Origin of the sequence: Brevibacillus sp. HD3.3A, from assembly GCF_013284375.2 — a bacterium.
Lineage (GTDB): Bacteria > Bacillota > Bacilli > Brevibacillales > Brevibacillaceae > Brevibacillus > Brevibacillus parabrevis.
Genome location: NZ_CP085874.1, coordinates 2,032,916 through 2,090,586, shown reverse-complemented (window position 1 = coordinate 2,090,586; position 57,671 = coordinate 2,032,916). Strand labels below are relative to the sequence as shown.

General features: G+C 51.7%; 56 protein-coding genes, 1 other RNA gene and 1 pseudogene (2 of these 58 running past the window's edge). 15 read left to right on the top strand and 43 right to left on the bottom strand.

The features are described from left to right. The 3 genes from HP435_RS10225 to HP435_RS10215 form a co-directional block, all read right to left on the bottom strand. Positions 1-1,474: the 5' portion of an ABC-F family ATP-binding cassette domain-containing protein gene (locus HP435_RS10225; protein WP_173598598.1), read on the bottom strand. It extends 449 nt beyond the left edge of the window; the window shows 1,474 of its 1,923 coding nt (coding positions 1-1,474); its start codon is at positions 1,472-1,474; its stop codon lies beyond the left edge, outside the window. Between the two features lie 167 nt (positions 1,475-1,641). Further along, a complete protein-coding gene (locus HP435_RS10220) occupies positions 1,642-2,364 on the bottom strand; it encodes an NAD-dependent deacylase (protein ID WP_173598599.1) in 723 nt (240 codons plus the stop codon). Between the two features lie 87 nt (positions 2,365-2,451). Further along, positions 2,452-3,276 (bottom strand): cupin domain-containing protein, encoded by an 825-nt coding sequence (locus HP435_RS10215; protein ID WP_122964153.1) that lies wholly within the window; start codon positions 3,274-3,276, stop codon positions 2,452-2,454. A 196-nt stretch (positions 3,277-3,472) separates the two neighbouring features. Here HP435_RS10215 and HP435_RS10210 point away from each other — a divergent pair, with 196 nt between their 5' ends. The 6 genes from HP435_RS10210 (at position 3,473) to HP435_RS10185 (ending at position 7,792) form a co-directional block, all read left to right on the top strand. Continuing rightward, complete coding sequence (locus tag HP435_RS10210) at positions 3,473-4,258, top strand: metallophosphoesterase family protein (RefSeq protein ID WP_122964154.1); 786 nt, start codon at positions 3,473-3,475, stop codon at positions 4,256-4,258. Positions 4,259-4,405: 147 nt separating this feature from the next. Further along, positions 4,406-4,834: a disulfide oxidoreductase gene (locus HP435_RS10205; protein ID WP_063231328.1), complete on the top strand. Its 429-nt coding sequence runs from the start codon at positions 4,406-4,408 to the stop codon at positions 4,832-4,834. A 3-nt stretch (positions 4,835-4,837) separates the two neighbouring features. Next, positions 4,838-5,308 carry a thioredoxin family protein gene (locus HP435_RS10200; protein ID WP_122964156.1) on the top strand — a complete coding sequence of 157 codons (471 nt, stop codon included), beginning with the start codon at positions 4,838-4,840 and terminating at the stop codon, positions 5,306-5,308. 165 nt (positions 5,309-5,473) lie between these two features. Continuing rightward, positions 5,474-6,343 carry a cytochrome c oxidase assembly factor CtaG gene (gene ctaG / locus HP435_RS10195; protein ID WP_063231423.1) on the top strand — a complete coding sequence of 290 codons (870 nt, stop codon included), beginning with the start codon at positions 5,474-5,476 and terminating at the stop codon, positions 6,341-6,343. 49 nt (positions 6,344-6,392) lie between these two features. Continuing rightward, positions 6,393-7,004, top strand: a complete 612-nt coding sequence (locus HP435_RS10190) for an SCO family protein (protein WP_173598600.1) — start codon at positions 6,393-6,395, stop codon at positions 7,002-7,004. 5 nt (positions 7,005-7,009) lie between these two features. Beyond that, complete coding sequence (locus HP435_RS10185; protein ID WP_173598601.1) at positions 7,010-7,792, top strand: FixH family protein; 783 nt, start codon at positions 7,010-7,012, stop codon at positions 7,790-7,792. A 577-nt stretch (positions 7,793-8,369) separates the two neighbouring features. On the opposite strand, the gene HP435_RS10180 is transcribed toward HP435_RS10185, so the two are convergent. Together HP435_RS10180 and murF are read right to left on the bottom strand one after the other, a co-directional pair. Then, positions 8,370-9,359: a C40 family peptidase gene (locus HP435_RS10180; RefSeq protein WP_122964159.1), complete on the bottom strand. Its 990-nt coding sequence runs from the start codon at positions 9,357-9,359 to the stop codon at positions 8,370-8,372. A 233-nt stretch (positions 9,360-9,592) separates the two neighbouring features. Then, on the bottom strand, positions 9,593-10,783 hold the full coding sequence (gene murF / locus HP435_RS10175) for a UDP-N-acetylmuramoyl-tripeptide--D-alanyl-D-alanine ligase (protein ID WP_254223384.1): 1,191 nt from the start codon (positions 10,781-10,783) through the stop codon (positions 9,593-9,595). 150 nt (positions 10,784-10,933) lie between these two features. Here murF and HP435_RS10170 point away from each other — a divergent pair, with 150 nt between their 5' ends. Continuing rightward, complete coding sequence (locus HP435_RS10170; protein WP_173598602.1) at positions 10,934-12,001, top strand: CapA family protein; 1,068 nt, start codon at positions 10,934-10,936, stop codon at positions 11,999-12,001. A gap of 306 nt (positions 12,002-12,307) precedes the next feature. On the opposite strand, the gene HP435_RS10165 is transcribed toward HP435_RS10170, so the two are convergent. From HP435_RS10165 to HP435_RS10150, 4 genes are all read right to left on the bottom strand, one after another. After that, positions 12,308-12,853 carry a CarD family transcriptional regulator gene (locus tag HP435_RS10165; RefSeq protein ID WP_122964162.1) on the bottom strand — a complete coding sequence of 182 codons (546 nt, stop codon included), beginning with the start codon at positions 12,851-12,853 and terminating at the stop codon, positions 12,308-12,310. 171 nt (positions 12,854-13,024) lie between these two features. Further along, a complete protein-coding gene (locus tag HP435_RS10160) occupies positions 13,025-13,492 on the bottom strand; it encodes a DMT family transporter (RefSeq protein WP_122964163.1) in 468 nt (155 codons plus the stop codon). A gap of 13 nt (positions 13,493-13,505) precedes the next feature. Continuing rightward, on the bottom strand, positions 13,506-14,204 hold the full coding sequence (locus HP435_RS10155) for a Crp/Fnr family transcriptional regulator (protein WP_122964164.1): 699 nt from the start codon (positions 14,202-14,204) through the stop codon (positions 13,506-13,508). A 48-nt stretch (positions 14,205-14,252) separates the two neighbouring features. Then, positions 14,253-14,678, bottom strand: a complete 426-nt coding sequence (locus HP435_RS10150) for a DMT family transporter (protein ID WP_122964298.1) — start codon at positions 14,676-14,678, stop codon at positions 14,253-14,255. A 569-nt stretch (positions 14,679-15,247) separates the two neighbouring features. On the opposite strand from HP435_RS10150, the gene HP435_RS10145 reads away from it, so the two are divergent. The 3 genes from HP435_RS10145 to HP435_RS10135 all read left to right on the top strand — a co-directional run bounded on the left by HP435_RS10145 (position 15,248) and on the right by HP435_RS10135 (position 17,748). After that, positions 15,248-15,661: a hypothetical protein gene (locus HP435_RS10145; RefSeq protein WP_173598603.1), complete on the top strand. Its 414-nt coding sequence runs from the start codon at positions 15,248-15,250 to the stop codon at positions 15,659-15,661. A 91-nt stretch (positions 15,662-15,752) separates the two neighbouring features. After that, entirely contained in the window at positions 15,753-16,604 is an 852-nt protein-coding gene (locus HP435_RS10140) for a hypothetical protein (RefSeq protein ID WP_173598604.1), read from the top strand. A gap of 544 nt (positions 16,605-17,148) precedes the next feature. After that, entirely contained in the window at positions 17,149-17,748 is a 600-nt protein-coding gene (locus tag HP435_RS10135; RefSeq protein ID WP_173598605.1) for a hypothetical protein, read from the top strand. A gap of 1,018 nt (positions 17,749-18,766) precedes the next feature. Here the strand turns inward: HP435_RS10135 and HP435_RS10130 are convergent. From HP435_RS10130 to HP435_RS10095, 8 genes are all read right to left on the bottom strand, one after another. After that, complete coding sequence (locus HP435_RS10130) at positions 18,767-19,831, bottom strand: hypothetical protein (protein ID WP_063231315.1); 1,065 nt, start codon at positions 19,829-19,831, stop codon at positions 18,767-18,769. A gap of 808 nt (positions 19,832-20,639) precedes the next feature. Then, positions 20,640-21,350, bottom strand: a complete 711-nt coding sequence (sigK, locus tag HP435_RS10125; protein WP_063231313.1) for an RNA polymerase sporulation sigma factor SigK — start codon at positions 21,348-21,350, stop codon at positions 20,640-20,642. A gap of 129 nt (positions 21,351-21,479) precedes the next feature. Continuing rightward, positions 21,480-21,887: a DUF4183 domain-containing protein gene (locus tag HP435_RS10120; RefSeq protein ID WP_122964169.1), complete on the bottom strand. Its 408-nt coding sequence runs from the start codon at positions 21,885-21,887 to the stop codon at positions 21,480-21,482. 86 nt (positions 21,888-21,973) lie between these two features. Next, positions 21,974-22,258: a DUF4183 domain-containing protein gene (locus HP435_RS10115; protein ID WP_122964170.1), complete on the bottom strand. Its 285-nt coding sequence runs from the start codon at positions 22,256-22,258 to the stop codon at positions 21,974-21,976. 277 nt (positions 22,259-22,535) lie between these two features. Next, positions 22,536-22,955 (bottom strand): immunity 22 family protein, encoded by a 420-nt coding sequence (locus HP435_RS10110; RefSeq protein WP_122964171.1) that lies wholly within the window; start codon positions 22,953-22,955, stop codon positions 22,536-22,538. A gap of 36 nt (positions 22,956-22,991) precedes the next feature. Then, the gene (locus HP435_RS10105; RefSeq protein WP_122964172.1) at positions 22,992-24,308 is read right to left on the bottom strand and encodes an SMI1/KNR4 family protein; all 1,317 of its coding nucleotides are present in this window, start codon (positions 24,306-24,308) and stop codon (positions 22,992-22,994) included. 240 nt (positions 24,309-24,548) lie between these two features. After that, positions 24,549-25,115: a GNAT family N-acetyltransferase gene (locus HP435_RS10100; RefSeq protein WP_122964173.1), complete on the bottom strand. Its 567-nt coding sequence runs from the start codon at positions 25,113-25,115 to the stop codon at positions 24,549-24,551. Positions 25,116-25,327: 212 nt separating this feature from the next. Continuing rightward, positions 25,328-26,392: an HD-GYP domain-containing protein gene (locus HP435_RS10095; RefSeq protein WP_122964174.1), complete on the bottom strand. Its 1,065-nt coding sequence runs from the start codon at positions 26,390-26,392 to the stop codon at positions 25,328-25,330. Positions 26,393-26,562: 170 nt separating this feature from the next. On the opposite strand from HP435_RS10095, the pseudogene HP435_RS10090 reads away from it, so the two are divergent. Then, positions 26,563-26,874, top strand: a pseudogene (locus HP435_RS10090) (Mov34/MPN/PAD-1 family protein); the annotation flags it as partial. A 91-nt stretch (positions 26,875-26,965) separates the two neighbouring features. Here HP435_RS10090 and HP435_RS10085 read toward each other — a convergent pair. Further along, a complete protein-coding gene (locus HP435_RS10085; protein ID WP_173598606.1) occupies positions 26,966-28,795 on the bottom strand; it encodes a peptidoglycan D,D-transpeptidase FtsI family protein in 1,830 nt (609 codons plus the stop codon). A gap of 353 nt (positions 28,796-29,148) precedes the next feature. On the opposite strand from HP435_RS10085, the gene HP435_RS10080 reads away from it, so the two are divergent. Together HP435_RS10080 and HP435_RS10075 are read left to right on the top strand one after the other, a co-directional pair. Beyond that, positions 29,149-30,510: a S1 family peptidase gene (locus tag HP435_RS10080; RefSeq protein WP_173598607.1), complete on the top strand. Its 1,362-nt coding sequence runs from the start codon at positions 29,149-29,151 to the stop codon at positions 30,508-30,510. 31 nt (positions 30,511-30,541) lie between these two features. Beyond that, positions 30,542-31,105 (top strand): DUF3221 domain-containing protein, encoded by a 564-nt coding sequence (locus tag HP435_RS10075; RefSeq protein ID WP_173597450.1) that lies wholly within the window; start codon positions 30,542-30,544, stop codon positions 31,103-31,105. A 196-nt stretch (positions 31,106-31,301) separates the two neighbouring features. On the opposite strand, the gene udk is transcribed toward HP435_RS10075, so the two are convergent. The 11 genes from udk to HP435_RS10020 form a co-directional block, all read right to left on the bottom strand. Beyond that, on the bottom strand, positions 31,302-31,943 hold the full coding sequence (gene udk / locus HP435_RS10070; RefSeq protein ID WP_122964178.1) for a uridine kinase: 642 nt from the start codon (positions 31,941-31,943) through the stop codon (positions 31,302-31,304). A gap of 43 nt (positions 31,944-31,986) precedes the next feature. After that, positions 31,987-32,631, bottom strand: a complete 645-nt coding sequence (locus HP435_RS10065; RefSeq protein ID WP_122964179.1) for an O-methyltransferase — start codon at positions 32,629-32,631, stop codon at positions 31,987-31,989. 71 nt (positions 32,632-32,702) lie between these two features. Then, a complete protein-coding gene (mltG, locus tag HP435_RS10060; RefSeq protein ID WP_173598608.1) occupies positions 32,703-33,803 on the bottom strand; it encodes an endolytic transglycosylase MltG in 1,101 nt (366 codons plus the stop codon). A 130-nt stretch (positions 33,804-33,933) separates the two neighbouring features. Continuing rightward, positions 33,934-35,391, bottom strand: a complete 1,458-nt coding sequence (locus HP435_RS10055; protein WP_173598609.1) for a CoA-acylating methylmalonate-semialdehyde dehydrogenase — start codon at positions 35,389-35,391, stop codon at positions 33,934-33,936. Positions 35,392-35,415: 24 nt separating this feature from the next. After that, positions 35,416-36,306: an NAD(P)-dependent oxidoreductase gene (locus tag HP435_RS10050; RefSeq protein ID WP_173598635.1), complete on the bottom strand. Its 891-nt coding sequence runs from the start codon at positions 36,304-36,306 to the stop codon at positions 35,416-35,418. A gap of 519 nt (positions 36,307-36,825) precedes the next feature. After that, positions 36,826-38,304, bottom strand: coding sequence for a sigma-54 interaction domain-containing protein (locus tag HP435_RS10045; RefSeq protein WP_173598610.1), 1,479 nt, complete (start codon positions 38,302-38,304; stop codon positions 36,826-36,828). Positions 38,305-38,386: 82 nt separating this feature from the next. After that, the gene (locus HP435_RS10040; protein WP_005832492.1) at positions 38,387-38,677 is read right to left on the bottom strand and encodes a DUF1292 domain-containing protein; all 291 of its coding nucleotides are present in this window, start codon (positions 38,675-38,677) and stop codon (positions 38,387-38,389) included. A 6-nt stretch (positions 38,678-38,683) separates the two neighbouring features. Continuing rightward, positions 38,684-39,100, bottom strand: a complete 417-nt coding sequence (gene ruvX, locus HP435_RS10035; RefSeq protein ID WP_122964184.1) for a Holliday junction resolvase RuvX — start codon at positions 39,098-39,100, stop codon at positions 38,684-38,686. 9 nt (positions 39,101-39,109) lie between these two features. Next, on the bottom strand, positions 39,110-39,370 hold the full coding sequence (locus tag HP435_RS10030; RefSeq protein ID WP_063230247.1) for an IreB family regulatory phosphoprotein: 261 nt from the start codon (positions 39,368-39,370) through the stop codon (positions 39,110-39,112). A 123-nt stretch (positions 39,371-39,493) separates the two neighbouring features. Then, positions 39,494-42,142: an alanine--tRNA ligase gene (alaS, locus tag HP435_RS10025; RefSeq protein ID WP_173597454.1), complete on the bottom strand. Its 2,649-nt coding sequence runs from the start codon at positions 42,140-42,142 to the stop codon at positions 39,494-39,496. Between the two features lie 321 nt (positions 42,143-42,463). After that, positions 42,464-43,528 (bottom strand): AI-2E family transporter, encoded by a 1,065-nt coding sequence (locus HP435_RS10020; protein ID WP_173597455.1) that lies wholly within the window; start codon positions 43,526-43,528, stop codon positions 42,464-42,466. A 372-nt stretch (positions 43,529-43,900) separates the two neighbouring features. On the opposite strand from HP435_RS10020, the gene HP435_RS10015 reads away from it, so the two are divergent. Continuing rightward, positions 43,901-44,587, top strand: coding sequence for a TerC family protein (locus tag HP435_RS10015; protein WP_122964299.1), 687 nt, complete (start codon positions 43,901-43,903; stop codon positions 44,585-44,587). A 120-nt stretch (positions 44,588-44,707) separates the two neighbouring features. Here the strand turns inward: HP435_RS10015 and HP435_RS10010 are convergent, their stop codons facing one another. The 9 genes from HP435_RS10010 to cymR all read right to left on the bottom strand — a co-directional run bounded on the left by HP435_RS10010 (position 44,708) and on the right by cymR (position 52,592). Beyond that, positions 44,708-44,902: a hypothetical protein gene (locus tag HP435_RS10010; RefSeq protein ID WP_229049892.1), complete on the bottom strand. Its 195-nt coding sequence runs from the start codon at positions 44,900-44,902 to the stop codon at positions 44,708-44,710. 30 nt (positions 44,903-44,932) lie between these two features. Then, a complete protein-coding gene (locus HP435_RS10005) occupies positions 44,933-45,139 on the bottom strand; it encodes a hypothetical protein (protein ID WP_005832479.1) in 207 nt (68 codons plus the stop codon). 18 nt (positions 45,140-45,157) lie between these two features. Next, positions 45,158-45,655 carry a PRC-barrel domain-containing protein gene (locus tag HP435_RS10000; RefSeq protein ID WP_173598611.1) on the bottom strand — a complete coding sequence of 166 codons (498 nt, stop codon included), beginning with the start codon at positions 45,653-45,655 and terminating at the stop codon, positions 45,158-45,160. A 75-nt stretch (positions 45,656-45,730) separates the two neighbouring features. Next, a complete protein-coding gene (locus HP435_RS09995; protein WP_173598612.1) occupies positions 45,731-47,992 on the bottom strand; it encodes an SF1B family DNA helicase RecD2 in 2,262 nt (753 codons plus the stop codon). A gap of 102 nt (positions 47,993-48,094) precedes the next feature. Beyond that, positions 48,095-49,759, bottom strand: coding sequence for a methyl-accepting chemotaxis protein (locus HP435_RS09990; RefSeq protein ID WP_173598613.1), 1,665 nt, complete (start codon positions 49,757-49,759; stop codon positions 48,095-48,097). A gap of 234 nt (positions 49,760-49,993) precedes the next feature. After that, complete coding sequence (locus tag HP435_RS09985) at positions 49,994-50,371, bottom strand: DUF4183 domain-containing protein (RefSeq protein ID WP_122964191.1); 378 nt, start codon at positions 50,369-50,371, stop codon at positions 49,994-49,996. A gap of 102 nt (positions 50,372-50,473) precedes the next feature. After that, positions 50,474-50,854 (bottom strand): DUF4183 domain-containing protein, encoded by a 381-nt coding sequence (locus HP435_RS09980; RefSeq protein ID WP_173598614.1) that lies wholly within the window; start codon positions 50,852-50,854, stop codon positions 50,474-50,476. A gap of 136 nt (positions 50,855-50,990) precedes the next feature. Continuing rightward, the gene (locus HP435_RS09975; RefSeq protein ID WP_173597459.1) at positions 50,991-52,139 is read right to left on the bottom strand and encodes a cysteine desulfurase family protein; all 1,149 of its coding nucleotides are present in this window, start codon (positions 52,137-52,139) and stop codon (positions 50,991-50,993) included. Between the two features lie 33 nt (positions 52,140-52,172). Continuing rightward, entirely contained in the window at positions 52,173-52,592 is a 420-nt protein-coding gene (gene cymR, locus HP435_RS09970; protein WP_063230222.1) for a cysteine metabolism transcriptional regulator CymR, read from the bottom strand. A gap of 98 nt (positions 52,593-52,690) precedes the next feature. Between cymR and HP435_RS09965 the strand changes: the two genes are divergently transcribed. After that, positions 52,691-52,864, top strand: coding sequence for a hypothetical protein (locus tag HP435_RS09965; protein ID WP_167470284.1), 174 nt, complete (start codon positions 52,691-52,693; stop codon positions 52,862-52,864). 15 nt (positions 52,865-52,879) lie between these two features. Here the strand turns inward: HP435_RS09965 and HP435_RS09960 are convergent, their stop codons facing one another. The 5 genes from HP435_RS09960 to hisS all read right to left on the bottom strand — a co-directional run. After that, positions 52,880-54,238 carry an AAA family ATPase gene (locus HP435_RS09960; RefSeq protein ID WP_122964194.1) on the bottom strand — a complete coding sequence of 453 codons (1,359 nt, stop codon included), beginning with the start codon at positions 54,236-54,238 and terminating at the stop codon, positions 52,880-52,882. Between the two features lie 6 nt (positions 54,239-54,244). After that, positions 54,245-55,000: a tRNA threonylcarbamoyladenosine dehydratase gene (locus HP435_RS09955; protein WP_122964195.1), complete on the bottom strand. Its 756-nt coding sequence runs from the start codon at positions 54,998-55,000 to the stop codon at positions 54,245-54,247. Positions 55,001-55,069: 69 nt separating this feature from the next. Further along, a non-coding RNA gene (gene ssrS / locus HP435_RS09950) (6S RNA) lies at positions 55,070-55,251 on the bottom strand. Positions 55,252-55,301: 50 nt separating this feature from the next. Next, a complete protein-coding gene (gene aspS / locus HP435_RS09945) occupies positions 55,302-57,092 on the bottom strand; it encodes an aspartate--tRNA ligase (RefSeq protein ID WP_122964300.1) in 1,791 nt (596 codons plus the stop codon). Positions 57,093-57,122: 30 nt separating this feature from the next. Next, positions 57,123-57,671, bottom strand: partial view of a histidine--tRNA ligase gene (hisS, locus tag HP435_RS09940; RefSeq protein ID WP_173597460.1) — the end only. Its footprint extends 732 nt past the window's final position; only the last 549 of its 1,281 coding nucleotides appear in the window; the start codon falls outside the window, past its right edge; the stop codon is at positions 57,123-57,125.

Genomic DNA, 57,671 nt, shown 5'->3' with positions numbered 1-57,671 from the left:
TGATGACCGCGCCAGGGAACTGCTCCAAATAATCTTCCAAAATGCTGAGCGTCTGGATATCGAGATCGTTGGTCGGCTCATCCAAAAACAGCACGTTCGGCTCGCCCATCAACGTGCGGAGCAAGTACAGCCTGCGCCGCTCGCCGCCAGACAGCTTGGCAATCGGCGTCCACTGCATGGCTGGGGAAAAGAGGAAACGCTCCAGCATTTGCGAAGCGGTAATCGCCTCGCCGTTGCTCGTCGTGATTACTTCTGCCGCTTCCTTCACATACTCGATCACGCGCAGCTTCTCGTTCATCTCCACGCTATCCTGCGTGTAGTAGGCGATTTTCACCGTCGTCCCGATATCGATCGTCCCGCTGTCAGGCTGGATTCGTCCGGCCAGCATGTTCAACAGCGTCGACTTGCCGCTGCCGTTTGGCCCGATGATCCCCACGCGATCACCTGGCAGGACGATATAGCTGAAGTCGTTGATAAGACTGCGGTCGCCGTATCCTTTTTGCACGTGCTCGATCTCGATGACCTTTTTGCCCAACCTGCTTGCACCAAGCGCCATCTCCAGCTTGGCTGTCGGGCCTTCCACGGTCCGGTCGCGCAGCTCCTCTGCCCGCTGGACACGCGCTTTTTGCTTGGTCGTCCGCGCTTTGGCCCCTCTGCGCAGCCAGGCCAGCTCGCGGCGCAACAAATTTTGCCGCTTGTCTTCTGCTGCTGCCTCATTTTCTTCCCGCTCGGCTTTTTTCTCCAAAAACGTGGCGTAGTTGCCTTCGTAGCTGTACAGCTTGCCGCGATCCAGCTCAAACGTGCGGTTCGTCACCCGGTCGAGGAAGTAGCGATCGTGCGTGACGAGCAGCAAAGCGCCCTTGTAGCGGGACAAAAATTCCTCCAGCCACTCTACCGTCTCATTGTCGATATGGTTCGTCGGCTCGTCCAAAATCAGCAAATCGGCTGGCTGAATCAGCGCCCGCGCCATGGCTACCCGCTTGCGTTGGCCCCCGGACAGCTCTTTGACTTTTTGCGAAAAGTTGTGCAGCCCGAGCTTCGTCAAAATCGTCTTGGCCTGGGTATTGCTCTCCCACGCATCTGCTGCGTCCATCCGCCCTTGTACAGCGAACAGGCGAGCCTGCTTTTTCTCGTCCTGCGGATCTGCCTGAACGGCTTCCAGCGCGATTTCGTACTCACGCAGCAGCTGGATCAGCGGAGACTCTCCGTAGAACACTTGCTCCAATACGGTTGATTCCTCATCAAAGCTTGGGTTTTGCGGCAAGTATTCGACGTGAAAATGGTTGGCGTGAATGATTTTTCCGCTGTCTGGTGTATCTTGTCCCGCCATGATGCGCAACAGCGAAGACTTTCCTGTACCGTTGACTCCGATCAGCCCGATCCGTTGCTGCTCTGCGATATGGAAGGAAATATGATCAAACAAAATTTTGTCTCCGTAGCTTTTGGAGAGGTTTTCTACTGAAATAATTTGCATGGTCTTCACCTGTACTTTTCTATTTGCCCTCTCCAGTTGAAAGGGATGCTATCTTATGATCGTACCATTTTTTTCGTGCAAGCTCTAGGATTCTCTGCCCGGTTCCTGTCCGGCATGCAAAAAAGCAGGCGCACTTCACTCGTCGTGAGTACGCCCCGCCTGTTTGTTCAGCTCGTCAGCCATCGCTCGGTTTGCGACAATAGCTCCCCTATTTTCTGGTCGCGCACCACAAAATCCGCCCAGTCATCGAGCGGCGTCGGCTCCTGATTGACAATTACCAGTCTCGCCCCGCTTTCTTTCGCTCGCTGGGGAAACCAGTTAGCCGGACTGACTGTCAGCGAGGAGCCGAGCACGAGGAACAGCGAAGCGCTCTCAGCCCACTCGACGGCTTGCTCAACCTGCGTCGGCGGCAAAGCTTCTCCGAACAAGACGACATCGGGACGGACAAAGCCTCCGCACGCACACCTAGTCCCGTCTGCCTGCAAATACCGCTCGCTGGAATAGCGCTCCTGGCAACGAATGCAGCTAACCGTGCTCAATGTGCCATGCAGTTGCGCCACTGCCTGGCTCCCTGCCCGCTGGTGAAAGCCGTCTACATTTTGCGTGATAATGCCTTCGACCAGCCCGCGCTGCTCCCATTTTGCCAGCAACTCGTGTCCTGCATGCGGCTGGCAGGCCAGCAACCCTTCGATCCGCTTGCGGTAAAAAGCGGCGAACTCGTCCCGGTTCTCGCGCATCGCTTTCGTGCTGGCGAGCTGCTGGGGGTCCAATCCGCGCCACAATCCGGTCTGGGAACGAAAATCAGGCAGACCGCTTTCGGTAGACATGCCTGCACCTGTAAAGACAATCGTTCGAGGTGATTGTTGCAGCCATTTGGCCAGCGACTCCATCTGCATCCCTCCGCTTTTTTGCTCTCATTGTAAAGGAAGAAAAAGGAAGTGTACAGCAAATAAGGAGTCTTGTGTCTCGTACGTTAGCTAATACGTTCCGGCATATCCATATTGCTGCGGATAAGACGCCTGAGGCTGTTGCTGGAGCTGAGGCTGGCTGGGCGGGTAATACGTGTACCCGGACAGTTCCGGATAGTGCGTGTACTGTCCGTACTCCGGCGCCTGGGCATAAGCGGCGGCATCGTAATAATAGGAGCTTGTCGGCCATTGGCTGGAATAGCCGTAGTGCGGAAGCTGGCTGGACGGGCTGTTCCATTGGTTCGTGCCTTGGTTTGCGCCCGGATTCGAGCCTTGGTTCGCTCCCGGATTCGCCCCTCGCTGGCAACCAAGCGGCGGACCGATGACAACGGTTCGGGGGATCGGAGCAAAAGTGTCCTTGACCTTCGCTTCGTCCAGGCAGTACGTGTGCGCCCATACGCTTGCCGGGGTCAGTCGCAGGATGTCGGAGCCAAAGATCACTTCCGGCACCGGAGCGTCAAAAACGGCTATCAGATGCGTATCGTCCGTCAGGGCAATCTCGTAATGCCACCAGCCCTGCGGCACATTCGCCACTTGCCTCGGCTTGATATGGAAAGTAAGCAACTGGTTCGTGAATGGATTAATAATGGAAACGGCTGCCTCGCCGGACACACAGTAAACCAGTTCGGAAGCGTTTTGATGAATATGTGGCTCAATCACGTTTCCAGTCGTCAAAAAGATGTCGAGCAGCGAAGTGTTGCCCAGCGTGTTCAACTGCTGGATGCCGAGAGAATCGATGAAGTTGCCCGCGTCTTTTCGAAAAAACGTGTTGTTGCGCATATCGTACGTAAATTGCGTATTCGGCGAAGTATAGTCCCGATAAGTGGTAGCCATCTGTCCCGTCTTCCCTCCAACGTTCTGGGTATATGTCTCATAGGTATCCATATTCCCGAACGCCCAGTTGGTGCGCCTATGTTTTCAACGAGGCAGCCTGGATTCAGCTCGCACGGCTCGTTGCATTGGCACTCCCTCTCCTGATCGGCATATCGTAATAAGAGTCGCGCCAAGTCCTCATGGGAGGTGAGTGGAAGTGGCCACCTATTTCGTCTCGGACATTCACGGCCAGAACCAGGCATTTCGCAGAGCATTGCGCGATGCCTCCTTTTCCCCGCAAACGGGAGATCGTCTCTATGTGATCGGCGATATGATCGACCGCGGCCCGGAATCGAAGGAAGTGCTGTTCGACCTGTTTACCTTGCAAAAGCAATATCCAAACCAGGTCTTTCTCCTGAAAGGCAATCACGAGCAGATGCTGGAGGATTGGCTGAAAGGACAAGGAAACCCGGAGCTGTACTTGCGTTACAACGGCGGAGATGCCACGATCCGTTCGCTCTTGGGAAACCACCCTCTGCGCCGGGCTTTTCTCCATTCCATGCCATCCAACGCCGAACAAGAGGAAGCTCGACGGCTGATTCAGAGCGAGTACCCGGGACTGTTGCCCGCCTTGTCCGCCTTGCCGTTGTACATGGAGCTTCCAGCCGATCCGCAGACGGGAGCGCCCGCTGTTCTGCTCGTCCACGCGGGCATTCGTCCCGGCATTCCGCTGCGCCAGCAAAATCCAGAAGATCTCCTGTGGATTCGCGAGCCCTTCTACCTTTATTATGAAGGAGACAGGCCAATCGTCTTCGGTCATACCCCGGTGCCTCGTTTGCCTGACTATGAAGGCTATGGTCCCTGGCGGCGCGGCAACCTGATCGGCATCGATGGCGGTGCCGCTTATCGGCGAGGAGTATTGTTGGTAGAGTGGCCCTCTCTGCAATCGATCTTTGTCCCTGTTGGCGACGTCCAGCCTGCCATGCAAGTACGCGTCATCTGACGGCGACACTACCTGTAGCCCTAGCGCTTCGGGTAGCGCCTCTATCCTGTTTTTGGTACAAGCACAAGCCTTTCCCTTTGAAAAATTGTTACTTTTTATAATCTACTTCCGAATCGTAATATGGTAAGATATGAACGAGGTGTTGTTATGAAACGTCAACAAGTGATGGAACAATCCATGTTTGCGGCTTGGGGCCTGTCCCTGATTGCCACGGCTGGAAGTCTGTTTTTTTCGGAAGTATTGAAGTACATACCGTGTGATTTGTGCTGGTACCAGCGCATCCTGATGTATCCGCTCATCATTTTGCTCGGAGTGGCGTCCGCGAAAAAGGACTACAAAATGTCCTCGTACGCCTTGATTCTCTCTTTGATCGGCGGCTGCATCTCCCTCTATCATTACTTGATCCAAAAGGTTCCCTTCCTGCATGAGCTGGGCAACGCTTGCGGCATTGTCCCCTGCAATACGGACTACATCAACTGGTTCGGGTTTATCACCATTCCTTTTCTGGCGCTGGTCGCATTTGCTTTGATCAGTATTTTGCTGTTCATCGTCATGAAAAACGCAAAGGAGAATTGATGCATGAAAAAGATTATTTTCCTGTCTATCCTGGTAGCAGCACTCCTGATCGGCGCGATTGTGTACTCGGATATGTCCAACCGCCAGGCCGCTGCCGGCAACCCTTACGGCAAAGCCAACCTGAATCCGGCTACTATCGAGCAATTGCAAGACCCGCTGTACGACAACCTGATCATGCCGGACGAGCTGAAGAGCAAGATCGCGGGCAAAGAAGACTTGTACGTCTACTACTACAGCCCGCTGTGCGAGCATTGCCGCGCTACGACACCTGTTTTGGTGCCGATCGTCAAAGACATGCAAATCGACATGAAAAAGCACAACCTGCTCGAATTTAACGCAAGCTGGGATGATTTCCAGATCGAGTTCACCCCGACTCTCGTTCACTACAAAGACGGCAAGGAAGTAGCTCGTCTGGTAGGCGGCCACGAAGCCGACCAGTGGAAGAAATGGCTGGAAGAGCAGAAAAAATCATAGCGGACAAAAGGCCCCGGACGCGAAAGCTCCAGGGCCTTTTCTCGTATCGGTGACAAAACTGTGAACGAAAACAGCCAGAAATAGCCCGAAAGAGTCATTAGGCTTTTGGAAACGAATGCTTATAATGGATACTGGGTATATTCCAGGAAAACGGAGGTAATGGTGTTGACCCTTATATACTTGACCGAGACCTTTGGCTTTCGGGCGACGTGGAACCCGGAGCTTTTTCTGTTGACGGCTCTGATCGGACTGGCTTACTTTTCCTTGACAGGACCTTTGCGCCATACTTTCCCTGACGCCAAACCTGCTTCGCTCAAACAGAAACTATCGTTTTCCCTCGGCTTGCTGCTGTTTTACTTCGGCATGGGCAGCCCCTTGAATGTCGCGGGCCACTTTTTGTTCAGCGCCCATATGCTTCAGCAGTCGATTCTCTATCTCGTGATGCCTTTGTTGCTGTTGGCCGGCACACCGCCCTGGCTCATGCGCTTCCTTTTTTACCGCAAAGGGTTGAAAGGGTTTTTGCGCGTGGTCAGCCATCCGATCCCTGCCGTCCTTTTGTTCAATGCCCTATTCTCGTTTTATCACATGCCTGTTATTCTAGACATGACGATGAACAATTTGGCGGCGCACAACCTGATTCACCTGTTGCTCCTGGTGACAGCTCTTTGGATGTGGCTTCCTGTAATCGCTCCCATCCCGGAGATCCATCGGCTGTCCGAGCTGCAAAAGCTGGCTTATATTTTTGCCAACGGCGTGCTGATTACGCCAGCCTGTGCGCTGATCATTTTCTCCGAGTCGGCGCTTTACGAGACGTATGTAAACGGGCCTTCCATGTTGTGCGCGCCGTTTTTCTCCGCTCCGATCGACAAATCGATGTTCGCCGTTCCCCTGCCGCCGTTGGAGGATCAGCGTCTGGGCGGAATCATCATGAAGCTGTTGCAGGAATTGACGTACGGTTCCGTGCTCGCTTACGTCTTCGCAGCCTGGTACCGGAGAGAGAAAGACCAGCCTGACGATGGACTGATGCCGCAGTAACCGTCCGCGAGTTGTTCTGCCTCGCCATTTGAAAAAGGAGGAATCCGGCGTGCCACTCACCCCAACTGCCGCCACTCGACTCAGACGGCTCGTGCTTTTGTTGCCGCTCTTTGTCCTTGCCGCTCTCATCGCTTCGTGGCTTTGGCTCACCCCTTCGGAGGTTTCAGCCAAGTTGCCGGATGCACAGCTGCAAACTTTGGATGGAGCCGCCTACTCCCTCTCTCCCAAGCCGGGAACCGTCCGGCTGGTCGAGCTGATTTATACTCGCTGTCCCGATATTTGCCCTACCACCACGATCAAGATGGTGCAGTTGCAAAAACGTTTGCAGGAAGCGGGGGTTATGGGAAAAGGCGTCGACTTTTTGACGATCACGATCGATCCGCAAAACGATACGCCTGACGTGTTGCGCTACTATGCCCGACAGCTCGGCATTGCAGAAGACGGCTGGACGATCTTGCGCGGCGACGAAGAGACGATTCGCACGGTGACGAGTTCCCTCGGCTTTTTTGCCAAAAAGACGGATGACGGGTTCATCTCCCACACGTCAAGCACCTATCTTGTCGATCAAAACAACGCGGTTATTCGCAAATTCGGCATGGGGGAAGAATTTGATCCCGAGCAAATTTATCAAGAGTTGTTGAACTTGAAGAAGGAAGGGTAACGCAAATGAAACGCTTTTTCACGCTGTTCCTGTCCGTGCTGACCGTTCTGGCTGCGGCATGCTCCAACCAGAATGACCAGGGGATGGAGGCTGCTTCCGGCGCCCCTGTGGACGCCGCATTTACGCTGGAACCAACGGAGCCTGTAGCTGGAGGCACGATTACGTTTTCGGTCAAGGTGACCCAGGAAGGAAAGCCGGTAGATGATGCGCGCGAAGTATCGTTTGAATGGTGGAAGGATGGCCAGGAAAAGCATGAGACGATCCCGGCAAAGCTCGTAGCCGACGGCGTCTATACGGCGCAGCAGACGATCAGCGAGCCTGGCTCCTACTTTGTCTACTATCACGTCACCGCCCGCGACTTCCACAACATGCGCAAAACACCGTTTACGGTAAAAGCGGCAGACAGCAACTCCCCTGCTGGCGCTAACGCCACGGAGCAGACGGCAACAGGGCACGAGCATCACCGCCAAGCCGCTTCCGGTGAAGCGCATGCGCCAAGCGGAGTCGATTTTCACCTCATGCCGCCAGACGAGCTTGCAGCGCAGTCAGAAGCAGCGATGCTCGTTCACCTGATGAAAGACAACCAGCCGTTCTCAGGCGGCACGGTCAAATTCGAATTTTGGACGGGAAATGAGGCCAAGCACAGCTTCGTCGATGCCAAAGAAAGCAGTGCCGGGCAGTACGAAGGCAAGCTGACCTTTCCCGCTGCTGGCGACTACACCGTGAAAGTCCATCTGGAAAAAGGCGATATTCACGACCATAAAGATTTTGCGGTCACCGTCAAGTAACAGCGCGCTGCCCTGCTTGCGGCAAACCGCAAACAAAAACGGCCATTCCCTGAACGCGGGAAGGCCGTTTTGTTTTGATCAGCATGTAAAGTAAGCAATCCGATCCAGTTCCAAACCGTAGTATTCCCAGCGGTTTTGTCTCCAGCGATAGCCAGTCACGGATGTACGGCCTATGAAAACAGGGTAAAACCAGAAGGAACGGCCATTTTTCAGCCAAATATACGTATAGCGATATAAGCAGGGATAGAAGCCGCCCGGTTCAATTCGCCTTGTTCCCCCATACCCTCGCGATCCCGGTGAGCTGGGCGTCCTTCCTGGGGGTGGACCTGGTGGTGGCGGAGGAAAGCCTCCAGATGAACCTCCGGGTGGCGGCGGCGGCGGTGGATAACCTCCTGGGGGATACTGATATGACATGACGTTTCACCTCCTACAAGTCTCCCTATAAGAGATGCAGCAAACGCACAGATGGACTGTGCGTTTGCCCGCGGTCATTCACCTATTTTTTCCGCTACTGCCTCTGCCTGCTTGTGTCGCGCTCATGAAAAAAGACGGTGCAATCGCACCGTCGCTGACTGTATTAATAAGGCCGTCCACCCATAATGAAGCGGTATTCCCAATGCGTATTTTTGAAGTCGGTCACTTTCACTCCGCCGGATTCTTTCGAAAACGTATGCAGCAGCTTGTTGTCGCCCATGTAGATGCCTACGTGGGTAATGCTTTGCTTCGGCACATTGATTCCTTTGTAATCGGATTCCTTGTAGCCTTTATACGCCATGAAGAAAACGAGGTCGCCTTTTTTCAGCTTGTTGATATCCGTGGTGTACGTGCCATTTTTTTTCACAAAGTCGGCTTGCGAACGCGCTCCCCCATTGCCCATGTCGATATCGGCACCATCGCGGTACGCCCACATCGTAAATTCGGAGCAATCCATCGTCTTTTTGTTGGAACGGGTCGAGCTGTATTCATAAGGTGTGCCCAAATATTTTTTGCCTGCCGCAATCACGTTATCTGCGATCTCGCCAGAGTTGGAGCCTTCCTCCTGGCCTGGGTCCGGAGTCGGGGTCGTGCCTGTCCCGTTGTCCAAAACGGCAATTCGGCGCGCACCTACCAACTTTTTCGTATAATCGCTGACGTTTTTCAAAACGACTGCGTCTTCGCCCTGCGAAGAGTATATGTACTGGTCATTTCCGATATAGATGCCCATGAAGCTCGGCTTTCCTTTCCCATTCGAGGAAAAGAACAGCAAGTCTCCTGGCTCGATTTTGTCGGCAGAGACGGCCTCTCCCGCCTTGTACAACTCATCAATCGTGTCGTCGATGGTCAGCCCGGCTTTTTTGTACACATAAGTGGCCAAGCCTGCTGAACCGAATGAGTTGGGTCCTACTGCCCCGTACTTATAGTCCTTGCCGAGCAACGATTGTGTCAGCTTGACAATTTCCTCCGCTTTCACAGAAGATTGTGAATCCACAGTCTTAGCTGCTGCCTGTCCACCTTCCGCGAACAGAAGCAGGGATGTACTTAGCATGACGGCGACAGTCGACTTTTGCAACCAATCTCGTTTCGTCATTCGTTCTCCTCCTGGCTGTGTTTTTCCCAACAGATTGGGTACAAACCCACTTTACTGGAAAAAGCGTATGTGTATAAGTCTGTAAATCTTTCCAATTGAGGATTTGATTACATAGTCGGATGACCATAGCCCTAGCTTTTGCCCGCTTCGGAATCACTCGCCCCTCTCTTCGCTCTCACGGCAAAAAGGCCCTTGTCCGCTTTTGGGACAAACGCCTGCCCGGTTTTGTTTGGTTACGCCTGCTTTCGATTCGGCAGCTTTCTGCGCGGGAGTTTGCTGCCCGCTGTCACCTTGCGCAAAAACTCCACCGTTTCTCCCATTTTCAGCTTGTGGGAGCCTTTGACCAGTATGGTAGTGTCCGGTTTCACGCGTTTGGCGAGACTGCGGTGCAAGACTTCCTTGTTTGCGCAATGCATCACCCGCTCTGCCGGAAAGCCTGCGCGAATGGCCGCACGCGCGATATGGCGGGCACTGCTGCCGAACGTATACAAGTAGTCTACATTTTTGCTGCTCAAATACTGCCCGACTTCTTCATGTCCCTGTACTTCGTATTTGCCCATCTCCAGCATGCTCGCCAAAACAGCTACTTTTGTACCGTGTTCAGACTGGCTGAGGACGTCGATTGCCGCCTTGGCTGCATCCGGGTTGGAGCTGTACGTGTCGTCGAGAACTTGCACGTTGTTGTTCAGGCGATAGCAGACCAGTCGTTTTTTTTGCGGCTGAAATTGGCGCAATCCTTGCCGGATATCCGCGAGCGGTATGCCGAGCGTGTGCGCCACGGCGATCGCTGCCAAAGCATTGTACACGTTATGTCCTCCCAGCGTCGGGATGAAAAACGCCTCGCTTTGCTGTCCGATCTGGCAGACAAAAGAGATTCCGTCTGCCTCCATCACGATGTGCTCCGCCCGATAATCGGCTTCCTGCTCGATCCCGAACGTGACGAATCTGCCAGCAAAGCTTCCTCTGAAAGGCTGCCCGGCAAATCGGCGGGAGTAAGGACAGTCCCGATTGATAAACACGGTTCCTGTCGGCTTCATGTTGCGAATCAGCTCCGATTTTGCCATCGCGAGGCGCCCTGCCTTGCCTTCAAAGTTGCCAATGTGCGCCGTGCCAATATTCGTAATCACGCCCATGTTCGGTTGAATGATCCGGCAATGCTGTTGAATGTGCCCGCTTCGCAAGATTCCAAACTCAAGCACAGCCGCCTCGTGCTCGTCCCGCAAGCGTTTGACATGCGCTCGCGTATTGCCGAGAAAATTTTTGTTGTACATCGACCGATACGTGGACATACGTCTATTCAAGATCGCGAAGATCATTTCTTTTGTCGTTGTTTTTCCCGCGCTCCCTGTGACTGCGATCACTGGCTTGTTCAGAATCAGCGTTTTTTGCGGCCTGGTTTTTCCTGCCTTTTTCTTCACTGACAATCCCCCCTCTGCCTCCCTCTCCCAATCAGCTTTCCTATTGTATGAGCGGCTGAGACAGCCTGTATAGACCGTCATCTATGAAAACGTTCCGCTTCTATCCAAAACAAGCAGACAACTTTTGGAATAGAGTAGATGGGAGAGGTGAAGCCAATGAACAAGAAAGTCACGATCGCCGCAGTAGGCGATATTCTCATGTGGAAGAATCAAGTGGCTTGCGCCAAGCTGGCTTCAGCCGATCAATATTCCTTTGCCGATATGTTCGCCCCTGTTGCTCCGCTTTTGACAGGTGCCGATCTGACCATTGGCAATCTGGAGACGACCTTTTCCGGAAAGAGTCAACCTTATCAGATCGGCTCGGCGCGCACAGGCTACCCCAGATTCAATTGTCCTGACGAGCTGGCGCGCGATCTCAAACAAGTCGGCTTCGACCTTTTGACGACCGTAAACAACCACTGTCTGGACGGAGGGCCAAACGGACTTTTCCGCACACTGGACGTGCTGGATCGCCACAAGCTCGCTCACACAGGCACGTACCGCTCCTTGCAAGACTCGACCGTCCCTTTGATCCAGGAAGTAAACGGAATCCGCATCGCTGTGCTCGCCTACACGTACGGCACGAACAAGCAGGTCATTCCCGATCACATGCCGTGGCTGGTCAATCTCATCATGCGCGATGCCATTTTGCGCGACATCGCTTCCGTTCGCCCGCTCGTCGACCTCGTGATCGTCTCGCTGCACTTCGGCGTGGAGTTCCGCTACACTCCGACCGCCAATCAGCGACTGCTCGTCCAAAGCTTGCTCGACCACGGAGCAGATGTCATTCTCGGCGCGCATCCTCACGTCTTGCAGCCTGTCGTCGCACCGACCGCCACCCTGGCAACTGGAGAGAAAAAACGCACACTGGTCGCCTACTCGCTGGGGAATTTCACTTCGGAAAAAATGCTCAGCTTCGATCAATCGCAAATCGGTGCCATTCTGCGCTTTTCTGTAGAAAAGGAGGCAGAGGGTCGGGTATCCATCGGGCGAATATCCGTCATTCCCACCTATTGCCAACGTTACACGTATGGCGGGCGCGTCCGTTTTCGCGTCGTTCCCATACGCTCCTATTTGAGGCGTCCCGACATCCACCTCCCGCTCATGCAGCGAAAAAAACTGCGCCTGATGTGGGACCGCGCTGTTCGCATCATCGGCCGGAAGCCAGGCATTTTGATCGAGTAGGAGGGAGCGTCTCGTCCTTGCTCCCTCTGTTTTTTTATAGCTTTGATAGCATGGAAAAATGGAGAAAAAGCAAATTATTCAGAAGAGACATCCGAACGGTCTGAGCTGAATCTATAGCCAAGGAAGACATCATACCAGCAATGGGCTGATCAATAGTCATGTGCGGGGTATGCCCGTTTTGCCAGCCGACTGGAATACAATCTGGTTCGCTCGTCCGTGTCCAAAAGCGGCTAGTTCTTTCTTCCCACCATGAAAAAAGGGGTGCGACTGCCAATGGCAATCACACCCTTTTCTATTTGCGTTCGATTACAGCACGCACTTTTGATAGCCTGCCGCCGTCTGCTCGGAGGCCCCCTCGTCTGCTTTGCTCGGCTCTGTCGCCAACACTTGTTTCAAAATCTGGGTGGCCCGCTCCAAATCCAGACCTTTGACCAGCGCAATTTCGCTGCTTATCAGCTGTTGGGCATTATCGAGCATCAGCTTGTCGCTCGTTCCCAATATTTTCCCTTTGCTGATCACCCATAAATCCCGAACCACTTCCGCGTGCTCATGAATATCGCCACGCTTCATTTTTTCCGTGTTCAGCTTGAATCGCTGTGCCGCATTCAGCGCGGAGTCAGGGCTCCTTTCTTGCATCGCTGCCAACACATTGTCCAAAATGTCGGCATCTACAATCATCCGAATCCCCAGCGCGGACATCTTTTCAACGGGGACCATGATATTTAACTCTCTTTGCAGCATATGGAGCACATAATAGAGGTGCTTCTCACCCAGAAACTCTTTTTCCTCCATGGCGTCAATTACGCCTGCCCCGTGCATCGGGTAAAAAATCTTGTCTCCAACCTGAAACATACGTCCACCTCCTACAATGCGATCTTCTCCATTATAACACAGTTATTGATTTTAAAATTTTTAATTTTATCATGCACATTTATTTTAAGTCAATATCTTCTTTTGGATAAAAATACATAAACTTTTGTGAACAAGCCAGACAGACGAAAAAGCCAGGGACGGTCTACCGACTCACGTCGCTTTCGACCATTCCTGGCTCTTTTTTTGCCCGCCCCATTTGAACACGAGCATGCCAACGATCACAACCAGTACACCGCTTAGCTGCTTCCATGTAAAAGGAACTTGGGTCAGCCCCATCCATCCCAACGAATCCCACAGCAGGGCAAAACTGAGCTGCGAGGTCAAGGCGATGGAAACGGCAAGCGTCGGGCCCAGCAGGCGGATTCCTTGTACCAGGCAAGTGACCACTCCCACCCCGATCAGCCCGCTAAACCAGTACCACGGCTGCATGTTGCGCCATTCCCACAGCTTTTCCCCCTCAAACAAAAGACCGCACACGAGCGAGGCCAAAAACCCCATCCCCAGCACCAAAGTCGTCGTCGTCCACGACCCAGCCCGCTCGTTGACCTTGCTGTTGAAAACATTTTGCAAGCTGACCAGTGAGCCGGCCACGATCGCGAGAACAAGTCCTGCAAGCATCGTATTCCCCCTCCTACGCGTATAAATGCGGATTGGCTACTTTTTGCAAGCCTTGTCTGTCTTTGATCAACAAATGCGTCTTCTCGCGCTCGACCAATCCAGCTTGACGAAACTGCTGAAGAACGCGATTCACGTGGCGAGAGCTGGTGCCGATCAGGTTGGCTGCGTCGGACAGGCTCGCCGAGCTTACTTGTCCTCTGAGGCTAGAATCCCCGTCCTCAAAGCACACCGACAACAAATAACTCGCCAGTCGCACTTCTACCGGGTACAGCAAGTTGAAGCTTAAATCGTTCGACTTGACGGTAAATTTTTTCGTAATAATCTCCAGCAAAAAGTGTAAAAACGGCGCATGATTGCTCGCGTATTTTCTCAGGAAACGGAAAGGCACGGCAAGCAGCACAGACGGTGCTACCGCCTCAACGGTGTTCATTGTCTCCATTTCCCGCACGTATTCAATATCCCCGATCACCTCAAGCGGCGTCTTGAACGACAGGATCAGCGTCTTGCCTTCCTGCGAGTTTGTAAATATTTTCAGCTTCCCGCTCACCAGCACATAAAGCGTGTCCGCGCTCGCTCCCTGGGAACAAATAAGCTCTCCTCGCTCCAAATAGCAAAGCGTCATATGCGCCTGCAGCTCCTCGGGGAAAACCGTTTCCAGCTGATACGCCTGCAAATAATGGTTTTGCTCTTCACGATCTTGCGTTACTCGCATGACTGGCTCTTCCCCCGCTTTCTGCTCTCTATCCCCTTGATGATCCGATCAAGCTTTTAGTATGACCACTCCTGCGATCATCAAGCCGATTCCGACCACGTGCGGCCACGTTACCTGCTGTTTCTTCACTCCAAACCAGCCCTTGCTGTCGATGAGAAACGTCAACCCAAGCTGTGCTATCAGCAGCGTCGAAATCGTCAGTGTCACTCCGATCTGTTGGATCGCAAAGACATTGCCGAAAATAATGACGGCGGCAAAAGCACCGCCAAACCGATACAGCGGCTTCACTTGCCGCAGTGCCTGCCAGTTTGCCCTTCGGCTGGCGAGCAGCACGAAAAGAGCGGCGACAAAGCCCGTCAACTGAGTCAATGTCGCGGCTTGCCACGTTCCGATGTCGTAGCTGATCCGGGCGTTTGCCACTCCTTGCAAAGTGAGGAATGCCCCTGCGAAAAATGCAAAAAGGATGCCTTTCAATTCCCTCTCCCCCATTCCCTCCTTCATTAAAAAACAGATGCAGGCTTGCAGGGAAGGACATATGTCCTGAAAAAGAAAGAACCCTCGGATTGATCCTGAAGGCTGTCGATGTTGGTTTAGGAAAAGCGGTTGAGAGGGCCGAACTTGCCGCTGCATTTCCCCTTTGATCGGTTACTGCTCCCGATTCCCGTTCCCGGTTTGAACGTCACTTGCAACTTGCAGCTTACAGTTCGTCCCCTGCTGGATACGAGCGGATTGCAGCTCGCCACGGGCTTGTTATCCAACTCCTCACGGGCGTTTTTGCCTAAATTTTAGCATTTTAACCAAAAACCCGTTACTTTTTTCCTGTTCATACGACATACTCAATGTATGCCATTTGTAAAAACATAGGAGGAAGTATGAACAGGAAAAAGACCATCTTGGCACATGGCTTGGCCCTCACGCTGAAGTCGCGGCAACACCTGGCTTTGCCGCAGCTGGACACAACTGCTTTGCCCACATTTTAAGCCGTAAGTTTTGCGCACAACACTCAGGAGGAGATTCTTATTTCTACACGTAAACGGTTGTTCATGTATATTGTTTTTCTGATCATTGCGGTGTTCATGCTCGATGTTATTCTGTACTGCGAGCAGCTGTTGAAAGAAGAGGCGGCGCTTACTTTCGAACGCTTACCGTTTCTCCTGTTCACCACTTTATACCCTGTTCTCATCGGGCTGGTTTTTGCCCTGCCGACCTTTATCCAGACATGCGTGACAAAAGGAAGCTGGACATTCGATTGGCTGCCTTTTACCGTGCTCGGCATTCCTGCTCTTCTCATCGATCTGATTTTTCTCGTTTACTTTTATCCCGTAGGAATAGATGTGCCGCTGTCTTTCTTCGCTGAATACGGAAGCCAGGCTTCGATTATTTGCGGTCTGGCGTTTGGCTATCTTGCTTTGTCTTGCTGGAAAAAGAAAGCGGCGGCGGCTGTTTTGTCTCTGTAGACAGTGTTTCGTCAGAATCGCTTCGGTTCAAGAGTCTATGAATCGAAGCGATTCCGCTCTTCCCTATCCCCTGGAGCAAAGGAGACGAAACATGAACCGTCTGGATTTGATCTCGTATGTTTTTCCTAACAAGCATGCTGCTGAAAAAGAATGGTGCTCCTACTTTTCCCAATTGCTAAAAGAGGTTCCCCACTTCCGAGAAGCTGACCAGCTCCGTCCTTTGTTTTCCGGCTCGGCAATGCCGGCAACAGATTTTCGCACGGGAGATGCAGCATTTCCCGCCATCGTGTTTCATTCGCCAAAAGCGTTTAAGCTGAAAGTGGCAGATTTGCTTATTTCCGATCGCAAATCTGCGGGTATCGAGCTGGCAAGTTTGAACCGTTTGCACGCGGAGCTACCCCAGACGCAGGAACAGTCTGCTGGCATCGACATTTCCCAGCTATATCATCAACTGAAAGGCAGGCTGACAGGAGTCGATCATACGGGAGTCAACATCCCGGTTACGCTCATGCCACGTCCAGAATGGGATAAGTTCCTCGCCACGCTTTCCACCGTTTGCAACTTGTACCGCTACCCGGATGAAGACTGGCCGTTCATTATCCCGGCGGAAGCGGAGGAACATGCGACAAACATCACGGATTTCTCGGTGAAACGAACGCCGAAGTTCGAACTGGTCTACGATTCGTATACCGCCAAGCCGCTTTTTCAGTTTGCCTTGGAAACAAATATATCGCGCGAAGAAATGGAGGCGCTATTTCCCGCCCCCAACGGATTTGCCATACCGGGACTGGAAGAGATTTTTCGCTGCGTCGCCATCAAAAGCCCGTGGGATCATGGGCTGGGCTTCCGCTTTGATTTGTACTACAAATCGGAAGGAAAGGGGCTGTCCGACTGGGAGACGGGCGAATGGCTTATTAAAAACGGCGGAAAAATTTGCGGGTAAGATTTATGCAGACCAGGGTTTTGGGGTTTTGGGGTTTTTGGGCTTCCGGTCTGTTTGCCTTGTGTGGTATGCCTGCCGTTTTCAGTCGAATAACAAAACTAACAAATGCAGCTTCGGCCACACAAAACGTAAAAAGCCACTGAGAATTATGGATAGCAGGTGAAATACGATCATTTTCGAGCCGATTATTATGAAAAATTCCATGTAACCACCTCTTTGCTCTCTAGCTCTCGCTCACCTGACTGGCAGATCATCTCATTTTCCTTTCCAATGCGCGTATTTTCTTCATTTCTTCTTCATCAGCGGTGGCAGAGTAAAAATTACTATTTATTTCTATAATCAAATAATTGATTGCATGCTTTTTACTGTCAAGTGGAACGATCACGACAGCATCCTCGTAAGACCCTATTAGATTGTTGGAAGTATAAGCATTTCTATGCTCACAAACTTATGACAATTTATTCATAAAATAAAACTATATATGATTGGAAAAATATGGTATATTGAAACAGATGTTACCGATAGGAGAGGCAGGGGAATCACTATGTTCAAAAACACTGTTTTTTCAGCATTAGGCGTAGCGTTATTTGCTACCATCCTGACATCTCAGGTTCAAGCCGCAGAAGTAAACTTGCCGGCAAACGATGGCAAGAGTGCGCCAACTACCGTTCGTTGGCAGGCAGACTCCTCCTTTGCTGCTAAAGCGAAAGGATGGAGCTCCGAGGAGAAATGGATCAAAAAATCTTCTGCTGTCCCGCAAGGTTGGGTCGTCATTCGCGAAGATCTCGGTTCAAAACTAATCAAAAATACAGCAGGCGCGCCATTTGGCGAGGAATTGCGAGTCAGCAAATACTCTCCCGTTCCGGTAGGATGGGTCGTTTTGCGAGATGAAGTAGCTGGCAGGGTGATAAAATGCACAACAGGAGCTTCTTATCGCCAAGAGTTCACTGTCACCAAATTCTCTCCGATTCCAACTGGCTGGGTTGTCTTGCGCGAGAATTATGACAGCAAAACAATCATGAATGCCAACGGCGCTCCTTATGGAACCGTATTGCTGGTCAGCAAATATTCTCCGATTCCGGCAGGATGGGTTTACGACGGACAACAGGTTACTGGCATGTACATTAAAAATATGAATAAATAGAAAACAATTCTGATCAAGCATATCAGAGAACAAGAACTGATGGATAAAGTATGAACTGTGACCCATAAGATGGGATGCCCCCCCTTGTGGGTCGTTTGTATTTTAATCAACCTAATCAGAACAAAGCGGGGAAAAATTTATAGGCAAAAAAGGGCAGTTAAAAGATTCTTTCGGAGCATGAAATCGGTTTAACTCCTCAATTATTAAGTCAGTATCCCTCATTCTCGCGTTTTCTTCGTTTTTCATTTTCTTCAACCATTTGATAGAGTAAGCAGGTAAAGGTCTAGTGTCACCTAGGTCGAAGAGAGGCAAACAGCGCTAATCATTACTCTTGCTATACTTTTAAAACAAATGGCTTCACTCGTTGCTGTTCTACAGCCTTTCCAAATTCTACGGGCGACAGGTCATGCAAACTCCCGCGAATACGGCACTGTCTTGAGCATTTTTAAGCTGCAATATTAGGTAAAATACAAGGATTTCCATTGACCTGTCGGGTATTTACAAAATAGTCCCTATCCTTTCACAAGGTGAGGACTATTTTACGATTACGTTTAGTACAAGGTAGAGCCTATTTTCTTTCGTTTGCTCCGATGGAACTGTTCTTCCAACCGGAGCCAATGTCAGCTTTCCAGCAGCCGCCGGAGTCATATCTCCAGATTAGGTCTTCTTGGAGATCGTTACCCGAGAGAGGTTCAAAGGTAGAGCCGCTCTCCAAACTCTATGTTGAACTTCTTCAGGCCAGGGCCAGTAATTTGTTATCTATAGTCATACATGCCTTATTGAGAATGTTTTGTAATAATATAGAAACAAACTAAAGAACCAAGAGCCCCTCCGGCAAGTAAGCCTAGTATGGGAAGAGGACCATCTAGAAAAAACATTCCGATCACTTGCGAGACAAACAAGATTAAGATAGTGATTTGTAAAACAACTTTCTTATCCATTTTCGCACCTCGATCCATAGTCGTTGAAGGCTTAAAAAGCCATTGTCCATACAGACTAATGGCTTTTTTCTAATTATTTAATATCCACTCACTAAAGTAAACTTCGTATTCGTCCAATTTTTGTAATACATCACTTTCTGGGCCGACGCAAGGTTACCAGCAACTTCTGCACTCGCTTGCAGACGAGCATTAGTTGCATATGCAGCTCCAGTAATAGCCGCTAGCGTACTCGTAGTCGCAGCCCCTGCATAAACTGCTTGCACCCATCCTGCTGCGCCAACCGGGAAACCTGCTACAAGAGCTATAGCTCCTGCGATAGCAACCACCCAAGCGGTAACTTCTGGTATATATTTTGAACCCTTCATGTCGTTCATTATGCCTTGCTCGTAATCATCGATATACCCTTGAAATTTACTTAGACTTCTAGCATTGTTTCCGTCTTTAGTGTTTCCTTTTCCTTTAACATATTTGTGAGCCTTTTCGCTTAAAACTTGTACAGTGAAAGTACCATCAGATAAATCCTCATTATAGTAATTATCAAACGCACCAGCAGCTTCTACCGAATTAGCTAATGCTGACTTAAAACCTTCTCTATCAATTTTTTCTTTGAGCTTTTCTGCAGTATCACGTATTTCTTCCACCTGCTCGTAGGTAATACCCTTCGACTCTTTGAAATTTTCCGATAATATATCGACTTTTCCCTCAACTATGTCTACGATGCTCGAAGCATCCCTTTTCGAACGTATGGTACTGTTAGAATTCTTTCCTTCTGTTTCTTCTTCCACAATCCTTTTAACTTTAGCTTCTCCTGTCTCCAAATCATTCATTGAGTCCTCATAGATGTATTTTGTAGCCAAATAATTTCCATCTATATCGAAAATATCTTCCTTCGAATGCACGATTGCTTCAATTACGGACCCCTCTTTAATCACTTTGGTATTCGATGTAATTTCCTTATATCCAGTTACTTCGAATTCTCCATCACTGTCTATCTCAAACGTTTTCACTTTCACTTGTTCTGGTGTCTCGTAAATTTGTTTAGCACTTTCAGCTTTTACAGGCGGCACAGACATTCCAACAATAAAAGTTGTGTAACACAAGAGTGAACATAGAGTAGTTTTTAATAATCTCATTTTCTTCATTAATGCATCCTCCTTTTATTGGAAACATATCAATTTTATTACATATTACCTAATTTTGTAAATAACTTTCTGTATGTTTTGAATTCCTGCCTTATTGACCCATTAAAAATCGGCTTTCGTTTTAGGTTTTATGTATGACGGATTGTAATATTAAAGTGCGACACCTAAACGTAGGAAAAAAAATGGCCCCCCAGCTGCTTTCTCACCGCCAGAAGGCTGCTTGCTTTACAAGTATCTTGTGATCCACTCTCGAATAACTGGATGACTTACATTGACCGCTTCACCGCCCGAAACATTTTCCTTAACGCTCCCACGTGTGACGTTTACCGACGTACGCTGTGCTGTAAATCGCATGGTAAAAGTGCTTAATTTTGCAGCAATTACTTATGCAGGTTAATGTAACTGGATTTGACATGGAGCGGTGTGTATGATAGGCTTGTCAGCCGTTACGACCCATAGAGGCTCCATGTCAAATCCAGCATATAAATCACTTCTTGCTGCATATTGATAAAAAATTATCGCAGCAAAATTCGGCACTTTTTGATTGCCAAACACATGTGCCACAATCCCGATAAGATCCCCGTACTCGTTCACAACGGCCCCACTACTATTACCCGGCTCCACTGGCACGCTTATCTGATATGAAAAAAGGTTCAAATAACAGAAGTGCAATTACGAAAAAACTCCCTCGTTTGGGTGATTTCGGACGCTATCCTTGTGCGACCAGATATTCAGCATCAGGCACCGGAAACAAAGCTTGCGCAGAAAAAGGATGTGATTGATTTTCTGTCAATCACATCCTTTTCTCCTACCTGCCCTGCGTCTGCTTCGTCCGGTAAAACTCATTGAACAGCTTCATCAGCGCCCGCTTCTCGATGCGGGATACGTATGAGCGAGAAATCCCCAACTCGCGGGCAATTTCGCGCTGTGTCTTTTCTTTGTCCTGATCCAGACCAAACCTGCCGATGATGACTTCTTTTTCGCGCTCATCGAGAATATGGATGTGCTGATAAATCTTGTTTGATTCCAGTTTGAGCTGCACAGCATCGACCACTTCGTCGGTTTCTGTGCCGAGCACGTCGATCAGCGTAATTTCGTTCCCTTCTTTATCGGTCCCAATCGGATCGTGCAGGGAAACGTCTTTTTTCGTTTTTTTCAGGCTTCGCAAATGCATCAGGATTTCATTTTCAATACAACGCGCTGCATACGTAGCCAGCTTGGTGCCCTTTTCCACCTGGTAGCTCTCGATTGCCTTGATGAGGCCGATCGTGCCGATGGAAATCAGGTCTTCGCTGTCTTCTCCGGTGTTTTCAAACTTCTTCACAATATGCGCCACCAGCCGCAAATTGTGCTCGATCAGCTTGTTGCGGGCATACGGGTCGCCTTTTGCCATGAGGCGGAGGTACTTTTCTTCTTCCGTATCCTGAAGAGGCTGGGGAAACGCATTGTTCTTGACATAAGCAACAAACATAACCAGTTCTTTAAACACAAGGGAAAGCGCCGCAATGATGCTGGACATGGCTGCCACCTCCACGTCTATATAGCTTACTCCTATCCTTATGTGGGCGAATACCCAGATGTGCAAGTACCACCCGAAAACAGCTGTTGTATGTTGCGGGGCTTGCTTCTGCTCTCCAGCCTGTGTGCTTCAGGACGTCGTGATCTGGATGAATTGCAAAATGATCGGGGCGCCCTGCGCAGGCACTTCGCTCAAAACCAAAACTCCGGGCTGAACCAAGTAGCTATTGGGAGGCTGCAAGATGCCATTGATAAACAAGTTGACGATGGACACGGTTTGCTGCCCGATAATCCCCGAAGTGCTAAGCTGCGGCGTGGCGTCAGCATCTGTATACATATTTTTTTGTCCGTCTGAAAACGTCGTGTATTGGTAGATCGTGGTCGCAAGCAAGCCAGGAGTGCACGGACAAGGAGGACAGGTTGGGCACGGCTGACCGGGGAAAATGTCCGGGCAGCCATAGGGCGGCATGACTTGCGAACGCACATTGACCGTATAAATTCGCTGCCCTCCGCTTCGCTGTATGTTTCTATGCTGCAAAACGATTCACTCCTCTCTTGCGCTGGAATGGGATTACCCCAGGCATGTACAATCGCCTGGGGCCTCCCTTGAACTTGTTTGTTCTTTTAGTTGACGACAAACTCAACCAAGACAGATACACCATCGTTTTCAGCGTCTCCGTCAGGAATCGTCAGCGTGGATGTGGTGACAGTAGACGTGCCTCCTGGCTGCAAAACACCGTTGATATAGAGGTTGTAGTAGGCAAAAGTGGATGGGAATGCTGTCGCAGCAGTACCCGCGTCCGTGCTGAATGCTGTGGCCGCAATCGCAAAAGTCGCTCCTGTGCCTGTTCCTGCTCCAATTGTCGAGTTGAAGCGCAGAGACGTCATGAATGGTTTGATGATTGGCATGTACACCAACTCCTCGTGAAAAGTAGTAAGGATGAACCTTACATTACATATCAAATGAAGGAATCGGCTTTCCCGAAACGGACAAACATCATTTGGGAGAAAGCATATTTTCTTGGTGGCTCCCGCTGCCTTTATGCTAGAAATCTATCCTTGTCTGATAGCAAAGCCGTGCTCCAACCTGCCAACCTGGATGGAAAATGATTATGCAGCGTCTCGTCAACAACTACTGACGGAGTAATCAAAAAAAGCGTCCACTTCCCGCGGACGCCTTTCCCTTTCAAGCCTCATATTCAATTTTCGCCAGCAGCTTCACTCGCTCATGCTCTGCCTCTGGTTCGCCCGCGAGTGAAAACAGCTCTTCATTAACCGTGCCGTAAGCCGTTTGTTGCCCGTACAACAGCAGCACGGTCGGGTAGCCAGTCAATTCCTCGGAAAACGCAGCTGGCAGCTTCTCGGCAAAAATTTCCCCATCCGAAACGCACTCCTGTCGCAAATACTCCAAAAAATCTGCTCGCTCCTCTGCCTTCGCCACGGCGTGTACTTCAAAAAAGTCTTCATCTACCCATGTGAGTCCTGTCGCTTTCATAAATTCCGATGGATACATGTCTCCATCTTCCGTATATACTGGCTCCAGAAAAGCTTGCAGCTCATCCTCTGTTTGCAAGTCTGTTCCCCACACCACCACGACATGCTTCATGGACACCTCATCTCCTTTTCTTACTGACTCATCGGTTTAGCGTGCATGCTCACCATAGGCAGCACGAATGCGCTCGACCCGCTCCCGTTCCTTGCGCAAAACGGCCTTCTCCGCTGCCAAGTCCAATAAGCTGCCCAGCTTTGTCCAATCCGGCTCGCCTGTTGGAACATCCCCCTTGTCCAGCATCCGCCCCCAAGCCATGAGCGCAATCTGGCGCTGTGCCTCACTGCCTGCCAGCCAATGTGCGAGATCATGCCATTCGGGAGCAGACACGGCAAACAGCTTGTCCCATCCTTCGAGCGGGTACGCCGCATATGCTTCCATCCAGGCGATGACTTCCCTGGCACGAAAATGCTTGAGGCGGCCATAGGCTGTATAGCCGCTCATCGTCTCGCTGTTCGCCTCGTTGTCCAGCTCGGCCAGCACCAGCGGCAAGCCTTCCTCTTTTGGCAGGCAAACCGCTGACAAGTACGCCCGCTGGACATCTGAAACAAGCTTTTCCTGCCCAGCTGATTCCCACAGCGAGCGAACCCAATTCGCCGCCTTCATCCCCAACGTTTCAACCAGCAGTTGGCACCATGGCTCTTTTGCAGCAAAGTTCGGCGCCTGGCTGATTTTCGCCACCCAAGCCTGCTGGACGACTTTTGCGTCATACTGATCGAACGCTTTTCGCACACGCTCGTCGTCTGCGCCATGCAAGGCAGCGTACTCGACGAGCTGCGCAAAATCGGTTGCTGCGGTTTCCAGCGTCAGCTCCCGGTACGTTTGCAGCCATTTTTTCCAGCGAACCGCATTTTCCCCATGCACATCGAGTCCATCTGCGCCAGCAAAAGGCTCGTAGTTCCACACTTCCGCTCCAATACAGCCCAGCTCGGTCACCCGCTCGACAAACGCTGTGAAGCTGTGCCCGAGCAAAATATATTCGTCTGTCTCATGCCCCCAGGCGTAAACAGGCGGATCGTCCGCGCATGCTCGCAAATCCAAGAGCAACATGTCGCCATTGCCGCCGACGTGGAAGCAAAGGTACTGTCGCTCGTCGGCGCTTTCGTCGTCGTGACCGAAATAAGGCCACTCCAAACTGTCCAGGCTCCAGCCGATATCCCCGCCGAGGGAAAATGGCTCGACGGTCCTAGTAGGAAGCGACCAGTATATTTGAACTTCGCTTGTCCCTTCCAGAAAAAGACGTCGAAGCGCAAGCGGCAGACTGATCCCCAGTCGCTGCTCTGCTTCGTCCACTTGCCACGGCTGCGCAGGATCAGCGATGATCAGCGGCCAGGTGTGCGCGCCCTGCCTGTCCATATCCGCGATCAGCGCTCTCCACGCAGAAACCCATTTTTCTATTTGTTGGCGCATAGCTACAGCGCTCCTTCCACTCTGCTCGTTTATCACAATCCTTCTTTTTTCATTGTTGCGAATATAGCTCGCGACTTTCAACCTTCTAAAGAACCATTTTTATCCAACATATACACCAAAACACCGCTTCTGCGTTCACGCTGGGCTAACGTTTACGTAAAAGTCCCTCCCCCCAGCCGACACCACAAAAAAACGCCTCTCCCGGACCTGTCATCGCTGGCCCGAGAGAAACGTTTGTCGCTACACCGTCACTAATACGCTTTTTACCATATGGCGGAATTGATGTCCGCTCACCGTCACATTCCCGTCCTGACGATAGCCCATTGATTCGTAGAGTTGACGGGCACGCGGGTTTTCCTCGTCTACCAAAAGGGCGATGCGGTCGTGTTTGCGCCGGATTGCCTCTTCTTCGAATGCCGAAAGCAGCATTTTTCCGATTCCTTTGCCGCGCTGATCGGCCCGAACGGCGACCGAGTCCAAATAAAATTCATCGTCGCGCGCTTCCTTCACCAGCGTGGGCGCAACTCCTGTCCGCTTTTGAACATACTCGACAAACGGGCGATCCAGCTGCTCTGTCTGACTGCCGTGGTAGAAAAGCGCTACGCCGACCGGCACGCCTTCACGCATGGCGATAACCGCATTTTCATAGCTGAGCCGATTGCCTTTTTGGGCAAAAAACTGCTCCAGCAGCAAGAGCGCTTCTTCCTGCTCTGTCGCTCCGGTCAATGTGTGGGCGATGTCGCCAATCGCTTCATAAATCAGCGGTGCCGCAAAAGCTGCATCTTGAGGTTCCGCTTTACGTATCATGTTACTCTCTCCCTGCATGTAAGCGTCCACCCGTCATCTCCAATCGGAAAATCGTCCGTGGACACGTTTTTTTGTTGCCTGTACGATCATGCTTCCGCTTTATTGTGTCACACTTTACACCCAAGGTCGAGCAACCGGGACATCCGTCACAAATTGGCAACAAAGAAACCGCTCTCATAAACGAGAGCGGTCGCAGTCGCATCAAAGCGGCTCTATCCAATCATCTTTTCGATCGTCAGCTTGCGCTCGTAGCGCAAATCGAGAAACTCCCCGCTGCGCCGCACCAATGGCCGCATCGGCTCGTCCTGGTGAATCAGGATCACTTCGACTTCTTCGCCGCTGCTCAGGCGCGCTCTCGCTCCGACGTACAGCAAGGCAATGTAACGCACGAACACAGAGACTATTTCAATACTCAACAGCCCGTTGCAAGCTTCTTTCCATAAAAGCTGCGCCGCTTCGAAAGGCGAGGTGCGGCCTTTGTACACCCGATCCGAGCAGATGGCGTCGAACATGTCGGCAACCGCCAACACCTGGCAGTCCAAAGGAATCTCATGGCCTTTGCGCTGCTCAGGATAGCCGGAGCCGTCCAGTCGCTCATGATGGAGCAGGGCGCACAAGGCAAGCCGCTCTGATCCGCCTTCCATCTCCTTGATCATTTCGTAGCCGTATGTCGTATGTTTTTTCATAATCGCGAACTCTTCGTCTGTCAGCTTGCCCGGCTTTAACAAAATTTCTGTCGGGATGCGCATTTTCCCCACATCATGCAAGAAGCCAGCCGTTCCCATAAACGTCACCTGCTGCTCGTCCCATTTCAGCAAACGGGCAATTAGCGAACAGAGAATGCCTACGTTCAACGAATGCCGATATGTATAACTGTCCGCCCCTTCCAGGACGTAAAGGGAGCGAAAAAGCCCCAAATCCTTCGTGGACTTTTCCAGTACATTCTCAAAAACTTGCGAAAACTGATCCAAGCTGGCTACTTTCCCCTGCTTGAGCTGATCGAAAATCAACCTCGTCTGGTCCAAAGCCTGTACATAGGCGGCAACCGTTTCCCCGTCCGCCTCCAATTGGAATAATTGCGTAGTGACATGCTCTCCAGTTCCCTCTGACCATGTTCGTACGATGTTGACTTCCCGTACGCGCTGTTTCAGGAGAATGTGCACATGTGCAGCTGTTATGGTCGTATTCTTCCCCAGCAGCAGTACACCGCTATCCGAGTAAAGGTCATCTGCTAGTTCTTGCCCAATCAGAGTGTGATCAACGGGGGCCGTAGGCATACAATCAACCTTTCCAGTCATGTCTTTTTCTAAATTATAGAAAGGAAGGAGGAGAGTTACAATCTTTTTTTCGACAATTGCCATGATTTCCTGAGCGGGACCTTCTGCCGCCTGCGCACATACGATATAGAGCGAATGCTAGCGGTGAACTCAAGGAGGGACCTCGTTTCATGACAACACTGTACATCACGCCAAAGGCATGGAGGCAGATCGAGCAGGCTGTACGAAAAAAACCCTCGGTGGAAACAGGAGGGGTAATGATGGGGTATCCGCTCGGTGATGAAAAGTGGGTCGTGACATTTGCCAGCGACCCTGGGCCACGAGCGATTCACCAGCCCAATTCGATCTTTTTCGACGATGACTATCTCAAACGGCTCGTTCGCAAAATGAGCAGAAACAGCCAGTCGCAATACATCGGGGATTGGCACAGCCACACGATCAAGCGCCTGTCTCCAAGCAAAGGAGACAAACGGACGATCTGGACAAAAGCTTCACAATCCATGTACATGTCTTCCTCGCCGCTCATGCTGATTGTCGGGCTGGGCAAGCGCAACCAGCTTCAGGCGCGCGGCTTCATTCTCGGGAATACGCTCCAGGAGGTCGGGAAGATCGAGCTGTATAATCGGCAAGTTCATCGACCGCACGCCGAAAAAGCTCCAGTGCCTGGTTCTTCCCCCAGCTTGGCTGGTTCTCTGATACGACACAGATCGCAAAGCGCGGTTGTTCCAAAGGAGCGTAACCGACGAACCAAAGGTGATTTTTGGCATCGGTTGTACTCCCTGTCTGCGCGGTCCCGCTCTTCCCGGCCACCTGCCAGGAAGAGTTCAGCAGCATCTGGCCGGTCCCATCTGTGACGACCTTGCGCATCATTTTTCGCAGCTTGCTGGCTGTCACGTAGTCGATGCCGTCGGCCGCAAGCTTTTGCTCCGGAAACGAGTAAAAAGACTGACCGTTCCGGTAGGCGATTTCCTTGACCAGACGCGCCTGCGCGGGTTCACCTCCGCGCAGGATCGTCACCATCAAATTCGCTGCCTGCAACGGCGTTATCCGCACATCGCGCTGGCCGATGGCGCTTTGGATCAGCACGCCTTCGTCATTGTGGGACACGCCCTCGGCAAATACACGCCCGCTTTCTTCGCCATCGAGCTGCTTGAAACCATCGAGCTTGAACAAGTGGGCCGTAGCGTGCCCAACCTCTGTCGTCAAGCCCAGCCGACGGGCGTATTCCGCAAGCTTTTCCCCGCCGACCCTTTTCGCAACCTCGGCAAAAGCGATATTGCACGACTGCGCATACGCCTCTTCCAACGTGACGCTGCCGTGCCCCTCTTTTTTCCAGCAAGAAAAATGGTACTTGCCATACTCTCCGCTGCATGTAAACCGATCTGTCGGGGAAACGACACCCTCTGCCAGAGCGGCGGCAGCGACTACCGTCTTGAAGACGGAACCTGGCGGCAACTGTTTGAACGCTCTGTTTTTCCACTCTGTCGCAAGCCCGCTCACATTCGTCTGGTCGTAGGCCGGGCGACTGACAGCCGCGATGATATCGGCATTTTGCGCATCCAGAACAATCAAGCTGCCTTCCCGAAGCCTGACCTGCTCAGCCGCTGCTTCCATGCGCCGCTGAATGTCCACATCGAGCGTGGTGGACAACGACAGCGGATAGTATTGGTTGCTTGGCTTCGTATAGCGAATATCGAGACCACGCAGCGGCCTTCCTTGACCGTCCACATAGTAGGACAAGACAGATGGCTCCACGCCTTGCAAAAAGCGGTCGAAGCTCCGCTCCAGACCAGACGCGCCCACGGTCGATTCGGCGTTCATTTTGCCGTTTGCCCACTCATCGGGATACAGGGACTCGACCATGCCGGGGTTTTTATGAATAAAGCCGATGAGGTGCTTCGCTACTTCTTCCGTGCGATAGCGCTCTGTCACCGCCAGCGCCACCACGCCCGGTATCGCCAGCGCGTTGATCTCCTCTGCCTGCTGTTTGGTTAGCTCGATCAGCTTGCCTGCGTCATTGCGCAAAAGCTGCGGCACCTTCGCCTGCTCCATCGCCCGCGACAATCGCTCACTCGGCTGTCCGGTGATCTTCGCCAGTCTGACAAGCCCATCTGTGCCTTCCATGCTCCCACGAGCGAGCGGAAACAAGATCAGCGCCAAATGCTCCACGCCCGTGAACGCATAGCCTCCCCGATCCAAAATATCTCCGCGCCCGCTGTGCAGCACGATACTTTGCTGCCGCTGCTTCACCGAGGCTTTCACCAAGTCGATCCCGCGTCTGGAAAAGCGGTGAGGCGCTCCGAGCTGTATCCACCACAGACGGGCGATCAGCCCCAGCCAGACAAGCGACATCACCATCAGCACCAAAAAATGCCGTCTTTTGATTCGGCGATCCAGTTGCATGAAGCTTCCCCTCCTCGCCCTTTTCTTCCCAGTATTGCCAGAATAGCCGGGCGAAAAACGATCCGGTGCGAAAACTTGACACTCCAAGCGGCTTGTGCTGATGGTGCATTTGTTCCACAAAAATTCTAAGCACACTACCGTTTTTTCGTGCCAAATGTTTAAGGCTAGCACCATTTTCATTGGCAAATATCCAATTCATTACACGTGATAGGTAGCATTTCGGTTCGTAATATAAAGTGTTTAAAACTCAAATAATGTAAAAAAATGAAATTTTATCAATTAATATGAAATGAGGTTTTTTAACCTAAAAAATGTTATAATTTACCATTATCATACAAAAGAGGTAAGAACTAATGAAGAAACTAGGAGCGTCACTTTTGGTCGCAGCACTATTAGCTACCACAGTAACTACATTCTCAATTCCGGCAACGTCAACATTGGCAGCACAAAAACACAGCCCAGAGATACAGCAATATCTCGAGTCTAATGATGCACTCAAGGAAAGTGAAAGATTTAGAGAGGAAATAGGCTTGTCCTCCAATACTAAAAACTTAAAAGCATTGTCCAAAGACTCTCAAAATTTCTCAGAAAAATATGGGGTATTTCTCACGAAAAAAGAGGAAAAAGAGCTAGATGCAAGGCTAGAGGAACAAAAAAAGCTCATTCCGCCAATCAAGGACTTCATTGCAGAAAATCTGCAAGAAGAATTTGCTAGCATGTATATTGATCAAAAACTAGGGGGCATAGTTCGTATTGGATTTAAAACTGGATCTGAAGAAAAGGTCAAAAAATTTGAGGAAGAACTGAAGAACCTTTATTCAAAAGACATGCTTGAGTTATACTACACAGATTATACTGAACAGCAACTGGATGAAATTGCAGAGTCTGTATCCGAAAAAAGGGATGTATTAGCACAGCGGGGACTGGATATTTCTTCTGTCAGTGTTAATATTCCTGAACAAAAAATTGATATTGGAGTAAAGAAAAAGACTGCTGCTTCCAGAAGTCTTCTTTTAGATTCAGTCATTGTTAGTGATTTAGATCTAGGCGTTGATGGCAATCTCATTAATATATTTGAAGAAGATGTGCATGAAGTTCAAGCTAGCCCATCCAGTAAATTCAGGCCAATTCAAGCCGGTTTAAGGATTACTAATGTGGAGACGGGTGGTAACTGCACATCTGCATTCTCTGCTCAAATTGGAACAGATTCTTATGTGCTTACTGCTGGTCATTGTGTCGAGTCTACTGGAGATAAATTCTCTCAAGGCGGGGAGAGATTTGGTAGAGTTGAGGATTATAACTTCGGGGGAAATGTTGATGCTGCAATCATTGAGTTAGATGAAGGATCTGATGACGCCACTTATTATCTTTTTGGTAACGATAAGTCAAAATTAAATAACATTGATGAGGTTCAAAAAACAAAAAATGAAACAGTTGGAGATGCCGTATGCATTTCTGGTGCTACAACAAGAAGCGTCAAATGCGGGACATTAGAATCAAAGAATTGGAGTGGCTACCTAACCACCAGTGACGGTAAAGTTTACTTTACAGGCTTGAGACAAGCGTCATATTCAAGCCAGAGTGGGGATAGTGGCGCTCCAATCTTTCTAGAGGGTACAGCTATAGGCATTCATAACGCAGGGGATGGTATTTACACTCATATAACTAGAGCTGTTAATCATTTTGATATTGATGACATCTATATTGGAGACTAAGATATTTTTTATACGAGGGAGAATAGGTAAAATGAATAAATATCTAAAGTTCATTACCTTGTCTACCATGGTTCTCTTAACAGTAGGTTGCTCAGAGGAAAAACCTAAAAATGAACATAAAGGACTAACGGGATTTGTCATTGAGGCGAACTATGAAAAAAGAGCGCTACTTGTTGCAGAAAGTGACAAAACATCTGCTACAGAAGGAAAATATGGTGTTGAATGGTATTCGTTAAATGACGATGCTATTCTGCTTGATAGTAAGAATAGTAAGATTTTGTTTACAGATATTGAAGTGGGTTCAGAGGTAGAAACATGGTCAACTTCACCTTCGTTAGAGTCATATCCAGCTAAAACAGACTTGAGTATGCTAGTAGTTGCAGATGATGTGAAGCACCCTAATTCTGATATGTCACAAAAGAAAGCCGTTCAAGCGGCTTTAAATTTTGTAAAAAATCTTTCTGACAAACCAGCAACACTAATCGTGCAAAAGGTAGAAATCAAAAAAACTGAATGGCTCATTCATATATATAATTTTGATTTAGGGAAGAGTTATGAATTAAGAGTTAATCCAGAGACTGCTGAAGTCTCTTAAGCCCCAAACTGCAATTGAGTCACCCCCTTATCTTGCTAAATTAAAATCAGAAGAACAACTTATTGAATAAAAACATCCCGCTCCACTTTTGATAGTGAAACGGGATGTTTTTATTCCTTTTTAGGGTTTCCGTCATTCAGGACTCCCCTTTTGGGACAGCCCATCGTGCTTGCCTTCTTTTGTATCCATCAGAATGCTACAGCTTGGCTGGCTCCTGTTTTTCCAACAAAATGTTTTTGATTTTGGTGGACAGCAGATCGAGCGCCACCCGGTTGTATCCGCCCTCTGGGATGATGACGTCGGCGTAGCGTTTGGTCGGCTCGATAAATTGCAGATGCATCGGGCGGACGACGTTCAAATACTGGTTGACCACGGAGTCCAGGGAACGGCCGCGCTCCTCGATATCGCGTACGATCCGGCGAACGATGCGGACGTCTGCATCCGTGTCGACGAACACTTTGATGTCCATGAGGTTGCGAATGCGCTCATCTTCAAGAATCAGCATTCCTTCCAAAATGATGACGTCTTTCGGGTCTACCTGGACTTGCTCGCTCTTGCGGTTGTGCACCTTGAAGTCGTAGATCGGCTTCTGGATCGCCTTTCCTTGCAAAAGCTCCTGCAAATGCTGCAAAAGCAGATCGTTGTCAAAAGCGAACGGATGGTCGTAATTGGTCAAAGCCCGGTCTTCCACACTCAGATGGCTTTGATCTTTGTAATAAGAATCTTGCTCGATCATCGTCACGCTATCGTTGCGGAACTGATGATACAACTCCCTTGCCACAGTGGTTTTTCCGGAACCACTGCCCCCTGCCACGCCAATCAATACAGGGTTACCCATGCCACATGTCCCCTTCCTCATGCTGCGTCCATCCTTTTTTGCCCTACGGCTGTATCTTTTTCTTCAGGCTGACAGCCAATCCGTCTCCTACCGGAATGAACGTCGTCTCCAAATCCGGTCGCTCCGCCAAATGGGCGTTGAATGCGATCAGCTTGTCCACCATCGGCTTCTGTCTCTTTCCAGCCTCTTCCGGTGTCGCCACCAAACCGCGGAACAGCACGTTATCGCTGATCACCAGCCCGCCTTCTTTCAGCAGCGGCAAATACAAATCGAGAAACGCCCGATACTGTCCTTTTGCCGCGTCGATAAACAGACAGTCAAACTGATAAGAATCAGGCAAGCCGAGCGTCGCGTCGCGGGAAAGAATTTCAATCCGTTCTGCGCAGCCTGCTTCCTGTACATTTGCCCGTGCCCGGGTCAATCGGTCTTCATCTATGTCCATCGTGACAATCCGCGCCTGTGGTGCCGCTTCGGCAAGCCAAATGGTCGAATAGCCGATTGCTGTCCCCACCTCCAGAATCGCTGCGGGGCGATGCAGCAAAAGCAGCATTCTCATCACCTGAGCGGAAGCGAGCTGAACGATCGGAATATTTTCCTCGGCCGCTTCCTGTTCCAGCCGCGCGAGCAGCGAAGAACGTTCCGGAACCAGGCCCGACACGTAGTCGTCAATTGCGGGATTGGTTATCATGCTTTCACTCCTCTTTCGTTACAACCGCATTATTATAGCATACCTTGCAAAAAAGAACAGGGGAAACCTGGTTAGTTTCCCCTGCTTTTTGCATCATTTGCGTTGTGCTCGGAAAGTGTTTTGGAAAAGTAATGTTCCGAGGTTCCGTCTTTTTTCGTCACGTAGAAAAAGAAGTCGTGCTTCGCTGGATTGACAACCGCCGCAAGCGATGCCCGACCCGGGTTTGCGATTGGTCCCGGCGGCAATCCAGAGTTCGTGTACGTATTGTACGGACTTTTTACCTTCAAGTCGTCATACGTCAGCCGATCGCGCTGCTTGCCCAGTATAAACTGCACGGTAGCGTCTGCCTGCAACGGCCATTTGTCCCGGATGCGGTTGAAATAAACACCCGCGACGAGCGGACGTTCTTTGTCCACGGTCACTTCCCGCTCGACAATGGACGCAAGGTTGACCACTTCGTCCATGGTCAGCCCACGCTGCTTGATCAGCTCGTTCCATTCCGGCTGCCATTCCTTGGCAAACTGAGCCAGCATGCGCGACACGACATCATGGGCCGTCGAATCTTTTTTCACTTCGTACGTCTCCGGGAAAAGGTATCCTTCGAGGCGGTGCTTCCGGTTTTTATCTTTCGGAATTTCCGCTACAAAAGCAAACTCGGGGAACTCCCCTTCATTCACTTCTTTCAGGAAGGCTGCTTTTTCCACAATTCCTTCCTTGTCCAGATGCTCGGCAATCTGCTCAATATTCCAGCCTTCCGGGATCGTAAAACGCTCGGCGTTGACGACCGTTTTTCCCTCGGCCATCGCCGTGAGCATATCGTCAATGGCTTGTCCTGTTGTAAACTGGTATTCTCCCGCTTTCAGCTGCGGTCCCACGCCTTTGTACTTCACGTAATACTGGAACAGATCGGCATTGCGGATAAGCCCTTGCTCTTCCAGCAGTCTGCCGATTTCCCGCGCGGAAGAACCGGTGGGGATCGTCACGTTTTTGGCCGCTTGCGGACCATCTACGGGTTGCAGCCCGTTGTACACGTACCACGCTGCCCCTCCTGCGGCCAACAAGCCAATGAGAAACAAGGCGACGAGCCACATGACAATTCGTCCGCCCCGTCTGCGCCGATACGTGACAGGTCTTTCCGATCTGAAATCAGACTTCGCTGACATTGGTTTCAAGCTAGAAATCCTCCCTTTAGGGTCTCTTCTCTCCATCCCGTCTATTATACAAGAGCTGACTTTCGCTGTCACTGTATACGATTTTTTGGCGAAAAGAGAAGAATTGGGAGGATTTCTGCTCAAGACCCGATTAGAACCAGCGGGCCGTCACTGTTTTTTTGCGGGTGTAGAACTGCACTCCATCCGTTCCGTTAGTGCCCAAATCGCCGTAAAACGACGCCTTGTTGCCTGCAAAAGAGAAAAACGCCATCGGAGCCGGGACATTCACATTCACACCGATCATTCCCGCGTCGATATTTTCACGGAAATGCCGCACATGCTCTCCCGATGTTGTGTAAAGCACCGCTCCATTGGCAAAATCCGATCGGTTCGCCAGCTCAATCGCTTCATCCAGGCTTTTGACACGAACAATGCTTAAAACGGGAGCGAAAATTTCGTCCTGCCAAATTTTCATCTCCGGCGTCACCCCGTCAAAAACGGTCGGCCCCAAATAGTAGCCGTCCGGCAGCTCCTGCATCACGCTTCTGCCGTCCAGCAGCAAACGCGCTCGCTGCGCCTCCCCGCTCTCAATGTATCCGAGCACACGCTGGCGATGGGCGTCCCGAATCAGCGGAGCGACGAACGCCTCCTCGTCTTGCGTATCTCCTGCTTTCAGCTCCTGCGCGGCTTCCAGCAGCTTTGCGGTAAATTCATCCGCGATGTCTTCCATGACACATACGACAGACGTCGCCATGCACCGCTCTCCCGCACTGCCGAAAGCGCCGTTGATGATTCCCTGCACAGTTTTCTCCATGTGGCAGTCTGCCATGACGACCGCGTGGTTTTTCGCTCCCGCCAGCGCTTGAACCCGCTTGCCATGAGCTGCTCCGGTTTTGTAGACATACTCGGCCACCGGCTGGGAACCGACGAACGAAACCGCTTTGACGAGCGGATGGACCAGCATGCCGTTCACGACGTTGTGGGCGCCGTGCACCATGTTCAGCACGCCTTTTGGCAATCCGGCCTCCATCATCAGCTCAACCAGTCTTTCCGCAAGCAGCGGCGTGCGCTCGGATGGTTTCAGCACAAACGTGTTGCCGCATGCAAGCGCCAGCGGAAACATCCAGAGCGGGATCATCATCGGAAAATTGAACGGGGTAATTCCTGCCACGACTCCGAGCGGATAGCGGTACATGACGCCCTCGATGCCTGTCGCGATTTCCGGCAGCGATTGTCCCATCATCAGTGTAGGAGTGGCTGTCGCAACCTCCAACGCCTCGATCCCGCGCTGTACCTCGCCACGGGAGTCTTTGATGTTTTTGCCGTTTTCTTGCGTAATAATGACAGCCAGCTCTTCCGCTTCCTGCACAAGCAGTTGATGATAGCGATACAAAATCCGCGTGCGATTGGGCACGGGCGTTTTGCGCCACCAGGAAAACGCTTCACTCGCTGCCTTCACAGCCTGATCGAGTTCTTCCCGGGAAGACAGCGGAACCTGGGCGATGACTTCGCCTGTGGCTGGATTGATGACGGCTTCCGATTTGCCGGAGCTGCTTTGCACCCACTCTCCGTTGATGAAGTTTTTTACCTCTTTGACTGCTGTAACCATGAACAACTCTCCTCTCTCGTGGCACTACGCCTGAATTTTCCGCTGTGCGGCTTGCACGTAGGAATACAGCGCCGCCATGTCCTGCTCGCCGAAGCCCGCTTGCTGCGACTTCTCGTACAGGCTGATCAGCTCGGCTGTGATCGGCAAATCCAGACCAGCCTGCTCGGCCATCTCCTGGGCGATTTTCAAGTCTTTCAGCAGCAAATTCAAGGAAAAGTGCGGCGCAAAGTCGTTGGTTGCGATAAAGCTTTTATAGTTGCGCTCGTAGATGCGACTCTGTCCGTAGCTGACATTCAATATCTCGAACAGCTGGTCGAGGTCGAGCCCCATTTGCGCCGCCAATGTTACGCCTTCACTGACCGCAGATGTATAAAACCCGATCAGCAAGTTGTTGATCAGTTTGACCGCCGTTCCGCTGTCGACTCTCGCCCCGACGTGAAAAATATTTTGACCGAGCGCAGCGAATATCGGCTGCATCTGGTCGAACAAGTTCTTTGGTCCGCCCACCATGATGGTCAACGTCCGATTTTTCGCCCCAATGACTCCGCCACTGACAGGAGCAGCCAAATAGCCGACTCCTTTCGCTTGGCAAGCCACTGCCAGCCGCTCATTCAGCCCAGGTGTCACGGTGCTCGTATCCACGAGAATCTGCCCTGCTCTCGCATGCTCCAGAATGCCGCCCGCTCCGGTGTAAACGCTCTCAACAATTCCAGGCGAGGGCAAGCTCGTCAAAACGACCTCTGTCTGTTTCACCACCTCTTCAATCGTCAGTCCCGCGACTCCGCCAGCGGCCGCAAACTCCTTTTCCACGTCTGGATTGACGTCGAAGCCATATACCGCATACCCGCTGCCAAGCAAGTTTTTGGACATAGGCATCCCCATATTGCCCAGACCAATCATTCCAATTGCAGGCAAACTCGACATGTTGAACTCCTCCTTTTTTTTCTAAAAGATGAGGGTTAGACGGATGCACTACGGCAGATGCCTCTGCCTGTTCCTGAGTCTAGCGGTCACTCCAATCAAAGGCGCTCTTTACTTCTCCTAATCGTAGGCACACCCCGCCCCTCCTAAGTTCAGGACGCTATTTGCCTCTTCCTAGGTCGCAGACACATCCGCCTCGCCAAGTCCAAGGCGCTTTCTCCCTCTCCTAAAATCGCAGGCACACCCCGCCTCCCTATGTCCCGGACGCTCTTTGCCTCTTCCTAGTTCGCAGACACATCCGCATCTCCAAACCCAAGGCGCTTTCTACCTCTCCTAAATCGCAGCCACATCCCGCCTCTCCCCCCTCCAGAAAGCAAACTCCGTGCCACGACGTTTTAACCGCTTCATCCTTGCTTTCTTTCGACCAACTGTCCAGAAAACACAAAAAGTGTCTAGACAATTACACCGAATCGTCTAGACACTTTTTGATCGCCGCCCCCGTTCTGCTACCTATCAGCTAATTTGATACTTGCTCAGCTTGTTGTAAAGCGTTGCCCGGGAAATGCCGAGCTTTTTGGCTGCTTTCGACTTGTTCCCTTTCACTTCATGCAGCGCTTCCAGAATGCGCTTCTTTTCAGCCAAAGCCTCCTCTTCTCCGCCTCCATCAGCCTGATTCAGTGGCGTCCAGGCTTGCCGATCACGCTGGGGCAAGACTGCTTCGGCAAAGCCTGTTCCCCCGAAAAAGGCCGCAGGCAGGTCACTCGTCCGTATGCGATGGTCCTCCGACAAGGTGACAAGGCGCTCAACCGTGTTGACCAGCTCGCGTATGTTCCCGGGCCAATCGTAGTTGATCAACAGCGACATGGCTTCTTTGTCGATGTCTTTTGGCGGCATGTTGTTTTTCTTGCTGAGCGCCTGCAACTGGGCTGCGATCAGCAAAGGAATGTCCGTTCTTCTTTGCGCCAATGGGGGAATGACAATTGGAATGACGTTCAGGCGGTAATACAAATCTTTGCGAAAAGTGCCCTCCCAGACCCTGTCCTCCAATGAATGATGCGTAGCCGCAACCAGCCGAAAGTCGACGGGAATGCTCTTGATTCCCCCGACGCGCTCCACCTCGCGCTCCTGCAAGACCCGCAAAATTTTCGCTTGCATGTGCAGCGGCATGTCGCCAATCTCGTCCAGAAAAAGCGTTCCTTTGTTTGCCAGCTCGAACTTGCCCGGCTTTCCGTCTTTTTTCGAGCCGGTAAAAGCGCCTTCCTCGTAGCCGAACAGCTCCGACTCCAGCAAATTTTCCGGGATGGAGGCACAGTTGACGATTACGAGCGGGCCATTTTGGAACGGGCTTAGCGAGTGAATCGCTTTGGCAAACAGCTCCTTGCCCACTCCGCTCTCCCCGTTCAGCAAAATCGTGGCAGACGTCTGGGCCGCTCGCCGCGCGACTTTTTTCGCCTCTGCGATCGCTTCGCTCTCCCCGATAATCTGGTCAAATGTCACTTTGTTGTTTTTCGGCCTAGGCGCCTCGATCACAATTCGGCTATCCCCGATTTTCTCGTGCAACACTTGCATGCGGTCAAAAATTTGGTACAGCTCCGACACCCCTTCAAAAATCAGCATGCCAACGGCGCCAATGACCCGGTTTTCTTTCCAGATCGGGATGCGGTGAACGACCATATCCTGCCCGAGCAGTCTGTGCGCCTGGTTTCTTTCCGGTATTCCGGTTTGCAGCACGACAGGCAAGCGCGTATTTTCGATCACCTCTTCCACGTAACGGCCGATGACATCTTCTTTTCGCACGCTGATAAATCGGCAGTACGCATCGTTCATCATGCGGATGTAGCCGTGCTCATCCACGATCGTAATGCCCTCGTACGCTGTATCGAAGCACACCTTGAACCATTCGATTGAATTTTCCAACTCCTGTATCCGTTTTTCGGCTTCCTTGTACTTTTCCCAAATCAGTTCGGAGCCGTACTCGATTAGGCCATCCATCTCGCTTTCTCCTCTCTGTTTGACTTCGGAAGCAAACAGCCTTGCCGATAAAAAAAGAGAGGGCATCTGCCCTCTCTCGTTGTTAAATCCCGTCTTTCTCCAAATCAGCAATCAATGTTTCGAAGGTAGCTTCTACTTGCTCCCACTCTTCGTCGTCTTCGATTGGCTGAAGCATGTCTGTACCGTCATAGCGCAGGAAGTGAACCTCGTACTCTTCTTCTTCCTCCTGATCGACTGGAACGAGCACCAGATAGCTGCGGTCTTCGATATCAAAAATATACATGATCCGAAAATCTCGCGGCTCCTCTGTTCCCTCTTCTGTCAGGGCAATCACGTCGCCTACTTCAAATTCTTCCATCATCTCTTCACTCACTTAGGGTCACCTCGATTTCGCGTCCAAAAATCCTTGCAGGATCAATGTGGCCGCCATTTTGTCAATTACTGTTTTGCGCTTTTGGCGACTGACGTCCGCAGAAATCAGCATACGCTCTGCTGCCATCGTCGTCAAACGCTCGTCCCACATGTGGACAGGAAGAGATGTCCGTTCCTCCAAAAGCTTGCCAAATGCCTGGCACATCTCGGCGCGCGGCCCGATTGTGCCATTCATGTTTTTCGGCAAGCCTACTACGAAAGCACCTACTTGATATTGCGCTACCAATTCCTGAATGCGGGCAAAGTCTTTTTCCTTGGACTGCCGCTTGATGGTCTCCACCCCTTGGGCGGTCCATCCCAGCTCATCGCTGACAGCAATTCCAATCGTCTTGTCGCCTACATCCAATCCCATCAATCGTGTCATGTTCAAGGTCTACTTGCGCTCGGACAAGTAAACGGTCACCAACTCTTCTATGATTTTGTCCCGTTCCAGTTTGCCAATCAGGCTGCGCGCGTTGTTGTGGCGAGGGATAAACGCCGGGTCGCCAGAAAGCAAGTAACCGACGATCTGGGTGATCGGGTTGTATCCTTTTTCTTGCAGGGCTTGGTAAACCTCTGTCAATGTTGCCTGCACTTCCGCCGCATTCGCTTCCTTGGGCACCGTAAACTTCATGGTATTATCCAACGAACTCACAATCAACACCTCGATTTCCTTCAAGACTTAAAGGTTGTATTGGCTTTTCGCTTCCATACTTTATTCGACCCGGATGGAACCTACTCCTTGTCGATTTTGCAAAAATTGTTGGCGGGATTTTCGTTATTTCGCTACTGCCTGGCTTTTGACAAGCTCCACTACCGCATCCAATGCTTCTTGTAGCTTGGAAGGATCTTTTCCGCCCGCTTGCGCCATGTCAGGACGACCGCCGCCACCACCGCCGCAACGAGTAGCCACTTCCTTGATAATTTTTCCGGCGTGAACGCCTTGATCCATCAGATCTTTGGTGACACCTGCTACCAGGTTGACCTTCTCGCCATCGACAGAGCCAAGCACGATGACAGCAGAGCCAAGCTTGTTCTTCAGCTCGTCTACCATGCCGCGCAGGTTGTCCATGTCAGAAGCGGATACGCGTGCAGCGAGCACGTTCATGCCGTCTACCTGCTTCAGCTGATCGGTCAGCGATGCCGCTTCGATGTTGCCCAGTTTCGCGCGCAACGATTCGTTTTCGCGCTGAACTTCTTTCAGCTGCTGCTGCAAGCCTTCCACGCGTGCAGGCGCTTCTGCCAGCACAGGTGCTTTCAGTGCGTGAGCCACTTCTTTGAGCGTCGTGAACTGCTGGTTCAGGAACTGGTAAGCCCCGCGTCCTGTCACGGCTTCAATCCGGCGCGTCCCTGCGCCGATGCCGCTTTCGCTGACCAGCTTGAACAGTCCGATTTCTGCTGTGTTGTTGACATGGCAGCCGCCGCAAAGCTCAAGGCTGTAGTCGCCCACTTTGACAACGCGCACGACATCGCCGTACTTCTCGCCGAACAACGCCATGGCGCCCATTGCTTTTGCTTCTGCCAAAGCTTTGTTGGAGATTTCGACAGTCAGGTTCTCCCACACTTTTTCATTGACGATTGCCTCGATGCGCTCAAGCTCTTCTGCTGTGATCGCACTGATGTGGGTGAAGTCAAAGCGCAGACGCTCCGGTGCTACCAGAGAACCTGCCTGGTTGACATGCGTGCCCAGTACGTCTTTCAGCGCTTGGTGCAGCAAGTGGGTAGCTGTATGGTTTTTCGTAATCGCCAGGCGTGCTTCGCGGTTTACTTCCGCGCGGACTGTATCGCCTTTGCGCAGCGTTCCTGCTTCGACGATGACCGAGTGCACGTTTTGGCCCATTGGACCTTTTTGCACATCTGTCACACGGGCTTTGACGGAGTCGGACACCAAGTATCCTTCGTCGTTGATCTGACCGCCGCTCTCTGCATAAAATGGCGTCTGGTCGAGAATCACTTGTACAGTCTGGCCTTCTTCCGCTTCTTCAGCCAATTGGTTGTCGAAAATGATCGCTTCGACTTTTCCTGTTGCTACCAATTCAGTATAACCAACAAACTGGCTTGTAACCGTCAATTCGGACAATGGACCGCCCTGGATTTGCATGCTGTCCACGTCTTGACGGGCAGCGCGGGCACGCTCGCGTTGTTCCTCCATCGCTTTATCGAAACCGTCGCGATCTACGCTCAAGCCTTGCTCGTTCGCGAAGTCTTCTGTCAAGTCAACCGGGAATCCGTACGTGTCGTACATTTTGAATACGTCTTGGCCGGACAGTTGCGTTTGACCGCTTTCCTTTGCTGCCTTCACCATGTCTGACAAAATAGCCAGGCCATCGTTCAACGTTTCGTGGAAGCGCTCTTCCTCGGCACGGATGACTTTTTCGATAAACGCGCGTTTTTCTACAACCTCTGGGTAGAACTCGCCCATCATCGTGCCGACTGTTTCTGTCAGGCTGTACAGGAACGGCTTTTCCACACCCAGCTTTTTGCCCATCCGCACAGCGCGGCGCAGCAGACGGCGGATGACGTAGCCGCGGCCTTCATTGGAAGGAAGCGCTCCATCCCCGATGGCAAACACGACCGTACGCGCGTGGTCAGCGATGACTTTCAACGCTACGTCAAGCTCAGGGCTCGTCTTGTATTTCACACCCGAAATCGCGCTTGTTTGCTCGATCAGCGGGAACAGCAGGTCTGTTTCAAAGTTGTTGTCGACACCTTGGATGATCGACGCCATCCGCTCCAGCCCCATGCCGGTATCAATGTTTTTCTTAGGCAGTGGCGTGTAGGTGCCATCCGGGTTGTGGTTGAACTGGGAGAACACCAGGTTCCACACTTCCAGATAACGCTCGTTCTCGCCGCCCGGGTACAGTTCCGGGTCGCTTGGATCGTTGCCAAACGCTTCGCCGCGATCGTAGAAAATCTCCGTGTTCGGGCCGCTCGGACCTTCGCCGATATCCCAGAAGTTGCCTTCCAGACGAACGATGCGCTCCTCGGGAACTCCGATTTTTTTGTTCCACAGCTCAAACGCTTCCTCGTCTTCCGGGTGGATTGTGACGGAAAGCAGCTCTGGATCGAAGCCGATCCATTTCGGGCTGGTCAAAAACTCCCACGCCCACTCGATCGCTTCTTCTTTAAAATACTCCCCGATGGAGAAGTTGCCCAGCATCTCGAAGAAGGTATGGTGGCGAGCCGTCCGGCCAACGTTTTCAATATCGTTGGTACGGATTGACTTTTGCGAATTGGTGATGCGCGGATTGTCCGGGATGATGCGTCCGTCAAAATACTTTTTGAGCGTCGCTACACCACTGTTGATCCACAGCAAGGAAGGATCGTCGATTGGCACCAGGGGAGCACTCGGCTCAATGCGATGTCCTTTTTCCACAAAAAAGTCAAGGAACATCTGGCGAATTTGATTGCCTGTCAGCTTCTTCATCTGCATTCTCCTCTATTCTGAAAATAAATAAAAAAGCTCCCATCCCCTCAGGGACGAGAACTGTTTTTCTCGCGGTACCACCCTGCTTACAGGCTCTCTTGCACGCCAAACGGCGCGACAGCCTGTCGCTTTATGGGCATCTAACGGTGCCAACCCGCCGGTTTTTGCCCGGTCTTAGGAGTAGCCTTCCGTTGCACTTCTTCTGAGCGCCCTCTCAACCGTGAAGCGCCCTCTCTGTAGAAGGTTTGCAGCGTACTCGTTCCCTCATTGATCAAGCCTGTACTCATCTGTTCGTATTATAAATTTTTTTCCTGACCCATGTCAACTTTCATGCATCATCACAGCGATTCGGCTGATGACAACTTTGCAAACGGCGAGTACGGGCACAGCCACGATCAGCCCGATAATCCCTCCGATCGTCTCCCCGACAAGCAAGGCCACGATAATCGTCAGCGGATGCAACTGCAAGGAGCGCCCCACGATGTTCGGCGACAGGATGTTGCCTTCCAGCACTTGAATGACGAGATTGACGGCGATCACGAACAACAGCATTTTGGTCGAAATCGTCAGCGCGACGACAATCGCAGGCGCCGCCCCGATCAATGGCCCGATGTAAGGAATGATGTTCGTCAAACATACCACAGCGGCGAGCACGAACGGATACGGCATGCCGATCAGCCAGTAGCCGAGATAAGCCAGCACCCCGACGACCAACGCAACGATCATCTGGCCGTGTATGTAATTCCCGAGCGATTCATTAATGTCCCGCAGGACGACCAACACTTGTTTGCGGTACGGCTTCGGAACGATGGACATGCCTGTTTCGTGCAGTTCCTTCATGTCTTTTAAAAAATAGAAGGCAATAAACGGGACGATCGCAAAGGCAAACAGCTTGCCCAGCGACTGGCGGGCATTGTTGACAAGCTTCGTTACAGAGTGGGACATCCCTTCCTGCGACTGGATAATTACCCGATCCACCCCGTGGGAGATACTGTCTGGCAAAAAGTATTTGTGCGCCTCCCATTCGCTCATCCACGTGTAGTACCAGTCCATCAGCCGCGGCAAGTCATCGGACAGCTCCACGAGTTGATTGGTAAAGACGGGAATCGCGTTGATGACCGCAATCGTAATCACCAGTACAAAGGAAGCGTAAATCAGCAGAACGGCCATCAGCCGCGGGACTCTGCGCTTTTCCAGCAGCTGCACGACCGGATGAAGCAAATACGCAATGACCAGACCCAATATAATGGGAATCAGCACTTCCTCCAAAAGGGCGAACAACTGCCCGAGGACCGAACGGAGCATCCACAGCAGATTGCCGATGACGAGCAGCGCAATCAACCAGAGAGCAGCCGCAAAAAGGCGGCTACGCCGCAATTCATCCACGAAGGACACCTCCTCTCCATTTCCATTAGGGTGTGTTCTTCGTACAAAATTCATGTAACCTATTGACACCTTCCAAGCATCGATAGTAGTATGGAGTTACAAGAGGATATCTCCAAAGGGGAGTAGCTTTTTCGCAACATAGTCGTCATTACGGGAGAAATCCCCGGCTATGTTGGCAACATTTTTCTAATGTTGTAAGCAAGACCTTTGCCTAACAGGTAAAAGGTCTTTTTCTGTTTTCAAACGACCTTTGCCTGTCCAGGGAAAGGTCGTTTTCTTTTGTGCCCCTTTACATACAATATGGGAGGTATCTAGAAAACGGCCCGGTGGATGACTCATTTTTCCAAACAGGAAGAGGAGGAGGAATTGAACATGGAACTATTGTTACAACCTGAATTTTGGTCGGCGCTGCTTGCGATCATCGTCATCGACCTAGTCTTGGCCGGAGACAACGCGATTGTCATCGGGATGGCTGCGCGCAACCTTCCAGCCCATCAGCAGAAAAAAGCGATCATCTGGGGAACGGTGGGCGCGATTATTATCCGGGCTTTGGCAACACTCGCAGTAGTGTGGCTGCTGAAAATTCCGGGCTTGCTGCTCGTAGGTGGCTTGATTCTGTTGTGGATCGCCCTCAAACTGCTCGTCTCCGATGACGGTCACGAGAATATGAAGGCAAGCGGAAGTCTTGGCGCAGCGATCTGGACGATTATCGTGGCGGATACCGTAATGGGTCTGGACAACGTTATCGCTGTTGCCGGTGCCGCACATGGCGACTTTCTTCTGGTGATCATCGGACTGATCATTAGCGTTCCGATCATGGTCTGGGGAAGCACGATGATTTTGAAATTCATGGAGCGTTTCCCTGTCGTGATTTACGTCGGTGCGGGCGTCCTCGCTTACACGGCTGCAAGCATGGTAACGAGCGAGAAGTTTTTGGCCCCGTTCTTTACCGCTTATCCGTGGGTCAAATGGGTGTTCATCGTTGCCGCTGTCGTCGGCGTCCTGCTGATTGGACGCATGAAAAGCCAGCAGCAAAAACGACTCGCCGAGCAAAACTGACAAATAAACGTAGGCTCCGTCGCCATTCGTGCGACGGAGCTTTTTTCTGCACAAAAAAAAGCACCCGAACTCATACTATGTTCAGGTGCTTATGAACGTTCCTGTGAGCGTCATCCCCCGTTAACGGGTTACGGCGCGCATCAGCTTGCGCCCTGTCTTCAGCATGCGCGTCACATCACGCATGGAAAACGGCAGCTGATTCCAATTCAGTGAAAACCGACTGCGGCGGCGCGGAGCCATCAAATAGCCAATGACAGCCACAATTCCGCTTGTGGCAAGGACGCGCAAAAGGCTTCGTGTAAACAAGCGTGCCACCTCCAGTTGTTTTTCCTGCGTAAGCAGTTGCTACATGTTCAGTTGAGCAGAGACAGTTTGATCTTCAATAAACAGATCGTTGAGCGAATGCAAAGAACCGTCTTCTTCCACCTGGTAGACAGAAGCAATCTGCTCGTTGGAAACGCTCATTTCTATAAAGCAATTCCAGCAGTAGTATTGATTGGTTCCAATCTTCCCTACGTCTTTGGAACTGCAGTTCGGGCAAATGACACGCATCACGCTTTTCCTCCCTTATCACGCCTGGATACGAACAAAGTCCGGCACGATCAGGTTTTCTTCCCCGATGATGACGGAAGCTGGGGCAGACAAACGCTTGCGACCTTCTGTCACGTCCGCAAACCAGCCATTGGACAGTTCGTACCCTACAAGTTTCTCCCAGTTCGCTGAAAAGTAAACATCTTCCAGCCTGCCAAGGAGTTCTCCGGAAGCGGTAATGACCGCTTTTCCTTTTAGCTTTGATTTTCCCGTCACGATGCCGACAGGCTCAAATCCGGCGAGATGAGGCAAGGGCGTGACTGCGTTTTTACCCGATACGGTAAGGCAGGATTCCCCTACCGCATGAATCTGTTCGGTAGGAATGTAGGTGCCAGAATGGAACCAACCCTGTTCGCTCAGCAAGACTCCTCGTACATGCCAAGTGGAGTCGCAAAGAATGTCACGAACGGTGCCGAGCGTCTCTCCCGTCTGGAGGCAAACTACTGGCAAACCGACTGCATCCATTGCCTTGCGCATGTGGGACATCCCCCTTCCGCTCCTTTAGTATCGGGCGAAACGGACATGTCCATTCGGCGCAAATGGTTCCAGCTTTCAATCCTGCTTGAGCCGTTCTTCCAAAAAGCTGTACCTCACGCCTTCCTCGTCCGTTTCCACGGCTGCGCGAAAAGCATCTGGCTCCCCGCACATAATGAGGAAAGACTTGCTCCGGGTAATGCCCGTATAAACGAGCTTGCGCCGCAGCATCCGGTAATAGCTTCTGACAAACGGCATGACTACGATCGGAAATTCGCTCCCCTGTGATTTGTGTACGGAACAGCAGTAGGCAAGCGTCAACTGATGGTAATCGGAACGCTTGTACACCACTTCCCGATTGTCGAAGGCAGCGACCAGCATTTCCTGGTTTTCTGCGTTCTCATTCGGGAAAAAAATCGCAACAATTTCACCCATATCGCCGTTGAACACCTGTTCCTCAGCATTATTCACCAGTTGCAGGACTTTGTCGCCAGTGCGAAACGTCGTGTCCCCGAAGGTCACTTCCCGTTTTTGCGGCGTCTTTGGATTAAACAGCTCCTGCAACTCTTCATTCAGCCGGTTCACCCCGGCATTTCCTTTATAAATAGGTGCCAAAACCTGTACATCTTTTGCCGTATATCCTTTTTTTACGGCTCCGGAGCAAATTTGTTTCACTGCTTCCGGAACTTCTTGTGGCGAACTTGTGAAAAATCGCCGATCCGGTGTCGTATCGAGCAAATCTGCCGGAACGTTGCCTTTGCGCACATCGTGGGCGAGCCGGATAATCGTCGACTCCTCCGCCTGCCGATAAATCTCCGTAAGCTGGGCCAGCGGCAACAAGCCGGAGCGGATCATATCGAGCAGGACGTTTCCCGGGCCGACGGACGGCAGCTGGTCGGGATCGCCGACCATAATAATTTGCATCTCATCCGGTACGGCACGGAACAACTGGTTCGCCAGCCAAATATCGACCATCGACATTTCGTCCACAATCAACAGCCTGCCGCGAATCGGATGCTCGGCGTCGTGCTCGAAGCTCTCCCCTTTGTAGCCGAGCAGGCGATGAATCGTCATGGCTGGCAAGCCAGTCGTCTCCGTCATCCGCTTGGCAGCCCGTCCGGTTGGCGCAACGAGCAAGATCGGAAAAGGATTTTCTTCGTTGTATTTTTTCAGGTCGAGTGACAGGCCGTGCAGCTGCGAAAAGACGCGGCAAATCCCGCGAATTACCGTTGTTTTCCCCGTTCCCGGTCCACCCGTCAAAAGCATCAGCCCGGATGTAATCGCCTGCTCGATCGCGTCTCGCTGCGTCTGGGCGTACGTGATGCCCAGTTCATCCTCTACGGCTCCCAGCGCACGGTAAAATTCAGAGGTAGGAAACGAGCCGAATGAGTCCCGCTGCGCGAAATGACGCAGCCTTTTTGCCAACCCAAGCTCGGCAAAAAACAAGGAGGGCAAGTACACGCGCTCGTCTTCCCAGGCAATTTTGCTCGCGACAAACATGTCCTCGACCGCACGGGTAATGTCTTCTGCGACAAACAGATGTCCGCCGCATTCCAAAAGCAGTGCCAATGTTCTTTCGCAAAGCTCTTCGATCGGCAAATAAACATGGCCTTCCGAATAAGACGCTTCCTGGAGCACAAACAGCGCCGCTGCCTTGACGCGCTCTTCCGAAGATGCGGCTATCCCGGTAGCACGCGCAATATCGTCCGCCCGCTTGAAGCCGATCCCGACGATATCTTCGATCAGCCGGTACGGTTCTTCCTTGAGCACGGTCATCGTCTCCAGCTTGTATGTCTGGTAAATTCGCAACGCCATGTTCACGCCAATTCCGAAGTCGTACAAAAATACCATCGCGCTTTCCAGCGAACGATGTTCCAGCACAGACTCGTAAATGATTTTGGCGCGCGATTCGGAAATCCCTTGAATTTCTGCGAGCCGCTCCGGATAATCGGCGATAATCGCCAAGGCATCTACGCCGAGATGTTCCACGATTCGTTTGGCCATTTTTTTCCCGATGCCCTGAAACAGTCCACTGGCCAAATACCGCTCCACGCCCGACAATGTCTTCGGCGTCTCTCGCTCGTATCGCTTCGCCACGTACTGCTGCCCGAAGCGAGCATGCGTTTTCCACTCGCCGTAGAAGGTGTATAGCTCATCCGGATGAGGACGAGGGAAGTTGCCGACAATAATGACTTCTGATTCTTTGATCGCTTCAGTAGTCTCCTCTATCTTTAGACGAATAACTCCGTACCATGTTTCTTCATTGTAAAAAATTTCTTGTGAAATAAATCCGCGAATATAGTTTTCCGCAAACAGGGAGATTGATTGTTGTTCTTCCATCTCACCTTCTCCTCTCTTGCTTGCTCCAAGCACGTTCAAAGTGGCACGAACAGAAAAATCCACTTTAACAGGGAAAGTGGATTTTTCTCGCAGTCATACGTTTTAAATTGTAAAGCGTTTTACTTGGTCTGACAACTGTTCAGCCATTTGCGCCAATGTTTCCGCAGCCGCCGTCATCTCTTGCGTCGTCGCGGTCTGTTGCTCGGACGCTGCCGCTACCTCTTGCGTATCTCGTGCCGCCGTGTCAGCCAACTCCGCAATTTTATCCGAGTGCGCAACCAGTTTGACCGTATCGCGATGAATCCCTTGGGCCGCCTCGTTCATCCGGTACACTTGCTGACTGACATCCTGGACGGCCACCAAAATTTGCTGGAAGCTTTCTCCGGCGATGGCTACTCCGCCTCTGCCTTCCTGGACGGCTTCGGTTGTCGTTCCCATCGCCTGCACCGCATCCAAAATATCGGTATGAATCGCATGGATCAGCGAAGCAATTTCTTCTGCCGCATGTCCTGACTGTTCTGCCAGCTTGCGCACCTCTTGCGCAACGACTGCAAAGCTTTTTCCTTGTTCACCTGCGCGGGCAGCTTCAATCGCTGCATTCAGCGCAAGCAGATTGGTTTGATCAGAAATTTGCCGGATGATCGTAATAATTCCAATAATTTTTTCCGATTGCATTCCCAGTTCCCGGATGACTTGCTCTGTATTTCTCGCATGATTTGTGATCTGATCCATTTCCTGAACAAGTTCTTTCAGCTTGCCTTCGCCATCTTGCGCCAAAAGGAACGCCTGCGTCGCATCCGCATTGACCCGCTCCGTGGAAGAGGCGATTTCCTGGATATCGCCACCGATGTGCGACAAAGATCGAGTGGTATCCGATACGGTCTGTTTCTGCTGCTCCGAGCCCATGGCGATCTCGGTTGAAGCAAGCGAGATTTGCTCGGCAGCCCTGGCACTCTCTGCTGCACTCGCTGTCAACTCCTCGGATGCCGCCGCAACCTGCTGGGAGACACGCTGCACTTCACTCAGCATTTTACAAAACACTTCCATCATCTCGTTGTACATGGCTGACAGCTCGCCAAGCTCGTCCCCCGAACGGATTTGCGCACGCTTGGTCAAATCTCCCGTCTCGGCCATTTTCATCGCTGCGACCAGCTCTTTCAGCGGACGAACCAGCCTGCTGACGATAAAAATTCCGGTAGCCAGAGCCACGATTGCACTAATCAGGTTCAAAAGGAACATCATCGGACGGCTGCTCTCGATCGTCGCCAGCAAATCGTTCTGGTAGCTGCCAATCGCGAGAATCCAGCCGTTCGGCAACTCTTCGTACACGGTCAACTTCGTGGCTCCCTGGAACTCATACTCCAGCCAGCCGCTCTTTTTCGCCAGCATCTCTTGCATGAACGCTTCGCCCGCGAGCGATTTGTTTTGCACGTTCGGGTCCGGGTGGAAGATCGGGACTCCGCTGGCATCCGCGATATAGGCATAGCCAACCATGCCATTCGGCTTATAGTAGCTCTCTGCCACCTCGCGAATGATCTCGTCAATTTTTTGTCTATTGCTGTCGCTGATCGTTGTGTCCTGGGTGTAGGGAACCAGCTCCCGGGCCTTCATTTGGGTTATGTATTGCAAATCGGAAACGGTCAGTCTGTAAACCGCATTCCGTGCGTTTTCAAACTGGATGTACCCGACTACCATCAATGGAAGCATGGTCAGGAAGAGAATGGTAAGCACCAGTTTGTAGCGAATCGAGATACGTCTGGCAATCATGAATAATTCCTCTCCTTTTGCTGGACGAAAGCGCTTTCGTTCTTCCGGCCTGGTTCTACGGAATCATTCTAACATTGTTATCCACTATTAACCACAATTGCCACACAATTAGAAAATTTGGAGCGAAAAACAAAAGCAGATTGCTTTTTTTGCTTGCAATCTGCACCGAACTGTTATCTGATTTTTTCCCTTTTATTCCCTCATTTTCCATGTGTGCTGTGGTACGTTGCGCCGTCAGCTCACTGTTGTCGACGACGTAGGAGCATAGCTGACAATTTCCAGTACAATGACGGTACTGAGTGCGATCGTTTGCCCCGACGGCACGGTAATGTCCAGCTTCCCTACTCCCGATCCACCCGGAGTATAAGTGGTAAGCCCGCCCATTTGCATGATCCCGTTAATGTAGACGTTATAGTAGCTATTGTTTGCCGGAAGGGTCGGGAGAGAGGTAGCCGTTGTACCCGCATCCGTTTGAAAGTCCCCTACATTTATGGTCAACGTCGCCGGTCCGACGACAAGAGCCAATGTTCTGCGAAAAAAGCGCGTCACGGTCGGAACCGCATTCGTTGTCGTCGTAGCTGTGACCACGATCTTCAGTATCTCAAGCGCCATCATCCGTCCTCCTTTTTCGTTGCTACTCTATTTTATTGAGCAAGCTGCGAAGAAGTGTTGGACAAGTGACGTAATCATCCGCCTTATTTTCCGTCGCGAACGCTAGGATGCGGCAATGGCAATGAATTGCAGGACGATGCTCACATCTTTGCCTGGAGGCTCTTTTGTCAGCAGCCGCAGTCTGCCTTTGGCTACTTCATAGAGGACAGGAGGCTGGATCATCCCGTTGATAAACAAGTTCACCAACGAAACGCAGGCAGGATCAAGAATCCCGCTGGTCGTGTACGGCAACCAGGCGTCCTCGTCGGTGTAGACCCGCTTTGTCCCATCCGCGATCGCACAAAAGTAATGACAGTCCGCTTTCAGATGCGTTTGCTTTTGCTGCCTTTCTTGCTTTTCCAGCTCTGGCTCCGCACAAAGTCTGGTCGCCTTCTCTGCTTCGATTTTTTTCGCTTTTGCCTCAGATGCTTTGTCCGTGAACATACTCTCACCTTTTTCAACCGACGTCAGTAGTAGCGTATGTTTGCGAAAAGCCGTTGGAATCCGGCAGGCAACCATTTTTTGGACAGGAAAAAACCGCTCAGGGACATAACCCAAGCGGTTCGTTTGTCGTTGAAGGCTATTTGCTTCGGGCGAGACGGCTCACGATTTGCGCCACAGCCTGCGCTGCCTGTTTTGCTTCTTCTACCGTGTTGGTAATGCCAAAGCTGAAGCGGATGGCGGATCGGGCAATCTCATCGGCAAGCTTCATCGCCACGAGTACATGCGACAGTTCCAACGACCCGGACGTGCAGGCAGAGCCACTCGCAGCTGCGATGCCAACCAAGTCGAGGTTCATCAGCATCGTCTCGGTGTGAACGCCAGGGAAGCTGACATTCAAAATATGCGGGAGCACATGCTCGGGATGACCGTTTACATGGTAAGCGATGTTCGCCTCTTGCCAAACCGCGAGCATGACTGCCTTCATCTGCTCGTATTTGGCTACCCGGTCCGCCCTCTCCTCTGCGGCAACCTTCGTCGCTTCTGCAAAGCCGACGATTCCCGCCAAATTCTCCGTTCCCGCCCGGCGCTTGCGCTCTTGGGAGCCGCCGTGCAAAATCGGAGACACCGGAATCTTGCGTCCGAGGTACAGGGCGCCAACGCCTTTTGGCCCGTTGATTTTATGCGCGGACACGGACAGCATGTCCACAGGCAACTCGCTCACTTGAAACGGCAGCACGCCAAATGCCTGAACGGCGTCTGTATGAAAAATAATGCCTTTTTCCCGGAGGAAGTTCCCGATCTCTACGATGGGTTGAATCGTTCCCACTTCGTTGTTGCCGTACATGATCGACACAAGCACCGTATCGGGACGAACAGCCTGCTGCAAGTCTTCCATGCGGACAGAGCCTGTCTCATCTACGGGCAAATACGTGACGTCAAACCCTGCCTGCTCCAAATACTCGCAAGCGTGCAGGACGGCATGATGCTCGATTTGCGTCGTAATGACATGGCGGCCGCGTTCGCGCTGGGCCATCGCCCCGCCGATAATCGCCATATTGTCCGCTTCCGTGCCGCCGCTCGTAAAAATGAGCGATTGCGCTTCGGCACCCATGAAGCTGGCAATCGCATCCCGCGCTTGCTCCAATGCTTTGCGCGCCTCGCGACCGGCACCGTGGACACTGGACGGGTTGCCGAATACTTGCGTCAAATACGGAGTCATCGCTTCCAGCACTCGCGGATGTACCGGAGTCGTGGCAGCGTGGTCAAAATACAACATGTCAGACACTGTGTCACCTTCTACTAGCTTGGTAGCTGTTGCTTAAATGTAAAACATATAGTTATCGGAATGCCCGTCGTCTTCGAAGCTGATCAAATCCTGAAGCGAAGTCGCGTCCAGCACCGCAGAGATGCTGTCGCGAATGCGCAGCCACAGATGGCGTTTGGCCGGATCTTCTTCTTCTGCAAACTCGACCGGACTGATCGGTCCTTCCAGTACGCGGATGACGTCGCCTGCGGATATTTCGTCCGGCTGTTTCGCCAGCACGTAGCCGCCGTAAGCTCCGCGAATACTTTTCACCAATCCTGCGTTGCGCAAAGGCGCGATCAACTGCTCCAAATAATGCTCGGACAGGTCGTGCTTCTGGGCAATGCTGCGCAAGGAAGTCGGCCCTTCCCCAACACGGTTGGCCAGTTCCATCATGATCGTCAGTCCGTAGCGTCCTTTCGTAGAAATCTTCACGTAGCAACTCTCCTCTTATTCTTGGGTTTACCCACTCCCTTAGCTTACATGACTTGAGCGTCCTGGGACACACTAGCATCTTAGGGGGTGAAAGCAAAATGGCGACAAACAAACGCTCAGAACGAGGACGCAACCACCCGTCCGACACGTTGTACGAACAGCCTGCGGGCACCATTGCCCACAAAGCCCGCTACGGGGCGAGCGAACAGAGCAAACAGCCGAACGAAAACGGTGACTTGCCGAACAAACCCGGCGGAGACGTCCGCACCTAACTTCACCCTCCCCCTTTATTCGGGGGAGTTTTTCTTCGGCAATCCACGGTTATCCAGCTTTTGTCTCTCTTCCTGAAAACGCCGGATATGACGCTCGTAGCCAAAGTCCTTTGGCTGGTAAAACGAATAATGTACACCGTCAGGCAGATACTGTTGGGGCACATAACCGTACGGATAGTCGTGCGGATACAGATATCCCTGACCGTGTCCCAGCTTGGCTGCGCCCTTGTAAGCCGAGTCTCGCAAGTGGATAGGAACCTGCTTGTGGCCGTCGGTGCGAATCCGGTCCAGCGCAGAGTTGATCCCGTTGTATGCGGCATTGCTTTTCGGAGCTGTAGCCAAATACGTCGTCGCTTGCGCCAGCGGGATTCGTCCTTCAGGCATCCCCACCAATTCTACCGCTTGGAAGCAGGCTACCGCAACCGAGATCGCCTGCGGATCGGCATTTCCAATATCCTCGGAAGCCGAGATGACCAGTCGGCGCGAAATAAACCGCGGGTCTTCTCCGGCATCGATCATCCTCGCCAACCAGTACAGCGCAGCATCGGGATCGGAACCGCGTATCGACTTGATAAAAGCGGAAATCGTGTCGTAGTGGTTGTCGCCGCTTTTGTCATAGCGCACGGCGCGGCGCTGGATCGACTCGACCGCTACATCGAGCGTTACGGTCACTCTCCCGTCCGCTCCGGGCGGCGTCGTCATCACAGCCAGCTCCAAGGCGTTCAGCAAACGTCTGGCGTCTCCTTCTGCGTACTGGATCAAATGCTCCGCCGCTTCCTTCGTCACGTTGACGGACAGTTCCGCCAATCCGTTCTCTTCATCTGCGAGCGCGCGATCCATGACCTGCTGCAATTCCTCGTGCGAAAGCGACTGGAGCGAAAACACTTGCGAACGCGACAACAGCGCCGGATTGACCTCGAAAAAAGGATTCTCCGTCGTCGCCCCGATCAAAATGATCGTTCCTTCCTCTACATAAGGAAGCAGCGCATCTTGCTGGGACTTGTTGAAGCGATGAATCTCATCGACGAACAAAGTCGTGCGCTGGTTGTCCATCACGAGTCTTTCCTTGGCCGCCTCAACGACTTTGCGAATGTCCGCCACTCCTGCCGTTACGGCGTTCAACTCGGAAAAATGCGTGCGGGTCGTCCGGGCAATCACTTTTGCCAAGGTTGTTTTTCCCGTCCCGGGCGGCCCGTAAAAAATGAGCGACGATACTTGATCGGCTTCAATCGCCCGGCGCAGGAGCTTGCCTGGCGCGAGAATGTGGGATTGGCCGATCACTTCCTGGATCGTCTTTGGACGCATGCGTGCAGCGAGCGGCTTTTGCTTGCTGCCGCCCTCTTCTTCATAAGCAAACGAAAACAGATCGTTCATGCTACCCTATCCTTTTATCGGCTGCCAGTCCAGCAAGTCACGCACGACGACGCTGGCCAAAATCAGGCCCGCTACGGACGGAACAAACGCGTTGCTCGCTGGAGGCTGCCGCACTTTGCTAATCGGTGAATCCGGGTTGGAAACGATTTTCTCACGCACATCCGTGCGCACGTTTACAGGAATCTCTCTTGAATAGACGACCTTGACGCCTTTGTAGATGCCTTTTTTGCGCAGCTCGCGGCGAATGACCTTGGCGATCGGATCGTAGCTCGTCTGGGAAATATCCGCTACTTCAAACCGGGTCGGGTCCATTTTGTTGGCAGCGCCCATGCTGGAGATAACCGGGATGTTGCGGCGTTTGGCTTCCTGGATCAGATGCAGCTTGGCAGACATCGTATCCATGGCGTCTACGATATAGTCGAGTTCATGGGCAAACAACTGCTCATATGTCTCCTCGTTGTAAAACATGTTGAGCGTCACGACTTCGCACTCGGGATTGATCGAAGCGATGCGCTCCTTCATCAGTTCTGCCTTTTTTTGTCCAATCGTGTTCAGTGTCGCATGAATTTGCCGATTAATGTTCGTGATGTCAACGGCGTCCTTGTCCACCAGCACAAGCTTGCCTACACCTGTACGCGCCAGCGCTTCCACTGTAAAGGAACCGACACCGCCGACTCCGAGAACCGCGACGCAGCTATTTTTCATTTTTTCCAAACCTTCGGGACCGAAGGCCAATTCGCAACGGGAAAATTGATGAAGCATCGTTCGTTTCACCTTTCATTCGCAAGTAAGATAATTGTCAATCGGAAAAGTAGGAATCACAAAGAAAAAAGGAGCCCCATTATGCCGTGTAGCTCCTTAGTTTTGAACCTGCTAATCGCAGGTGGGTGTCTTGCCCAACTGTTACAGACGTCCACTCGACGGAGGCATGCCTTTACAATTGCGGACGAAAAACTCCCTGAACAAACTTTGTGGCTCAAAACTATCGGATGTCACGAACATCGCAGGGCTTTGTAGATAGTATTACCAATGTATCAAACAGCAATGCAGTTGCGCAAGTCGATTACGCTTCTACCTTTTCTTCTTCTGTCACGATTGTTGCAATCGACAGCTCTTGCAGTTGTTTCGGAGCTACTACATCCGGCGCGTTGACCATCAGGTCGCTCGCACTTGCCGTTTTCGGGAACGCGATCACTTCACGCAGGTTGGTACGGCCAGCCAGGAGCATGATCAGACGGTCCAGACCGAGGGCGATTCCGCCGTGTGGAGGTGTACCGTACTCGAATGCATCGAGGAGGAAGCCGAATTGCTCATGCGCTTCTTCCAGTGTGAAGCCGAGCGCCTTGAACATTTTTTCTTGCACGTCGCGTTTGAAAATCCGCATGGAACCGCCGCCCAGCTCGTAGCCGTTGAGCACCATGTCGTACGCTTGCGCACGGATTTGGCCCGGATCGGTGTCGAACAGGTGCAGGTCTTCGTCTTTTGGACGAGTGAACGGATGGTGCAGGGCCACGTAACGTTTGGCATCCTCATCCCACTCTACCAGCGGGAAGTCTACAACCCAGAGGAATGCGAACTTGCTGTGGTCGATCAGGCCAAGCTCCGCGCCCAGCTTGGAGCGCAGTGCTCCCAATGCGTCTGCAACCACTTTCGGCTTGTCGGCTACGAACAGAAGCAGGTCGCCTTCTTCTGCTTGGAGACGCTTTTTCAGCTCGGTAATTTCTTCTTCTTTAAAGAACTTGGCAATCGGTCCTTTTACTTCGCCATCTTTGAAGCCCATCCAAGCCAAGCCTTTTGCTCCGTAGCGGGAAGCGAATTTGCCCAGATCGTCTGCTTCTTTGCGGGAGTAGTGACCGCAGCCTTTTGCATTGATCCCTTTTACTTGACCGCCGCCAGATACGACAGAAGCGAACACTTTAAAGTCGCTGTTGACTACGAGGTCGGATACATCTGTCAGCTCCATGCCGAAGCGCACGTCCGGTTTGTCAGAGCCGTAGCGTCCCATCGCTTCCGCGTAAGTCAGACGAGGGAATGGCGTCACGACATCCACGCCGATCGTTTGCTTGAACACGTGAGCGACCATTTTTTCCATCATCGGCAAAATTTCGTCCATCGATAAGAACGACGTCTCGATGTCCACCTGGGTAAACTCAGGCTGGCGGTCAGCGCGCAAGTCTTCGTCGCGGAAGCAGCGGGCGATCTGGTAGTAGCGCTCCAGACCGGACACCATCAAAAGCTGCTTGAACAGCTGAGGGGATTGCGGCAGGGCGTAAAACTCGCCTGGATGCACACGGGACGGCACGAGGTAATCGCGGGCGCCCTCTGGCGTGCTCTTGTTCAAAATCGGTGTCTCTACTTCCAGGAAGCCGTTCTCGTCCAGGAAGTCGCGGAATGCTTTCGCCGCTTTGCTGCGCAGGAATAGGGAACGTTGCATTTCCGGACGGCGCAGGTCGAGGTAGCGGTATTTCAGGCGAACTTGCTCATCTACTTCGATGTCGTCTTCGATTTGGAACGGAGGCGTTTTCGCGTCGTTCAAGATTTGAATGTCGGAAATATGAACTTCGACTTCGCCTGTTTTCAGCTTCGGATTGATTGCTTCAGGCGCGCGGTTGACTACTGTTCCTTTTACGACCAGAACGTACTCGCTGCGCACTTTGTCAGCCGCTTCCCAAGCCGCTTTGTTGTGCTCCGGGTTGAATACGATCTGCACGATTCCCGTACGGTCGCGGAAGTCGATGAAAATAACTCCGCCGAGGTCTCGGCGCTTTTGTACCCAGCCGTTCAATACGATTTCCTGTCCTACGTGTGCAGTTGTCACTTCACCGCAGTGTACGGTGCGATATTGCCAAGACATGATGATTTCCCCCACTTTTGCTTTGTTTTGTTAGTTGTTGCCTTGTACTTTTGCGGCAAGCGCAGCTACGAAATCAGCCTGTTTCAGTTCCTGCTGTTCGCCTGTTGCCATTTCTTTCAGAACGACGGTACCGTTTGCCAGCTCGGATTCTCCGATGATGGCCGTAAAGCGGGCCGAGAGGCGATCAGCCTGTTTCAGCTGCGCTTTCATTTTCCGGTCGAGGTAGTCCAGTTCGGCAGCCACGCCTGCTTGACGCAGTTGGTCGACGAGAATAAAGGCGCCTTGTTTGGCTTCCGGTGTCTGTACGACGACGAAGCAGTCAATACCGCCGCTAATCGGCAGCTGCACCCCTTGTTTCTCCAGAGCGAGCAGCAAGCGCTCGATGCTCAGTGCGAAACCGATGCCTGGCATATCGTCGCCGCCCAGCTCTGCAACCAGACCGTTGTAGCGTCCGCCGCCGCAAAGCGTTTCCACCGCGCCGATTTCCGCCATTTTGATCTCGAAAGCCGTCAGCGTGTAGTAGTCCAATCCACGAACCAGACGCGGATTGACATGGTACGGAATGTCGAGAGCAGTCAG

Bases quoted from the DNA above. Each gene is read 5' to 3' on its own strand.
- HP435_RS09960 (WP_122964194.1), bottom strand. From the start codon at position 54,238: ATGAACGATCTGTTTTCGTTTGCTTATGAAGAAGAGGGCGGCAGCAAG.
- HP435_RS10215 (WP_122964153.1), bottom strand. From the start codon at position 3,276: ATGGCTACCACTTATCGGGACTATACTTCGCCGAATACGCAATTTACG.
- HP435_RS10145 (WP_173598603.1), top strand. From the start codon at position 15,248: ATGTATATTGTTTTTCTGATCATTGCGGTGTTCATGCTCGATGTTATT.
- HP435_RS10110 (WP_122964171.1), bottom strand. From the start codon at position 22,955: ATGAAGCATGTCGTGGTGGTGTGGGGAACAGACTTGCAAACAGAGGAT.
- HP435_RS10065 (WP_122964179.1), bottom strand. From the start codon at position 32,631: ATGATAACCAATCCCGCAATTGACGACTACGTGTCGGGCCTGGTTCCG.
- udk (WP_122964178.1), bottom strand. From the start codon at position 31,943: ATGGGTAACCCTGTATTGATTGGCGTGGCAGGGGGCAGTGGTTCCGGA.
- HP435_RS10140 (WP_173598604.1), top strand. From the start codon at position 15,753: ATGAACCGTCTGGATTTGATCTCGTATGTTTTTCCTAACAAGCATGCT.
- HP435_RS10105 (WP_122964172.1), bottom strand. From the start codon at position 24,308: ATGCGCCAACAAATAGAAAAATGGGTTTCTGCGTGGAGAGCGCTGATC.
- HP435_RS10095 (WP_122964174.1), bottom strand. From the start codon at position 26,392: ATGCCTACGGCCCCCGTTGATCACACTCTGATTGGGCAAGAACTAGCA.
- HP435_RS10200 (WP_122964156.1), top strand. From the start codon at position 4,838: ATGAAAAAGATTATTTTCCTGTCTATCCTGGTAGCAGCACTCCTGATC.
- HP435_RS10080 (WP_173598607.1), top strand. From the start codon at position 29,149: ATGAAGAAACTAGGAGCGTCACTTTTGGTCGCAGCACTATTAGCTACC.
- HP435_RS10205 (WP_063231328.1), top strand. From the start codon at position 4,406: ATGAAACGTCAACAAGTGATGGAACAATCCATGTTTGCGGCTTGGGGC.
- HP435_RS10135 (WP_173598605.1), top strand. From the start codon at position 17,149: ATGTTCAAAAACACTGTTTTTTCAGCATTAGGCGTAGCGTTATTTGCT.
- HP435_RS10180 (WP_122964159.1), bottom strand. From the start codon at position 9,359: ATGACGAAACGAGATTGGTTGCAAAAGTCGACTGTCGCCGTCATGCTA.
- HP435_RS10075 (WP_173597450.1), top strand. From the start codon at position 30,542: ATGAATAAATATCTAAAGTTCATTACCTTGTCTACCATGGTTCTCTTA.
- HP435_RS09980 (WP_173598614.1), bottom strand. From the start codon at position 50,854: ATGTTCACGGACAAAGCATCTGAGGCAAAAGCGAAAAAAATCGAAGCA.
- alaS (WP_173597454.1), bottom strand. From the start codon at position 42,142: ATGAAGAAGCTGACAGGCAATCAAATTCGCCAGATGTTCCTTGACTTT.
- sigK (WP_063231313.1), bottom strand. From the start codon at position 21,350: ATGTCCAGCATCATTGCGGCGCTTTCCCTTGTGTTTAAAGAACTGGTT.
- HP435_RS10185 (WP_173598601.1), top strand. From the start codon at position 7,010: ATGAAACGCTTTTTCACGCTGTTCCTGTCCGTGCTGACCGTTCTGGCT.
- HP435_RS10005 (WP_005832479.1), bottom strand. From the start codon at position 45,139: ATGCGTGTCATTTGCCCGAACTGCAGTTCCAAAGACGTAGGGAAGATT.
- HP435_RS09965 (WP_167470284.1), top strand. From the start codon at position 52,691: ATGGCGACAAACAAACGCTCAGAACGAGGACGCAACCACCCGTCCGAC.
- HP435_RS10055 (WP_173598609.1), bottom strand. From the start codon at position 35,391: ATGGTTACAGCAGTCAAAGAGGTAAAAAACTTCATCAACGGAGAGTGG.
- HP435_RS10000 (WP_173598611.1), bottom strand. From the start codon at position 45,655: ATGCGCAAGGCAATGGATGCAGTCGGTTTGCCAGTAGTTTGCCTCCAG.
- HP435_RS10085 (WP_173598606.1), bottom strand. From the start codon at position 28,795: ATGCAACTGGATCGCCGAATCAAAAGACGGCATTTTTTGGTGCTGATG.
- HP435_RS10165 (WP_122964162.1), bottom strand. From the start codon at position 12,853: ATGTTTCAGGTTGGAGACAAGATTTTTTACCCGATGCACGGGGCAGGC.
- HP435_RS09985 (WP_122964191.1), bottom strand. From the start codon at position 50,371: ATGGCGCTTGAGATACTGAAGATCGTGGTCACAGCTACGACGACAACG.
- HP435_RS10155 (WP_122964164.1), bottom strand. From the start codon at position 14,204: ATGCGAGTAACGCAAGATCGTGAAGAGCAAAACCATTATTTGCAGGCG.
- HP435_RS10170 (WP_173598602.1), top strand. From the start codon at position 10,934: ATGAACAAGAAAGTCACGATCGCCGCAGTAGGCGATATTCTCATGTGG.
- HP435_RS10115 (WP_122964170.1), bottom strand. From the start codon at position 22,258: ATGCCAATCATCAAACCATTCATGACGTCTCTGCGCTTCAACTCGACA.
- HP435_RS10100 (WP_122964173.1), bottom strand. From the start codon at position 25,115: ATGATACGTAAAGCGGAACCTCAAGATGCAGCTTTTGCGGCACCGCTG.
- ruvX (WP_122964184.1), bottom strand. From the start codon at position 39,100: ATGACACGATTGATGGGATTGGATGTAGGCGACAAGACGATTGGAATT.
- HP435_RS10160 (WP_122964163.1), bottom strand. From the start codon at position 13,492: ATGCTTGCAGGACTTGTTCTCGCGATCGTGGCCGGCTCACTGGTCAGC.
- HP435_RS10015 (WP_122964299.1), top strand. From the start codon at position 43,901: ATGGAACTATTGTTACAACCTGAATTTTGGTCGGCGCTGCTTGCGATC.
- HP435_RS09990 (WP_173598613.1), bottom strand. From the start codon at position 49,759: ATGATTGCCAGACGTATCTCGATTCGCTACAAACTGGTGCTTACCATT.
- HP435_RS10130 (WP_063231315.1), bottom strand. From the start codon at position 19,831: ATGAAGAAAATGAGATTATTAAAAACTACTCTATGTTCACTCTTGTGT.
- HP435_RS10045 (WP_173598610.1), bottom strand. From the start codon at position 38,304: ATGGATGGCCTAATCGAGTACGGCTCCGAACTGATTTGGGAAAAGTAC.
- HP435_RS09995 (WP_173598612.1), bottom strand. From the start codon at position 47,992: ATGGAAGAACAACAATCAATCTCCCTGTTTGCGGAAAACTATATTCGC.
- HP435_RS10220 (WP_173598599.1), bottom strand. From the start codon at position 2,364: ATGGAGTCGCTGGCCAAATGGCTGCAACAATCACCTCGAACGATTGTC.
- aspS (WP_122964300.1), bottom strand. From the start codon at position 57,092: ATGTCTTGGCAATATCGCACCGTACACTGCGGTGAAGTGACAACTGCA.
- HP435_RS09955 (WP_122964195.1), bottom strand. From the start codon at position 55,000: ATGCTTCATCAATTTTCCCGTTGCGAATTGGCCTTCGGTCCCGAAGGT.